Origin of the sequence: Pantoea sp. MQR6 (assembly GCF_022761075.1) — a bacterium.
Taxonomy (GTDB): domain Bacteria; phylum Pseudomonadota; class Gammaproteobacteria; order Enterobacterales; family Enterobacteriaceae; genus Pantoea; species Pantoea phytostimulans.
Window position 1 is genome coordinate 346,028 of sequence record NZ_JAKYXB010000002.1, and the last position, 57,671, is coordinate 403,698.

Annotated in this window: 50 protein-coding genes and 2 tRNA genes (2 of these 52 running past the window's edge); 21 read left to right on the forward strand and 31 right to left on the reverse strand. The window is 52.7% G+C overall.

Going from position 1 to position 57,671, the window contains the following annotated elements; translation table 11 throughout:
• Positions 1–1,917, reverse strand: partial view of a molybdopterin guanine dinucleotide-containing S/N-oxide reductase gene (locus tag MUG06_RS11690; protein WP_215847778.1) — the 5' portion only. 357 nt of this gene lie to the left of the window's left edge; 1,917 of the gene's 2,274 nt are visible here — the first part of the coding sequence; the start codon lies at positions 1,915–1,917; the stop codon falls past the left edge of the window.
• A gap of 191 nt (positions 1,918–2,108) precedes the next feature.
• Here MUG06_RS11690 and galR point away from each other — a divergent pair, with 191 nt between their 5' ends.
• A complete protein-coding gene (galR, locus tag MUG06_RS11695) occupies positions 2,109–3,110 on the forward strand; it encodes an HTH-type transcriptional regulator GalR (protein WP_243078701.1) in 1,002 nt (333 codons plus the stop codon).
• A gap of 114 nt (positions 3,111–3,224) precedes the next feature.
• Here the strand turns inward: galR and MUG06_RS11700 are convergent, their stop codons facing one another.
• Positions 3,225–5,600 carry a family 20 glycosylhydrolase gene (locus tag MUG06_RS11700; RefSeq protein ID WP_243078702.1) on the reverse strand — a complete coding sequence of 792 codons (2,376 nt, stop codon included), beginning with the start codon at positions 5,598–5,600 and terminating at the stop codon, positions 3,225–3,227.
• A gap of 247 nt (positions 5,601–5,847) precedes the next feature.
• Between MUG06_RS11700 and nrdD the strand changes: the two genes are divergently transcribed.
• Positions 5,848–7,986: an anaerobic ribonucleoside-triphosphate reductase gene (gene nrdD, locus MUG06_RS11705; protein WP_243078703.1), complete on the forward strand. Its 2,139-nt coding sequence runs from the start codon at positions 5,848–5,850 to the stop codon at positions 7,984–7,986.
• On the forward strand, positions 7,986–8,450 hold the full coding sequence (gene nrdG, locus MUG06_RS11710; RefSeq protein WP_243078822.1) for an anaerobic ribonucleoside-triphosphate reductase-activating protein: 465 nt from the start codon (positions 7,986–7,988) through the stop codon (positions 8,448–8,450). Before nrdD ends, nrdG begins: the two co-directional genes overlap by 1 nt.
• Here the strand turns inward: nrdG and MUG06_RS11715 are convergent.
• A complete protein-coding gene (locus MUG06_RS11715; protein ID WP_243078704.1) occupies positions 8,442–9,077 on the reverse strand; it encodes an NAD(P)H-binding protein in 636 nt (211 codons plus the stop codon). The genes nrdG and MUG06_RS11715 overlap by 9 nt on opposite strands.
• A gap of 202 nt (positions 9,078–9,279) precedes the next feature.
• Between MUG06_RS11715 and MUG06_RS11720 the strand changes: the two genes are divergently transcribed.
• Entirely contained in the window at positions 9,280–9,801 is a 522-nt protein-coding gene (locus MUG06_RS11720; RefSeq protein ID WP_215847783.1) for a type 1 glutamine amidotransferase domain-containing protein, read from the forward strand.
• A gap of 35 nt (positions 9,802–9,836) precedes the next feature.
• Here MUG06_RS11720 and MUG06_RS11725 read toward each other — a convergent pair whose 3' ends face one another.
• Positions 9,837–10,277: a YhbP family protein gene (locus tag MUG06_RS11725; RefSeq protein WP_243078705.1), complete on the reverse strand. Its 441-nt coding sequence runs from the start codon at positions 10,275–10,277 to the stop codon at positions 9,837–9,839.
• Positions 10,278–10,369: 92 nt separating this feature from the next.
• Here MUG06_RS11725 and MUG06_RS11730 point away from each other — a divergent pair, with 92 nt between their 5' ends.
• Positions 10,370–10,657 carry a GIY-YIG nuclease family protein gene (locus tag MUG06_RS11730; protein WP_243078706.1) on the forward strand — a complete coding sequence of 96 codons (288 nt, stop codon included), beginning with the start codon at positions 10,370–10,372 and terminating at the stop codon, positions 10,655–10,657.
• Here MUG06_RS11730 and MUG06_RS11735 read toward each other — a convergent pair.
• The gene (locus MUG06_RS11735; protein ID WP_243078707.1) at positions 10,641–11,147 is read right to left on the reverse strand and encodes an N-acetyltransferase; all 507 of its coding nucleotides are present in this window, start codon (positions 11,145–11,147) and stop codon (positions 10,641–10,643) included. The genes MUG06_RS11730 and MUG06_RS11735 overlap by 17 nt on opposite strands.
• Complete coding sequence (locus MUG06_RS11740) at positions 11,141–11,665, reverse strand: SCP2 domain-containing protein (protein ID WP_215847786.1); 525 nt, start codon at positions 11,663–11,665, stop codon at positions 11,141–11,143. Before MUG06_RS11740 ends, MUG06_RS11735 begins: the two co-directional genes overlap by 7 nt.
• A 203-nt stretch (positions 11,666–11,868) precedes the next feature.
• On the opposite strand from MUG06_RS11740, the gene MUG06_RS11745 reads away from it, so the two are divergent.
• The 3 genes from MUG06_RS11745 to MUG06_RS11755 all read left to right on the forward strand — a co-directional run bounded on the left by MUG06_RS11745 (position 11,869) and on the right by MUG06_RS11755 (position 14,882).
• Positions 11,869–12,864 (forward strand): peptidase U32 family protein, encoded by a 996-nt coding sequence (locus MUG06_RS11745; RefSeq protein WP_243078708.1) that lies wholly within the window; start codon positions 11,869–11,871, stop codon positions 12,862–12,864.
• A gap of 9 nt (positions 12,865–12,873) precedes the next feature.
• A complete protein-coding gene (locus tag MUG06_RS11750) occupies positions 12,874–13,758 on the forward strand; it encodes a U32 family peptidase (RefSeq protein ID WP_243078709.1) in 885 nt (294 codons plus the stop codon).
• A 113-nt stretch (positions 13,759–13,871) separates the two neighbouring features.
• Entirely contained in the window at positions 13,872–14,882 is a 1,011-nt protein-coding gene (locus MUG06_RS11755) for a luciferase-like monooxygenase (RefSeq protein ID WP_243078710.1), read from the forward strand.
• Positions 14,883–15,153: 271 nt separating this feature from the next.
• On the opposite strand, the gene MUG06_RS11760 is transcribed toward MUG06_RS11755, so the two are convergent.
• From MUG06_RS11760 to rlmE, 16 genes are all read right to left on the reverse strand, one after another.
• Positions 15,154–17,079, reverse strand: coding sequence for a DEAD/DEAH family ATP-dependent RNA helicase (locus MUG06_RS11760; RefSeq protein ID WP_215847789.1), 1,926 nt, complete (start codon positions 17,077–17,079; stop codon positions 15,154–15,156).
• Positions 17,080–17,256: 177 nt separating this feature from the next.
• On the reverse strand, positions 17,257–18,141 hold the full coding sequence (nlpI, locus tag MUG06_RS11765; protein WP_243078711.1) for a lipoprotein NlpI: 885 nt from the start codon (positions 18,139–18,141) through the stop codon (positions 17,257–17,259).
• A gap of 129 nt (positions 18,142–18,270) precedes the next feature.
• Entirely contained in the window at positions 18,271–20,406 is a 2,136-nt protein-coding gene (gene pnp, locus MUG06_RS11770; protein WP_243078712.1) for a polyribonucleotide nucleotidyltransferase, read from the reverse strand.
• Between the two features lie 305 nt (positions 20,407–20,711).
• Positions 20,712–20,981 carry a 30S ribosomal protein S15 gene (gene rpsO, locus MUG06_RS11775; protein ID WP_006121766.1) on the reverse strand — a complete coding sequence of 90 codons (270 nt, stop codon included), beginning with the start codon at positions 20,979–20,981 and terminating at the stop codon, positions 20,712–20,714.
• Between the two features lie 126 nt (positions 20,982–21,107).
• Positions 21,108–22,052: a tRNA pseudouridine(55) synthase TruB gene (gene truB / locus MUG06_RS11780; protein WP_243078713.1), complete on the reverse strand. Its 945-nt coding sequence runs from the start codon at positions 22,050–22,052 to the stop codon at positions 21,108–21,110.
• Entirely contained in the window at positions 22,052–22,459 is a 408-nt protein-coding gene (rbfA, locus tag MUG06_RS11785) for a 30S ribosome-binding factor RbfA (RefSeq protein WP_215847791.1), read from the reverse strand. The genes truB and rbfA overlap by 1 nt, the downstream gene beginning before the upstream one ends.
• 61 nt (positions 22,460–22,520) lie before the next feature.
• On the reverse strand, positions 22,521–25,214 hold the full coding sequence (gene infB, locus MUG06_RS11790) for a translation initiation factor IF-2 (RefSeq protein ID WP_215847792.1): 2,694 nt from the start codon (positions 25,212–25,214) through the stop codon (positions 22,521–22,523).
• Positions 25,215–25,231: 17 nt separating this feature from the next.
• Complete coding sequence (nusA, locus tag MUG06_RS11795; RefSeq protein ID WP_243078714.1) at positions 25,232–26,719, reverse strand: transcription termination factor NusA; 1,488 nt, start codon at positions 26,717–26,719, stop codon at positions 25,232–25,234.
• A gap of 24 nt (positions 26,720–26,743) precedes the next feature.
• Positions 26,744–27,196 (reverse strand): ribosome maturation factor RimP, encoded by a 453-nt coding sequence (rimP, locus tag MUG06_RS11800; protein WP_243078715.1) that lies wholly within the window; start codon positions 27,194–27,196, stop codon positions 26,744–26,746.
• Between the two features lie 209 nt (positions 27,197–27,405).
• Positions 27,406–27,482: transfer RNA gene (locus MUG06_RS11805), tRNA-Met, on the reverse strand.
• 59 nt (positions 27,483–27,541) lie between these two features.
• Positions 27,542–27,628 (reverse strand) — tRNA-Leu (locus MUG06_RS11810).
• 49 nt (positions 27,629–27,677) lie between these two features.
• Complete coding sequence (gene secG, locus MUG06_RS11815) at positions 27,678–28,013, reverse strand: preprotein translocase subunit SecG (protein WP_215848349.1); 336 nt, start codon at positions 28,011–28,013, stop codon at positions 27,678–27,680.
• A 217-nt stretch (positions 28,014–28,230) separates the two neighbouring features.
• Complete coding sequence (gene glmM / locus MUG06_RS11820; protein WP_243078716.1) at positions 28,231–29,565, reverse strand: phosphoglucosamine mutase; 1,335 nt, start codon at positions 29,563–29,565, stop codon at positions 28,231–28,233.
• Positions 29,566–29,571: 6 nt separating this feature from the next.
• On the reverse strand, positions 29,572–30,405 hold the full coding sequence (folP, locus tag MUG06_RS11825) for a dihydropteroate synthase (RefSeq protein WP_243078717.1): 834 nt from the start codon (positions 30,403–30,405) through the stop codon (positions 29,572–29,574).
• A gap of 80 nt (positions 30,406–30,485) precedes the next feature.
• On the reverse strand, positions 30,486–32,414 hold the full coding sequence (gene ftsH / locus MUG06_RS11830; RefSeq protein ID WP_215847795.1) for an ATP-dependent zinc metalloprotease FtsH: 1,929 nt from the start codon (positions 32,412–32,414) through the stop codon (positions 30,486–30,488).
• Positions 32,415–32,527: 113 nt separating this feature from the next.
• Positions 32,528–33,157 (reverse strand): 23S rRNA (uridine(2552)-2'-O)-methyltransferase RlmE, encoded by a 630-nt coding sequence (gene rlmE / locus MUG06_RS11835; RefSeq protein WP_243078718.1) that lies wholly within the window; start codon positions 33,155–33,157, stop codon positions 32,528–32,530.
• 126 nt (positions 33,158–33,283) lie between these two features.
• On the opposite strand from rlmE, the gene yhbY reads away from it, so the two are divergent.
• Positions 33,284–33,577 (forward strand): ribosome assembly RNA-binding protein YhbY, encoded by a 294-nt coding sequence (gene yhbY, locus MUG06_RS11840; RefSeq protein WP_215847796.1) that lies wholly within the window; start codon positions 33,284–33,286, stop codon positions 33,575–33,577.
• Between the two features lie 106 nt (positions 33,578–33,683).
• On the opposite strand, the gene greA is transcribed toward yhbY, so the two are convergent.
• The gene (greA, locus tag MUG06_RS11845) at positions 33,684–34,160 is read right to left on the reverse strand and encodes a transcription elongation factor GreA (RefSeq protein WP_215847797.1); all 477 of its coding nucleotides are present in this window, start codon (positions 34,158–34,160) and stop codon (positions 33,684–33,686) included.
• Between the two features lie 247 nt (positions 34,161–34,407).
• Here greA and dacB point away from each other — a divergent pair, with 247 nt between their 5' ends.
• Complete coding sequence (dacB, locus tag MUG06_RS11850; protein WP_243078823.1) at positions 34,408–35,841, forward strand: serine-type D-Ala-D-Ala carboxypeptidase; 1,434 nt, start codon at positions 34,408–34,410, stop codon at positions 35,839–35,841.
• A 60-nt stretch (positions 35,842–35,901) separates the two neighbouring features.
• Here the strand turns inward: dacB and MUG06_RS11855 are convergent, their stop codons facing one another.
• Entirely contained in the window at positions 35,902–38,169 is a 2,268-nt protein-coding gene (locus MUG06_RS11855) for a TonB-dependent siderophore receptor (RefSeq protein ID WP_243078719.1), read from the reverse strand.
• Positions 38,170–38,421: 252 nt separating this feature from the next.
• On the opposite strand from MUG06_RS11855, the gene fes reads away from it, so the two are divergent.
• Genes fes through MUG06_RS11870 form a run of 3 tightly spaced genes read left to right on the forward strand, consistent with a single transcriptional unit; the run spans position 38,422 to position 43,814 of the window.
• Positions 38,422–39,639, forward strand: a complete 1,218-nt coding sequence (fes, locus tag MUG06_RS11860; RefSeq protein ID WP_243078824.1) for an enterochelin esterase — start codon at positions 38,422–38,424, stop codon at positions 39,637–39,639.
• A gap of 40 nt (positions 39,640–39,679) precedes the next feature.
• Positions 39,680–39,901: an MbtH family protein gene (locus MUG06_RS11865; RefSeq protein ID WP_215847799.1), complete on the forward strand. Its 222-nt coding sequence runs from the start codon at positions 39,680–39,682 to the stop codon at positions 39,899–39,901.
• The gene (locus tag MUG06_RS11870; RefSeq protein WP_243078720.1) at positions 39,894–43,814 is read left to right on the forward strand and encodes an enterobactin synthase subunit F; all 3,921 of its coding nucleotides are present in this window, start codon (positions 39,894–39,896) and stop codon (positions 43,812–43,814) included. Before MUG06_RS11865 ends, MUG06_RS11870 begins: the two co-directional genes overlap by 8 nt.
• A gap of 149 nt (positions 43,815–43,963) precedes the next feature.
• Here the strand turns inward: MUG06_RS11870 and MUG06_RS11875 are convergent, their stop codons facing one another.
• From MUG06_RS11875 to fepD, 3 genes are read right to left on the reverse strand one after another with little or no spacing between them, the layout of a single operon-like run.
• Entirely contained in the window at positions 43,964–44,761 is a 798-nt protein-coding gene (locus MUG06_RS11875) for an ATP-binding cassette domain-containing protein (RefSeq protein ID WP_215847800.1), read from the reverse strand.
• Positions 44,758–45,738, reverse strand: coding sequence for an iron-enterobactin ABC transporter permease (gene fepG / locus MUG06_RS11880; protein ID WP_243078721.1), 981 nt, complete (start codon positions 45,736–45,738; stop codon positions 44,758–44,760). Before fepG ends, MUG06_RS11875 begins: the two co-directional genes overlap by 4 nt.
• Positions 45,735–46,724 (reverse strand): Fe(3+)-siderophore ABC transporter permease, encoded by a 990-nt coding sequence (gene fepD / locus MUG06_RS11885; protein WP_243078722.1) that lies wholly within the window; start codon positions 46,722–46,724, stop codon positions 45,735–45,737. Before fepD ends, fepG begins: the two co-directional genes overlap by 4 nt.
• A 145-nt stretch (positions 46,725–46,869) precedes the next feature.
• Between fepD and entS the strand changes: the two genes are divergently transcribed.
• Entirely contained in the window at positions 46,870–48,120 is a 1,251-nt protein-coding gene (entS, locus tag MUG06_RS11890; protein ID WP_243078723.1) for an enterobactin transporter EntS, read from the forward strand.
• Here the strand turns inward: entS and fepB are convergent.
• On the reverse strand, positions 48,115–49,083 hold the full coding sequence (fepB, locus tag MUG06_RS11895; protein WP_243078724.1) for a Fe2+-enterobactin ABC transporter substrate-binding protein: 969 nt from the start codon (positions 49,081–49,083) through the stop codon (positions 48,115–48,117). The two genes, entS and fepB, sit on opposite strands and share 6 nt — an antisense overlap.
• 177 nt (positions 49,084–49,260) lie before the next feature.
• On the opposite strand from fepB, the gene MUG06_RS11900 reads away from it, so the two are divergent.
• The 5 genes from MUG06_RS11900 to MUG06_RS11920 are packed head-to-tail and all read left to right on the forward strand — an operon-like array spanning position 49,261 to position 54,117.
• The gene (locus tag MUG06_RS11900; protein WP_243078725.1) at positions 49,261–50,439 is read left to right on the forward strand and encodes an isochorismate synthase; all 1,179 of its coding nucleotides are present in this window, start codon (positions 49,261–49,263) and stop codon (positions 50,437–50,439) included.
• 10 nt (positions 50,440–50,449) lie between these two features.
• On the forward strand, positions 50,450–52,066 hold the full coding sequence (locus MUG06_RS11905; RefSeq protein WP_215847804.1) for a (2,3-dihydroxybenzoyl)adenylate synthase: 1,617 nt from the start codon (positions 50,450–50,452) through the stop codon (positions 52,064–52,066).
• A gap of 18 nt (positions 52,067–52,084) precedes the next feature.
• On the forward strand, positions 52,085–52,936 hold the full coding sequence (locus MUG06_RS11910; RefSeq protein ID WP_243078726.1) for an isochorismatase: 852 nt from the start codon (positions 52,085–52,087) through the stop codon (positions 52,934–52,936).
• Positions 52,936–53,694 (forward strand): 2,3-dihydro-2,3-dihydroxybenzoate dehydrogenase, encoded by a 759-nt coding sequence (dhbA, locus tag MUG06_RS11915; protein WP_243078727.1) that lies wholly within the window; start codon positions 52,936–52,938, stop codon positions 53,692–53,694. Before MUG06_RS11910 ends, dhbA begins: the two co-directional genes overlap by 1 nt.
• Positions 53,695–53,697: 3 nt before the next feature.
• Complete coding sequence (locus MUG06_RS11920) at positions 53,698–54,117, forward strand: hotdog fold thioesterase (protein ID WP_215847807.1); 420 nt, start codon at positions 53,698–53,700, stop codon at positions 54,115–54,117.
• A 46-nt stretch (positions 54,118–54,163) separates the two neighbouring features.
• Here MUG06_RS11920 and cgtA read toward each other — a convergent pair whose 3' ends face one another.
• From cgtA to rplU, 3 genes are all read right to left on the reverse strand, one after another.
• A complete protein-coding gene (cgtA, locus tag MUG06_RS11925; RefSeq protein ID WP_243078728.1) occupies positions 54,164–55,336 on the reverse strand; it encodes an Obg family GTPase CgtA in 1,173 nt (390 codons plus the stop codon).
• Positions 55,337–55,579: 243 nt separating this feature from the next.
• Positions 55,580–55,837 (reverse strand): 50S ribosomal protein L27, encoded by a 258-nt coding sequence (gene rpmA / locus MUG06_RS11930; RefSeq protein ID WP_243078729.1) that lies wholly within the window; start codon positions 55,835–55,837, stop codon positions 55,580–55,582.
• 15 nt (positions 55,838–55,852) lie between these two features.
• Positions 55,853–56,164 (reverse strand): 50S ribosomal protein L21, encoded by a 312-nt coding sequence (gene rplU, locus MUG06_RS11935; protein WP_193405201.1) that lies wholly within the window; start codon positions 56,162–56,164, stop codon positions 55,853–55,855.
• Positions 56,165–56,421: 257 nt separating this feature from the next.
• Between rplU and ispB the strand changes: the two genes are divergently transcribed.
• Together ispB and MUG06_RS11945 are read left to right on the forward strand one after the other, a co-directional pair.
• Entirely contained in the window at positions 56,422–57,393 is a 972-nt protein-coding gene (gene ispB / locus MUG06_RS11940) for an octaprenyl diphosphate synthase (RefSeq protein WP_215847809.1), read from the forward strand.
• Positions 57,394–57,632: 239 nt separating this feature from the next.
• Positions 57,633–57,671: the start of a helix-turn-helix transcriptional regulator gene (locus MUG06_RS11945; RefSeq protein WP_243078730.1), read on the forward strand. It continues 264 nt past the right edge of the window; only the first 39 of its 303 coding nucleotides appear in the window; the start codon lies at positions 57,633–57,635; the stop codon falls past the right edge of the window.

Consider the following 57,671-nt stretch of genomic DNA (forward strand, 5'->3'; position numbering starts at 1 on the left):
CAGCTGACTGTGCAGACGATCAGAGGGTTGAATCGAGATCATGTGCAGCGGATAGTCACGGCTCAACGGCGAACCCAACCACTCCTGCGGCTCACGCCATTCAGGGTGTCCGGCAACATCGTCCAGCTGATAATCGGCGATGGTCTGACTAAACAGCTCAATCTTGCCGCTGGCGGTTTGAATCGGATGGGCGACTGGATCGGCGCGGAAATTATCCATAAACACATAAGGCTTGCCGCCTTCGGGAATCTCAACAAAGCCGCGTTGCCAAAATGCGTCAAATTCGGGGAACTCGATGCCTTTATGCGCATGTGCCACCGCACATTGCTGATAAAGGTGCGCGATCCACTCCATCTCATTGCGTCCTTCGGTGAAGGTTTCGCGGTAGCCAAGACGCTCAGCAAGATCAGCAAAAATATCGAAATCATTGCGCGCCTGATGCTGCGGTTTAACCGCCTGATGCATCGCAAACACGAAGCGATCGCGAGATGACCCGCCAATGTCGTTGCGCTCCAGCGTGGTGGTGGCGGGTAATACGATATCCGCCATCTGTGCCGCCGGCGTCCAGACAATATCCTGCACCACTACCGTATCGGGCTTCTGCCACCCTTCCACCAGACGGTTGAGCTGCTGGTGATGATGGAATGGATTGCCGCCCGCCCAGTGCACCAGATGGATATCGGGATAGGTCAGCGTTTCGCCCTGGAATGGATAAGGCTGGCCAGGATTCAGCAGCATGTCGCTGATGCGAGCCACAGGAATCGACAGGCCGCCGGGGTTGGGTCCAGTACTCATTAATGGCGAAGGCCCTTCCTGACGCGGATTGCCGACGCTGTTCATCGAACCGTGCCCGAAGGAGAAGCCCGCACCCGGTAAGCCTGGCTGACCCAGCATTGAAGAGAGCGCAATCATCATCCAATAGGGCTGCTCGCCACGGTGCGCGCGCTGTACCGAATAGGAACAGGTAATAAAGCTGCGTTTACCGATGAGCTGCTGTGCCAACTGCACAATGCGCTCTGCCGGAATCCCGGTGATACGGCTGGCCCAACCGGCGGTTTTGGCCACGCCGTCACTTTCGCCCAGCAGATAAGCACGCAGCTGCGGCCAGCCGGTGCAATGGCTGGCAAGAAAAGCCTCATCTACCGCGCCGCGCTGCTGAATTTCATAGCCCAGCGCCATCATTAATGCGGCATCGGTATTGGGGCGAATCGGGATCCAGTCGGCGTTAACAAAGGCAGGGCAATCGTCACGCATCGGACTGATGTTGATGATCGGCGTACCTTTGGCGACGAGCTGTTCCAGCGCCGGTTTCAACGTGTGCTGACCGGCACCGCCGGAAGCGACCTGCGCATTTTTCAGCGCCAAACCGCCAAAGGCGACAAAAATTTCCGCGTGTTCAACCACTTCTGGCCAATCGGTCACGCGACCGGTAAGCGGCATATACGTGCCAATCACATACGGCAGGAAAAACTGTGCTGCGCCCCAACTGTAATTCCCCTGCTGATCAACACCGCCGCCGCCCTTAAAGTAAAAGCGGCGAACCAGCGTGCGCGCATGGTTAACACGGCCCGCAGAAGACCAGCCATACGAACCGGTGAAAATGCCCGATGCGCCGTAGCGCTCGCGGATACGGCGGTTTTCGTCTGCCACTAAATCCAGCGCGGTATCCCAATCCACCGCGACAAAATCTTCCCGGCCACGCAATGTGCGATCGCTGTTTTCGCGCGATTTTAGCCACGAGCGACGCACCATCGGTTGGCGGATACGTTTATCGGAGTAGACCAGTTCAGGAATAGTATTCAGCATCGGTGACGGATCGGCATCGGCGAAAAACGGTTCGCAGCCAATCAGACGATCATTTTCTGTCACGGCGTTAAAGGCGCCCCAGTGCGCCAGATGTGGCACTCTTGTTTTCATCTTTGTTTTTCACAGCAGGTGTTGGGGAAAAACAGCATAACATGCAACGCGTCGCCCTTGTAAGCCGCTGCACAAGGGCTGATTTTGCGCTCTTTTGCGACGACGCTGGCATTCTGTTGGGTTGATGTGAGCCTGCTTTTCCGTAACACTGATGCCATGTGTAAACGTTTTCCCCGGAAGCAGGTAAACGCATGTCGACCATTAAGGATGTTGCCAGACTGGCGGGCGTTTCTGTCGCCACGGTTTCTCGCGTTATCAATAATTCCCCTAAAGCCAGTGAAAGCTCGCGTCAGGCTGTAGGCCAGGCAATGGAGCAACTGCAATATCATCCAAACGCCAATGCACGCGCTCTGGCGCAGCAATCCACTGAAACCTTGGGTTTAGTCGTGGGTGACGTTTCCGATCCCTTTTTCGGCGCAATGGTTAAAGCTGTTGATGAGGTGGCAGGACAAACCGGTAACTTTTTGCTGATTGGTAACGGTTACCACAATGAGCAAAAAGAGCGGCAGGCGATTGAGCAATTAATGCGTCATCGCTGTGCAGCGTTGGTGGTTCACGCCAAAAAAATTCCTGATGCCGAACTGGAAGTGTTAATGAAGCAAGTACCGGGGATGGTGCTGCTCAATCGGCTGCTCAAAGGCTTTGAAAAACGCTGCATCGCGCTCGATGACCGCTACGGTGCCTGGCTGGCGACGCGCCATCTGATTCAGTTGGGCCATCAAAATATTGCCTTCGTCTGCTCTACTCATACCATTTCCGACGCGGAAGATCGTTTGCAAGGCTATTACGACGCGCTGAAAGAGCACGGTTTGCCGTGTAACGACCGCCTGGTGACGTGGGGCGAACCGGATGAAGTCGGCGGCGAACAGGCAATGACTGAGCTGTTAGGACGCGGCAGAAATTTCACCGCCGTCGCCTGCTATAACGACTCGATGGCTGCCGGTGCACTGGCGGTGCTAAGCGACAACGGCGTACGTGTCCCGGAAGAGATGTCACTGATTGGTTTCGATGATGTGTTGGTGTCGCGCTATGTACGTCCGCGCCTTACCACGGTGCGCTACCCGATTGTCACCATGGCGCAGCAGGCCGCAGAACTGGCGTTAGCATTGGCTAACGACCAGCCGCTGCCTGAAGTGACGAATATGTTTAGTCCGACGCTGGTGCGGCGTCATTCTGTCAGCAGGCCCATTTAATCCCGCTGTCTACTCCGAACGACAGATGCGTTGGCTGCGCATGTTCGCCCCGGCCACTTACCTGCGTAAGCGCCCGGGGACTTACCCGCTTGCCGCCTCAAGCGACGCGCTCTTTTATTTAAAGGCGCGCAACAATTTCTCTAGCGGCCGCACCAGTGCAATCACCGTTTCATCCTGCAATTGCGCCGCTGCATCCAGTTTGGCATGCATGTCGGCCACGTCGTTGGCACCAAATGCCTGATTACGCGTATAGGCATTCACCAATTCAATTCCCATTTGGCTCAGCTCATTGACCTGTTTGGCGCTGTTTTCGAGCGGCTGTAACATATAACTGGCGCTTAGCAGCGGTTTTAACTGATCGTTGTTATCGTGCCAAATGTGCAACTGCGCACGAATCGCTGCCGCTGCGGATGAATTGGCCCGGTTGGCAATCAGCGCATCCACCTGTTTGTCCAGGGCGCGTACCGCAAGACTTTCTGCTGGCAGCACATCCGCCAGACGATTCAAGGGTTCGTGATAATCATAATGTCCCGCCTGAAATTTCAGATGCTGACGCGTGTAATATTGCGCCGGTTCCAGTGCTTGTGCGAACAGCCGTAGCGGTTGAATATCACTACGATTCGCCAATCGCATCATCTGCTGTTCAGCTTGTGCATGTTGCTGCGTGCCGACTGAGATTGTGGTCCAGCGATCCATAGCTTCAAGGCGTTGATACATATTGTCGGGTTGAGTGACGTCTTTTGCCGACCATAAACGTTCAGCAACCGCAAAAGCACGTGGCCATAATTTGGTATCAATGATGCTGCTGTTAACGTTCTCGGCCCAGAGTGCGGCTTCACCGCCCAACAGGTTTTGCTGCATCTGCTGCGGATTCGGCAGCGTTGGGACGATACCTGCTGGCACTTTCGCCATCCGCTTCCCTTGTGTGGCATAACGCACATTGCCAACCAGCATGTAACCGCTAAGCGCATCTGGCGTGAGCGTCAGGGTCGGTTTAAGAGGCCCCATCCAGGTATCAACCTCGAAGCTCACCTGCTGCGATGAAAGCCAGGTAATGCTCTTCACCATGCGACGCGATTTACCAGCGAAATCGATAAAGCCACGCCAACCCTCTTTGCCCTCGATCAGCGTAAAACTGCCGTCGACGGCCTTGCCTTTGAGGCGTGGCAGAGTAAATGACCAGCTCTGCGCCTGTTCGCCGCTGTGGATCTCATCCTGTGCTTCCAGACCTTGCGGGAAGATTTCATTGCGATAGTGATAATCGGCAGGTTGTGGCTGATCGAGATAAAAACCGGTAGAGAGAATGCCGCGATAATTATCTTTGGCCACCGCGCCCAGCGCATCCTGACCTTGCCACGACTGAATTAAAATACTGCGTGGCAGGTCAGGATGATAAATCTCATCCCAACCCACCATTTGACGATGATGCGCTTCAAGAATCTTCTCGACCCGCAGATTGAAGTAAGCCTGTAACGCATGGGCATCTTTCAGGTTATTGTCGCGCATGAACTGCTGAATTTTGCTGGACGCATTCCATTGAGTGGGATCCACCTCATCACCACCAATATGCAGGTAGGGATCGGGGAAGATCGCCGCCATTTCGCCCACCAGCGTATCGATCACGTGATAAACCTGCTCATTGCTGGGATCGAGCAGCGGCTTAAATACGCCCCAGCCACGCTCCATTTTGTAAGGTCCCGGCGCGCTCATCAGTTCAGGCATTGCCACCGCGATAGCAGAAGCGTGTCCCGGTACATCCAGTTCCGGCACCACACGCACGCCGCGCTCGGTAGCATAGCGCACCACTTCGCGCATCTCTTCTTGGCTATAAAACAGGCCATCGCTGGCCTTCTGTTGCAGCTGCGGATAATGGCTGGATGCAAAGCGCCAGCCCTGATCGTCAGTCAAATGCCAGTGAAAAACGTTCATACGCGCAGCAGCAAGACCATCGATCTGCCGTTTGATGGTTTCAATCGGCATGAAATGACGCGCGCCGTCGATCAGCAAACCACGCCATGGAAAGCGCGGTTTGTCGTGAATGGTGACGTAAGGTATTGCCGTCTCTTTGTCCCCATTTTCAATCAGCTGTAACAACGTTTCCATACCGCGCATCGCGCCGAACCGGGTATTTGCACTGAGCAGCACACCGTCACCGTTGACCTGCAACTGGTAGCTTTCATCGCTGTCCGGTTTAGGGAGCGGGTCAACGGCGCGCGCAATCACCACGCGAATGGTTGGATGTTCAACCGGCTGCGCCGCTGGCAGCAATGGCCAGCCCGTTTGCCGGGCAATGCGCGCCAGCCAACGCGACTCAGCGCCAGCCAGATGATCGCCAGAAATATTCAGCGTTAGCTGTGGCGTCAAACGTAATTTCTCTCCGCTGGCAGGCTGCTCAACCTGTTGCGGCCAAGGCATTAAAGACAAGTTTTCGGCAAAAGCGGAGAAGGACAAAGCGCAACAACAGGCAACAAAAGAACGGCGTAACGACATCGGCGGGCATCCTTGTAGAGTCAATGACGAGAAGAGAGCACAAAGGCTTCATTAAAGTTGTTTCGCGGCGTAAATCAAGTGAGTCGCAGAGAAGTGTGAACCTATCCCCGTTTTTAGGCTGCGGACGCCTTTTCAAAACTGGATATCGCTTCTTTGTTTTCGGTCAAATTGAGCAGCATTATTTCAAGGAAATAACTACATGTAGTGCGTATGCTCCTTAAAAACATCTATATATGGATTCAGGAAGATGGCAACGGTGGTAATAAAACGCGACGGGTGTCGCATTGGGTATGATGCGCAGCGCATTCGTGATGCGGTTGCAGCCGCAGCATTAGCAGTAAAAGTTGATGATGCGGCCTGGTGTGCAGCGGTGGCAGATAACGTCAGCGCGCAGCTGGCAGAAAAGCATGAAGTCGATATTCGTGATATTCAGTATGCCGTTGAGGAAACCTTGATGTGTGGGCCTTATCCGCATCTGGCGCGTGCTTATATTGAGTATCGTCATGACCGCGATGTCGCACGTGAACAACGTGGCAAACTGCATCACGCTATTCGCGGTTTGGTCGATCAGACCAATGCGGCCTTGCTCAATGAAAACGCCAATAAAGACAGCAAAGTGATCCCGACGCAGCGCGATTTGCTGGCGGGGATCGTCGCTAAACATTATGCGCAACAGCAAATTCTGCCGCGTGATGTCGTGCTGGCGCACGAACGCGGTGAAATTCATTATCACGATCTCGATTATTCCCCTTTCTTCCCGATGTTTAACTGCATGCTGATCGATTTAACGGGCATGTTGAACAACGGTTTCAAAATGGGCAACGCGGAGATCGCACCGCCGAGATCCATTGCCACTGCAACCGCCGTGACCGCACAAATTATTGCGCAGGTCGCCAGTCATATTTACGGCGGCACCACTATCAACCGCATTGATGAAGTGCTCGCGCCTTTTGTGGCGCTGAGCCTGGCGAAACATCGCGCGGTGGCTGACGAATGGCAGATCGCGGAGCCAGAAGCCTATGCGCGGGCACGCACTGAAAAAGAGTGTTATGACGCTTTTCAGTCGTTGGAATATGAGGTCAACACGTTGCATACCGCCAACGGACAAACGCCGTTTGTGACATTTGGCTTTGGTCTCGGCACCGATTGGGCGTCGCGTTTGATTCAGCAATCCATTTTACGTAACCGACTGGCCGGATTGGGTAAAAATCATAAAACGGCGGTGTTCCCTAAGCTGGTGTTTGCGATTCGTGAAGGCGTTAACCGCCGCGCGGGCGACGTCAATTACGATATCAAGCAGCTGGCGCTTGAATGCGCCAGCAAACGCATGTACCCCGACATTTTGAATTACGATCAGGTGGTTCAGGTCACCGGCTCATTCAAAACGCCCATGGGCTGCCGCAGCTTTCTGGGCGTGTACGAAGAGAACGGCCAGCAGATTCACGAAGGACGCAATAACATTGGCGTAATCAGCCTGAACCTGCCACGCATTGCGCTGGAAGCCCAAGGGGATGATGCGCGTTTTTGGTCGCTGCTGGATACGCGACTGGCGCTGGCGAAACGCGCATTAATGACGCGTGTGGCACGGTTGGAGAAAACCAAAGCGCGCGTCGCGCCGATTCTCTATATGGAAGGCGCATGTGGCGTTCGGCTTAAAGCGGATGATGAGATTGGCCCGATTTTTCGCCATGGTCGCGCATCGCTTTCGCTGGGTTTTATCGGCCTGCATGAAACACTGAATGCACTGAGCGGCGGCGCTCAACATCCTTACGACAGTGCGGCGCTGCGTAACAAAGGCGTTGCCATTATTACGCATATGCGGGCAGCCACAGAAGCCTGGAAAGCCGAAACCGGCTATGGCTTCAGCCTCTACAGCACGCCAAGTGAAAATCTGTGCGACCGTTTTTGCCGCCTTGATGCGGCCGAATTTGGCGTGGTCGCAGGCGTCACCGATAAAGGCTATTACACCAACAGCTTCCACCTTGATGTGGAGAAAAAGGTTAATCCCTACGACAAAATCGACTTCGAAGCGCCCTATCCGGCGTTAGCGAGTGGCGGGTTCATCTGTTACGGCGAATATCCCAACATGCAACACAACCTGAAAGCGCTGGAGGATGTCTGGGATTACAGCTACGACCGCGTGCCTTATTACGGCACCAATACGCCTATCGATGAATGTTACGACTGCGGCTTCAGCGGCGAGTTTAGCTGTACCAGCCGCGGGTTTACTTGTCCGCAATGCGGTAATCACGATCCGGCGCGCGTTTCGGTTACGCGGCGCGTCTGCGGTTATCTCGGCAGCCCGGATGCCCGACCCTTTAACAGCGGCAAGCAGCAGGAAGTACAGCGCCGCGTCAAACATCTCGACAGCGGGCCGCTGGGATGATGCATGTTCATCGCTATTACGACGTCGATGTCGTGAATGGACCCGGCACTCGCTGCACGCTGTTTGTGGCAGGCTGCGAGCATCAGTGTCGCGGCTGTTACAACCAAAGCACCTGGCGGCTCGATTCTGGCGTGCCCTTTAGCCTGGAAATGGAGGAGCGTCTGTTGGCAGATTTAATGGATACGCGCATTCCGCGCCAGGGGTTGTCGCTAAGCGGTGGCGATCCGCTGCATCCGCATAACGTGCCGCACATTCGCCGTCTGGTTAAGCGAGTACGCAAAGAGTGCGCGGGGAAAGATATTTGGCTGTGGACCGGCTATCAAATTGACGAACTGAATGCGTCACAGCGCGAAGTGCTGGATTTTATCGATGTGTTAATTGATGGGCGTTTCATTGAGGCAGAGAAAGATGCCACGCTGCAATGGCGCGGCAGCCGCAATCAACAACTCTGGTATTTACGTTAAGTTGCGCGGAATGTCACCGGATTCAATGACGGTGACGCGCGCTTTTCCCGGTAAAAATGCCTGATCGTGCAGGCATTGCGCGACATCGCGTGCCTGCACCGAACGCCAGTTGCCAGGCAACATATTGAACAGCGGGGCCATCAGACTTTCACCGCCACGTTTCTTCGACCGCTCACCCAGCAGCAGTGAAGGTCGCACCAGCGTAAGGTGCGGCCAGCCTTGATGACGCAGCGCGTTTTCCATCTCACCTTTTACCCGGTTATAGAAAAACGGCGAGCTACGATTAGCGCCGTGTGCGCTGACCACCAGCATCTGTTTTGCTCCGAGCCGTAAGCCGCTTAATCCGCTATCTACCACCAACGTGTAATCAACGTGTACAAACGCTTCTTTACTGCCCGCCTGCTTGCGCGTGGTACCCAGACAGCAAAATACCGTATCCAGCGAGGCTTCTAGCGGGCCCAAAACATCTGTGAGATCCGCTTCAACGGGATTCACCACTTTACGCATCGCGGGTAATGGCCGCCGCGTGGGCGCGATGATTTCGTCGATGCGTGAATCCTCAATCAACAGGCGTAGCAGATATGACCCCACCAACCCGGTTGCACCAGTCAGTAATACGCGATTCATCGCATCCCCTTATACATTATTCTACTTAATGACAAAAAGAGTGCTCATATCCCCGGCTTGGCTTGCATTTTCATCATTGCCGACCAGGCTTAATGGGTATGAATATCCTGAGTTATTCAGATTGCAGCAGTGCTGCTGCAGCGTGAAGCACGATGGGTAGAGAATAGCGTAAGTCGCGCTACACACTATTAAGGAGGAATAAATGAGCAAGAAAGTTGCGGTTTTGATCACCGATGAATTCGAAGACTCAGAATTTACCTCACCTGCAGATGCTTATAAGCAAGCAGGTTTTGACGTTGTAACCATTGAGATGCAGGCCGGGAAAACCGTTAAAGGCAAAAAAGGCGAAGCAGAAGTGACAATCGATCGCAGCATCGATGATGTCAGCCCTGCTGAATTTGATGCGCTGCTGCTACCAGGCGGACACTCCCCAGATTCACTGCGCGGCGATGATCGTTTTGTCACGTTCACGAAAGATTTTGTCGCCACCGGCAAGCCGATCTTTGCTATCTGTCACGGTCCGCAGTTGCTGATTAGCGCTAACGGCGTGCGTGGACGCAAAATGACCTCGGTCAAGGCTATCGCCATCGACCTGATTAATGCCGGGGCGGACTTCCATGACAAAGAAGTCGTTGTGGATAATGACAAGCTTGTCACCAGCCGTACGCCTGATGACTTACCGGCGTTTAATCGCGAGTCAGTGCGGATTCTGCAAGCGCTGTAAGCTTATTTCCCTTTCCCGCCAGGGAAAGGGAATTTTCAGTCCAGATTGGCTCGCTGCCAGATAATCTTCTTACCGAATCCCAAGGCATTATCAGTCATTTTCAATTCGTCTAAACGGATCTCCCAAAGCGGTGCGGAAACTTTGCGCGCAATAGGGAAGCGCTTCTGATAAGCCTGACGCGCTATCGATTCAGTCTCATCTTCACTTTTTAATAACGCGATTCGCCCGCGATACTGTACGCCTTTTATCAATAACACCGTTTTAGGTTGACCATTCACGGTGCCCGCCACTTGCGTATTTTTCATTAACAACAAGCCGTGGCGCGTATCTGTCTCCGTCATGATCCAAAAGGCCATGCGCGTTTCATCAAAAACATAAAAACAGTTGGCGCACCATAATTCACTGTCTGCAGCACAGCAGAGAGAAAGAACGTGTTGCTTTTTCAGGTAACGAACCAGATGAGGACGGTCGGACACAAGGCGCTCCATTCAATGCGCAATTCGCCAGATAGCCGCCACGCCACAAGCGCGCTACACTGCCCGGCAGGCATTATTGAGAGAAATGGGTTATGAATCAGAGCTGGCAGCTCTACATTGTGCGCACTGCCGCAGGCATCCTTTACACAGGAATTACCACTGACGTCATTCGTCGCGTTAATCAGCATCAAAATGGACGCGGTGCTCGCGCCCTGCGCGGCAAAGGTCCTCTTGATTTAGTGTTCCACTGCGAAGCTGGCGATCGTGCCCGAGCATCGCAACTGGAGTATCAGGTTAAGCAGCTGACGCGTCAGCAAAAACTGCTGTTAGTCGCCAGCCAACCTGCCAGCCTTGAGGACTGGTTTAGTCGAAGCGATTAAAGGGTTCGCCGAACTCGACTTGTCCTTCTGCGCCCTCAAAAGCGTCCTCCGCCAGACGGTAGATCTGGAAAGCTGCTTCTGCGCCCTGCCAGCGGCAATGTAGGCCGTGTCGCGCCGCCGGTTCAAAACCAAAGCGATTAAAAAATGCCGGATCGCCTAGCACCACGACCGCGCTGTAGCCGAACTCGTTGAGCGTATCCAGCCCTTCATAAATCAGCTGCTTGGCGATGCCTTGACCGCGCAAGCTTTCATCCACCGCCAACGGGGCTAAGGCTACCCAGCCACGATCTTCACCTTGCAACGTCACTGGACTGAAAGCCGCGTAACCTAAAACTTGACCTTCATCGTCCGTGGCCACTACGCCAAGCGTGAGTAAACCATCTTCGCGTAATGACTGTGTTAATTCCGCTTCGGCGGCGCTCTTGAAGCAGCGTTTCAGTAAACTGTCGATACCTGCTGCATCGACACCAATCTCGGTTCGAATCAACATGTGTCACCTGCGCGTGCCTGAGCGGCTTTTGAGTCCAGTGTCATACCAGCTTCCACAAAAGCAGCAAGCTGCTGCAATCCCGTGCGTAACGGCGTGGGCATGGCGTCAAGTTCAATTGCATCCATTACGTTCTTCACCTCCAGTCCCAATTCTGTATCGCCTTCAATAACCAGTCGGCGTTGAAAAAATAACATATCGGGATCTGCTTTACGTGCTGCCACCAGCAATAAATCGTTGGCATTGCCCCGAAACCAGACATCCGCTTCGGCATCCTGCAATACCGCCAGTTGGCCATTCTGAATCGTGGTGACCCATGTTAAATTCACATCACCAATTTCGATACCCAGAAAGCGCCCTTCCAGAAAGTTTAACTCACCTTCAGCCAAAGAATGACGAAATTGCCAGTTTAAGAGTTGTTGCAGTAACAACTTTTTAACGAAAAATGGGGTGAGCGATGCAGATAACCCTAAGATTTTTGGTCCTTTTTTGACACAATGCGCATGCAGCTGGCTAAACACACTCTTTACTCCCTTAAAAAAATTTTACGTATAGTGCCACATCATGTTGCCCGTGCGTCCGCTCAGATCAATAAAACCCGACTAATAATGCCCAAAAAAACAGCAGCCACGTTGATGATTTAGGGTTTCACTGCCTTAAATCAACATTTTCTCCCGCACGTATGCCTAGACTCAATGCCCATTGTATATCGTGAGGATTGACCATGGAGCTGCTTTGCCCAGCAGGGAATCTGCCGGCAGTACGCACTGCGGTAGAAAATGGGGCTGACGCGGTCTACGTTGGCCTGAAAGATGACACCAATGCACGCCATTTTGCCGGGCTGAATTTCACCGATAAGAAGCTAGCAGAAGCGGCGCGCTATCTTCATCAGCATCGCCGTAAATTGCATGTGGCGATCAACACTTTCGCACATCCCGATGGCGCAGGACGTTGGCAGCGAGCCATTGATGTCGCGGCACAAAACGGCGCAGATGCGTTAATCCTTGCCGACATCGCGACGCTGGAATATGCCACTAAACATTATCCGCAGGTTGAACGTCATCTGTCGGTGCAGGCTTCAGCAACCAATCTTGAAGCGATTCGTTTTTATCATCGCCATTTTAATCTGCATCGTGTGGTGCTACCGCGCGTGCTATCGATTCATCAGGTTAAACAATTGGCACGCAGCACGCCGGTGCCGCTGGAAGTCTTCGCCTTTGGCAGTTTATGCATTATGGCTGAAGGCCGTTGTTATCTTTCATCCTGGTTGACGGGTGAATCTCCCAACAGCGCAGGCGCCTGTTCGCCAGCAAAATTTGTCCGTTGGCAGCAAACTCCTGCAGGCATGGAATCCCGGCTGAATGAAGTGTTGATTGATCGCTATGCGCCTAATGAAAGCGCCGGTTATCCCACGCTGTGTAAAGGCCGCTACCAGGTTGATGAGCAGCTTTATCACGTTCTGGAAGAGCCGACCAGTCTGAACACACTGGAACTGCTACCAGAACTGCTTAAGGCTGGCGTGGCATCGGTGAAGATTGAAGGACGCCAACGCAGCCCCGCGTATGTGGCTGACGTTGCCCGTGTCTGGCGGCAGGCGATTGACCGCTGTATCGCACAACCCGAACAGTTTGTGGTGGCACCACAATGGATGAATTCGCTGGGTGCACTTTCTGAAGGTACGCAAACCACGCTAGGTGCGTATCACCGCGAGTGGCAATAAGGAGTCGTTATGAAATATGCCCTTGGGCCGGTGCTCTGGTATTGGCCCACCGATCAGCTGGAGGCGTTTTATCATCAAGCCGCGAGCAGCAGCGCAGAAATCATTTACCTGGGCGAAGCCGTCTGTAGCAAACGCCGGGCCACCTCTTTTTCGGGTTGGATGACGCTGGCGCGCGAGTTGGCAGCAAGTGGTAAACAGGTGGTTATCAGCACGCTGGCGCTGCTGCAATCCCCTTCTGAATTGAAAGAGTTGCAGCGTTATGTCGAAAATGGCGAATTTCTCATTGAAGCGAATGACTTCGGCACGGTGAATATGGCGGCGGAACGCAATCTTCCCTTTGTTGCCGGGCCAACACTCAATATTTATAACGCCGACACGCTGCAACTGTTGGTGAAAGAGGGAATGACGCGCTGGTGCATGCCGGTTGAGATGTCGCGTGACTGGCTTTTACTGCTGCTTCAGCAGTGTGATGAGCGCGGTATTCGTCAGCAGTTTGAAGTTGAGATTCTTGGCTACGGCAATCTGCCGCTGGCGCTATCGGCGCGCTGCTTTACTGCACGTTCAGAAAATCGCGCCAAAGATGCCTGCGAAACCTGTTGTATCAATTATCCCAATGGCCGTCGCGTGATGTCACAAGAACGCCAGCAGGTGTTTGTGCTTAACGGCATTCAGACCATGAGCGGCTACTGCTATAACCTCGGCAACGATCTGGTTGGCATGCATAATTGGGTTGATATCGTGCGCTTATCGCCGCAAAACGTCGGTACGCTTTCAGAAATTAAGCGCTTTCGCGCTAATGAAGAGGGCCAGAGTCCATTGCTGCTAGCAAAAGGCAATGACTGTAACGGTTACTGGCGCAAGCTCGCCGGTATGGCATTAACGCCGCAACCCTGAAAGGCACATAGAGGCTATATTTCGGTCAGTGTTAACAGTTTTAATATGGGTAATGATGCGTAATACTGGTTGGAGAAGGGTTTAACGCCTGCGCCATACACTTTGGAGTACCCATGTCTGAGAAAAAAAACGTCCGCCTTTCCGTATTGGATCTGGCCCCAATTCCGCAAGACGCCACGGCGCGTGACGCTTTCCATAATTCGCTGGCGCTGGCCCGCCAGGCTGAAACTTTAGGCTTCCAGCGTTACTGGCTGGCTGAGCACCACAATATGACCGGCATTGCCAGCGCAGCAACCGCTGTGCTGATTGGCTATCTTGCCGCGAATACCGAAACACTGCAGTTAGGTTCCGGTGGCATCATGTTACCTAACCATGCGCCATTGGTGATCGCTGAGCAGTTCGGTACGCTCGCTTCACTTTATCCTGGCCGTATAGATTTGGGACTGGGCCGAGCGCCAGGTTCGGATCAGCGGACCATGATGGCGCTGCGTCGCCACCTTTCGGGGATTCATGCTGATACCTTCCCGGAAGATGTACAGGAATTGATCAACTGGTTCGATGCTGAAGAAGGCGAACATCCCGCTGTACAGCCCGTACCCGGTTTAGGGATGAAGATTCCCGTCTGGTTACTCGGTTCCAGCCTGTATAGCGCGCAGCTTTCTGCCAAAATGGGTTTGCCGTTTGCTTTTGCCTCGCATTTTGCGCCCGATCAGTTATTCCAGGCTTTGCATGTTTATCGCGAGAACTTCCAACCTTCTGCGCGACTGGCCAAACCTTACGCGACAGTGTGCATTAACATCGTTGCTGCTGATAGCGACAGCGACGCACGCTTCCTGTTTACGTCACAACAGCAGCAGTTTATAAATCTGCGTCGCGGTAAACCAGGTCCGCTGCCTGCTCCAGTTAAGAACATGGATAATCTGTGGTCGCCTTCTGAACAGTATGGCGTGCAACAAGCACTGAGCATGTCTTTGGTGGGTGACGTTGACAAAATACGTCACGGATTAGCAGCCTTGCAGCGTGAAACGCAGGCAGATGAAATTATGGTTAACGGCCAGATTCATGATCCTCAAGCACGTTTGCGGTCGTTTGCCATTGCCATGGAAGCCGCTCGAACCCTGTAATTATTCTGGTCGTGGCGCTTTTTATCGCCGTTTATTGACGAAAGTTCGGACCGGAATTTTCTCGTTGAAAAGCTTGAAGACTGCTGATGTGCAATACGCTTTGTTTGCTGGGGAATGAAGCGCTGATCAGAATGATGCTGGATTTTAAAAAGGTCCGCGTCGTCAGCAGGCGACCAGCGCTATTCCGGACGGGTTAAATGCATAAAAAAAGGAAGCCACATGGGCTTCCTTTTTTATTGCAACTCAGTGGGCGTTTCCGCCCAGCAAAGTCTTATGCATCACGACGACGTGGTGCTACTGCGGCACCGTCTTCACGACGTGGGCCACGGCTACCTTCACGGTTGAAAGTGCGTCCGCCTGCTTCACGACCGCCAGCTGGGCGCTCGGAAGAGAAACGACGACCGCCTTCACGACCTTCACGGTTTGCACCGGCTGGACCGCCACGACGCTCGCCACCGCCATCACGACCGCCTGGACGACGTTCGCCGCCACGACCTTCGTTTGGCTGTGCATCACCCAGCAACTGCATATTCATCGGCTTGTTCAGAATACGCGTACGAGTGAAGTGCTGAAGCACATCGCCAGGCATGCCTTTCGGCAGCTCGATTGTTGAGTGCGTACCAAACAGCTTGATGTTACCGATGTAACGACTGCTGATATCGCCTTCATTAGCAATAGCACCAACGATGTGACGAACTTCAACACCATCATCACGGCCTACTTCGATACGATACAGCTGCATCTCACCGACATCACGACGCTCGCGACGTGGACGATCGCCACCTTCACGGTTTTCGCGTGGACCACGTGAATCACGGCTGTCACGGCGGCCATCACGCTCATCACGATCGCGGAACTCACGACGTGCTGGACGCGGTGCTTCTGGTGGCAGAATCAGTGGACGTTCACCCTGTGCCATTTTCAGCAGCGCAGCAGCCAACGTTTCTAAATCCATCTCATCTTCCGGCTGCATCTTAGCCAGCAGCGCGCGATACAGATCCAGATCGCTGCTTTCCAGCTGCTGCTGAACTTTAGCAGCAAATTTAGCCAGACGACGTTCACCCAGCAGCTCTGCGTTAGGCAGCTCAACTTCTGGAATAGTCAACTTCATGGTGCGTTCGATGTTGCGCAGCAGACGACGCTCGCGGTTCTCAACGAACAGCAGCGCGCGGCCAGCACGACCCGCACGACCGGTACGGCCGATACGGTGAACGTAAGATTCTGCGTCCATCGGGATGTCATAGTTGACAACCAGGCTGATACGCTCAACATCCAGACCACGTGCAGCAACGTCGGTTGCAATCAGGATATCCAGACGACCATCTTTCAGGCGCTCCAGAGTCTGCTCACGCAGCGCCTGGTTCATGTCACCGTTCAATGCAGCACTGTTGTAACCGCTACGCTCCAGCGCTTCGGCCACTTCCAGTGTTGCGTTTTTGGTGCGCACAAAGATGATAGCCGCATCAAAATCTTCAGACTCAAGGAAACGAACCAGCGCGTCGGTTTTACGACCGTAAGCGGTCCAGTAAGACTGGCTGATGTCCGGGCGCGTGGTCAGGCTTGACTGAATACGCACTTCCTGAGGATCTTTCATGAAGCGTTTAGTAATACGACGAATCGCTTCTGGCATGGTTGCAGAGAACAGAGCGGTCTGATGACCGGCTGGAATCTGAGCCATGATGGTTTCAACGTCTTCGATGAAGCCCATACGCAGCATTTCGTCAGCTTCGTCCAACACCAGACCGCGCAGGTTAGAAAGATCTAACGTGCCGCGTTTCAGATGGTCCAGCAGACGGCCAGGTGTACCCACAACGACTTGTGGTCCCTGACGCAAAGCGCGCAGCTGTACGTCATAACGTTGGCCGCCGTAAAGGGCCACAACGTTCAGTCCACGCATGTGTTTAGCAAAATCAGTTACAGCTTCAGCAACCTGAACCGCCAATTCGCGGGTCGGTGCCAGCACCAGAATTTGTGGTGCTTTGACGGTTGGATCAATGTTGTTTAACAGCGGCAGAGAAAAGGCCGCGGTTTTACCACTCCCGGTCTGCGCCATGCCTAACACGTCACGGCCCGCCAGCAGGTGAGGAATACACTCAGCCTGGATTGGGGATGGCTTAACATAGCCCATACCGTTCAGTGATTCGAGGATGTCGGCGTTCAGGCCAAGGTCAGCAAAAGTGGTTTGAATATCAGTCATGTAGTACACGTGCCTCTTAGATTGCGGCGGCCAGTCTACATAACTCGTCGTGAAAACTTTCAGTTATTTTCATCAAAAAGTGTGAACCGGCTCAAATTAGAAGTTTTGACGAACAGGAAAGCCCTCACCTATCAAGATGATGACTTTACAGGTTTTTAGGCAATAAAAGTTCGTCAGCTATTGCTGGTCAGATTCTGATAAATCGTCTTGTGCCTGGCCGAGTTGCGCCAGTTCCAACAATGCGTATCGGTGTTCAACAAAGTTATTTACATTGTTGGCCACCGCCAGTTTGAACAACGCTTTCGCGTCGTCCTTCTCCCCCAGACTTAGGTAGTACTTACCTAAATAGAAGTTGGTTTCACTGAGATGTTCAGCGAGCGAGGTGTTATCCGTTGCGTCCATCTTGAGACGTTCCATCAGCGTTTTTTCGCTGATATCGCCCAAGTAGAACTCGACAATGTTCCATCCCCATTGATCTCGAACCGCTTTGTCGTAACGCTGTTGCAAAGTTACTTTTGCTTTGTCGACATCCATCTCGCGTTCAACGAGATAAAGCCACAAACTGCGGAAAGGATCGTTAGGATCGTCTTGATAAAACGCCAGCAGATCATCTTGCGCTAACTTGTATCGACCGCCGTAATAGAGGGCGATACCACGGTTTAAATGCGCATAGTTGTAAGTTGGATCAAGCTCAAGTACAGAATCAAACGCTTCATAGGCGGCATCAAAGTTGCCAGCCTGCGTTAAGTATATGCCGAGGTAATTAAATACTTCTGGCATATCCGGTCTTATAGACAGCGCTTGCGAAAAATCGTTTCGCGCTAATGCCCTCAGACCTAAACTATCATACAACACTCCGCGCTCATATAACAGCTGTGCGCGTTCATCATCGGTGAGGGCTCGACTGGCAAGAATTTGTTCCATGCGCGCCAGAATCACTTCTTGCTGCAGTGTGGGCTGTAAAGGTACTGCAAGAACTTCGTTCTTACGCCAATTGGAGTTGCTGCATCCTGCCAGCGTCAAAGCTGTCGCAACAAAACACCAGCGCAAAAAAGGCTTCATTTCCCACTCCCGAATACAAACATTAGGATAACCGTCCTGTCATCCGCCTGCTGCGCACAAGGATTCCCGCCCTCGCGATAACACAAACGCCTCTCCCTGCTAAGCAAGGAGAGGCAAATCAGGAACGTCTTACTCTGCGTCAGGTGTGCTCACAGCTGCAGCTTCTTCAACCTGCGGTTTTGTCTCTGTGGCTTCTTTGATGCTCAGACGTACGCGGCCTTGGCGATCAACTTCCATCACTTTAACGGGCACTTCTTGACCCATCTGCAGATAATCGGTGACTTTCTCAACGCGCTTGTCAGCAATTTGAGAAATATGCACCAGACCTTCTTTACCACCACCGATAGCGACGAAGGCACCAAAATCTACGATGCGGGTGACTTTACCGCTGTAGATACGGCCTACTTCGATTTCAGCTGTAATCTCTTCGATACGGCGAATCGCTTCTTTCGCTTTCAGACCGTCGGTTGCCGCGATTTTCACGGTGCCGTCGTCTTCAATTTCAATGGTAGTGCCGGTTTCTTCAGTCAATGCACGAATTACTGAGCCGCCTTTACCGATGACATCTTTGATCTTGTCTGAACTGATCTTGATGGTGTAAATGCGTGGCGCAAATTCAGAGATTTCAGTACGCGGCGTGCTGATAGCCTGTTCCATCACGCCCAGAATGTGCAGACGCGCACCCTTAGCTTGATTCAAAGCCACTTGCATGATTTCGCGCGTGATACCTTCGATTTTGATATCCATTTGCAGCGCAGTGATACCTTCACGGCTACCCGCTACTTTGAAGTCCATGTCGCCAAGGTGATCTTCGTCACCCAGGATGTCTGACAGCACGACAAATTTTTCGTCTTCTTTAACCAAGCCCATCGCGATACCCGCAACGGCCGCTTTGATCGGTACACCCGCATCCATCAGGGCCAGCGATGCACCACATACAGAAGCCATTGAAGATGAACCGTTAGATTCGGTGATTTCAGACACAACGCGAACGGTGTAAGGGAAATCTTCCGCTTTTGGCATAACTGCCAACACACCGCGTTTTGCCAGACGACCGTGACCAATTTCACGACGCTTAGGCGATCCCACCATACCGGTTTCACCTACGGAGTACGGAGGGAAGTTATAGTGGAACAGGAAGCTGTCGGTACGTTCACCCATCAGCTCATCCAGATTCTGCGCATCACGTGTCGTACCCAGCGTGGCTGTTACCAGCGCCTGAGTTTCACCACGGGTAAACAGAGAGGAGCCATGAGTACGCGGCAGTACGCCAGTGCGCACATCCAGACCACGAATCATATCTTTTTCGCGACCATCGATACGCAATTCACCGTTCAGGATGCGAGTACGTACAACGTTTTTCTCGATAGCGTGCAGCAGATCGCTGATTTCACCTTCATCCAGCGTTTCTTCTTCAGCGAGCAGAGCAGCCGTAGTTTCGCTCTTGATCAGGTTAACCTGCTCATAACGCTGCTGTTTTTCAGTGATGCGATAAGCATCGCTCAGGCGAGTTTCAGCCAGAGCTGCAATGCGTGCATTCAGTGAAACGTTTGGCGCTTCTGGCTGCCAATCCCAACGTGGTTTACCTGCTTCAGCAACCAGTGAGTTAATGTTTTCGATAACGATTTGCTGCTGATCGTGGCCAAATACTACGGCACCCAGCATTTGCTCTTCAGACAGGATCTCTGCTTCAGATTCAACCATCAGTACAGCATTCTGCGTACCTGCAACCACCAGATCCAGACGAGATTCTTTGAGCTCATCTGCAGTTGGGTTCAGCACATACTGATCGTTAATGTAGCCTACGCGTGCAGAACCGATCGGGCCGTTGAAAGGCAGACCAGACAGCGACAGCGCTGCTGACGCACCGATCATCGCAACGATGTCAGGGTGAACTTGTGGGTTTACAGAAACAACAGTCGCGATAACCTGAACTTCGTTAACGAAACCTTCTGGGAACAGCGGGCGAATCGGACGGTCAATCAGACGCGCGATCAGCGTTTCGCCTTCGCTTGGACGGCCTTCACGACGGAAGAAACTGCCCGGGATGCGACCTGCTGCATAGGTACGTTCTTGATAGTTTACAGTCAGCGGGAAGAAATCCTGGCCTGGTTTAGATTTTTTCTGGCCTACAACGGTAACAAATACCGCAGTGTCATCCATGCTTACCATAACAGCTGCAGTGGCCTGGCGTGCCATCATGCCAGTTTCCAGCGTGACGGTATGCTGACCATATTGGAATTTGCGTACGATCGGGTTCAGCAAAATTAAAATCCTTAACTTCGGGGCAAGCCATCTTTAGCCTGCCATTGATTACCGATCTTCTGTTGCATCCTCGCGACTAATGACAACCTTAACCGCCCATGCGGTAAAGCCTCTCATTAGCCGCGCGAACCTCTGCAATCGAAGATCACTCTAAGCAACAATACATGAGTTTGGCCCGGATTGCTGCGGATTGCTCGAAAAAAGGGGCCATAAAGGCCCCCTTTTCGCGAAACTCGCACAAATCTGATCGTATGAGATGTTCTTTGCAAATTACTGCGCAGCACCTTCGATCAGATTCTTCAGACTTAGCGACGCAGACCGAGACTTTCGATCAGGCTGCTGTAGCGTGCAACGTCTTTACGCTTCAGGTAATCCAGCAGCTTACGACGCTGTGATACCATACGCAGCAGACCGCGACGGCTGTGGTGGTCTTTTTTGTGCTCAGAGAAGTGGCCCTGCAGATGGCTGATCTGCGCGGTCAACAGAGCAACCTGAACTTCAGTTGAACCGCTGTCGTTAGCACCACGACCATATTTAGCAACGATCTCTGCTTTAGCTTCTACGCTTAGAGACATAATAAACTCCAGTTAAATGAATGTATGGGTGCCGATCTCTAATTCAGCATCCCGCTTTAAAGCCGCACCATTCTACTCTTCGTCCGATAGCAACGCAAATCCCCTCAGACAAAAACAGGGCGTGGCTTAATCTTGATACTCAACCACCAAACGACGTGGCGCCACGCGCCCGTCATCGGCAATTTCAGCCATGCCGATGAATTTGCGCTCATCACCTTCGTAGACGCGAACCAATCCCGAGGCAGGCGAATTGCTGGCGTGCACAGGCTGGCCCTGCTTGAAGTAGGCCGCAGCAGCCAGGGGCAAATTCACTTCAGGAAAATCAGATGCCGGGCTGTCCATCGGTAACAACAGAGGATCAAGCTGTTCTTCTAAAGAAAGACCGGATTCTGTTGCTGCGGTAGCCAGCGCAGTGAGCTGCTCCAGCGTGACCATTTTCTCAAAGGGATAACGCGCAACCTGTACACGACGCAGCATGATGACATGCGCACCACAGCCAAGCTTTTCACCTAAATCGTCGATAATGGTGCGAATATAAGTGCCTTTAGAACAGTGGATTTCCAGCTCAAGCTCATCATCTTGCCAGCGAATAAACTGCAGTTCGTAAACAGTGATGGGACGTGCTTCACGCTCAATCTCAATGCCTTGACGTGCATATTCATAGAGCGGGCGACCTTGATGCTTCAATGCTGAAAACATTGAAGGTACCTGCAAAGTATCACCGCGGAAACTCTCTAGCGCGCTATCGAGTTCAGACTGACTAAATTCTACTGGGCGCGTTTGCACTACGCTTCCGTCAGCATCCGACGTGTCTGTTCGCTCACCAAGACGAGCAATAACACGATAACGCTTATCGGAATCCAACAGGTATTGAGAAAACTTGGTGGCTTCGCCCAAGCAAATCGGCAGCATACCGGTTGCCAGTGGATCGAGCGCGCCAGTGTGTCCTGCGCGGTTGGCGTTGAAGATACGCTTCACTTTTTGCAAGACATCATTGGAAGAGGCACCTTGCGGCTTGTCCAGTAACAGAACGCCATGGACATCGCGGCCGCGACGACGAGGACGACTCATTACGCTTCCTCGTCCTCATCCTTTGCATCTGTACCACGACGTTCAACGTCGCTTTTCACTACGCTGCTGACGAGATTCGACATGCGCATCCCTTCGATCAACGAGTTGTCGTAGAAGAAAGTCAGTTCAGGCACGATACGCAGACGCATGGCTTTGCCCAGCAGAATACGAATATAGCCAGAGGCTTCTTTTAATGCCTTCAGGCCATTCTTAACCGCTTCTTCATCTTTATCATTGAGGAAGGTAACAAACACTTTGGCATAAGCGAGATCGCGGGAGACCTCAACGCCGGAGACAGTAACCATCATGCCCAGACGTGGATCTTTAATTTCGCGTTGCAAAATCATCGCGATCTCTTTTTGCAGCTCTTGTGACACACGCTGCGGGCGACCAAATTCTTTCGCCATAATTATTTCTCCCAAATAATTCGGGAGGCCAGCGGCCTCCCAAATTGCATCACATCGTCTATTACTCGATGGTGCGTTTAACTTCAATCACTTCAAAGACTTCAATCATGTCGCCGGTACGTACGTCATTGTAGTTCTTAACGCCGATACCACACTCCATGCCGTTACGTACTTCGTTAACGTCATCTTTAAAGCGACGCAGTGATTCGAGCTCACCCTCGTAAATCACCACGTTGTCACGCAGAACGCGAATTGGATTGTGACGTTTAATGTTACCTTCCGTCACCATACAACCTGCGATAGCGCCAAATTTCGGTGATTTGAACACGTCACGTACTTCAGCCAGACCAATAATCTGCTGTTTGTACTCAGGTGCCAACATGCCGCTCATCGCTGCTTTAACTTCATCGATCAAGCTATAGATGACCGAGTAGTAACGCAGATCTACGCTTTCAGCGTCGATGACACGACGTGCTGATGCATCGGCACGTACGTTAAAGCCAAGGATGATTGCGTTAGAAGCTGCAGCCAGCGTTGCGTCGGTTTCGGTGATACCACCCACGCCAGAGCCAACAATCTTCACCTTCACTTCGTCGGTGGAGAGTTTCAGCAAGGAGTCGGAGATCGCTTCCACTGAACCCTGTACATCGGCTTTCAGCACGATGTTCAGTTCGGACACTTCGCCTTCGGTCATGTTGGCGAACATGTTCTCCAACTTCGACTTCTGCTGACGCGCCAGTTTCACTTCGCGGAATTTACCCTGACGATACAGTGCAACTTCACGCGCTTTCTTCTCGTCACGTACAACAGTCGCTTCGTCGCCTGCTGCTGGCACACCAGAAAGGCCCAGGATCTCAACAGGAATCGAAGGACCTGCTTCCATCACTTCGCGGCCCAGTTCGTCACGCATCGCACGAACACGGCCATATTCGAAGCCACACAGTACGATATCGCCTTTGTTCAGCGTACCTTCACGTACCAACACGGTTGCAACCGGACCACGACCTTTGTCGAGGAACGATTCGATAACCACGCCGCTCGCCATACCTTCACGGATAGCGGTTAATTCCAGTACTTCTGCCTGCAACAGAATCGCATTCAACAGATCATCAATGCCGGTACCTGCTTTAGCAGAGACATTAACGAACATGTTTTCGCCGCCCCACTCTTCCGGAATGATTCCGTACTGAGTCAGTTCGTTTTTAACGCGATCTGGATCGGCTTCTGGCTTATCAACCTTGTTCACCGCAACAACAACCGGCACTTTCGCTGCTTTGGCGTGCTGGATTGCTTCGATGGTCTGTGGCATTACGCCATCATCGGCTGCAACAACCAGGATTACGATATCCGTAGCCTGAGCACCACGTGCACGCATTGCGGTAAACGCGGCGTGTCCCGGGGTATCAAGGAAGGTCACCATACCGTTGTCAGTTTCGACGTGATAAGCACCGATATGCTGAGTAATGCCGCCCGCTTCGCCAGAGGCGATTTTGGTAGAGCGGATGTAATCCAGCAAAGAGGTTTTACCGTGGTCAACGTGGCCCATGATGGTCACAACCGGTGCACGAGATTCCTGTGCAGCATCGGTGTCACGATCGTCCATTACCGCTTCTTCCAGCTCGTTCTCACGACGAAGGGTAACTTTATGGCCCATTTCTTCAGCAACCAGCTGAGCGGTTTCCTGATCGATAACCTGGTTGATGGTCGCCATAGCGCCCATTCGCATCATCGCTTTGATGACCAGAGAACCTTTCACCGCCATTTTGTTAGCCAGTTCAGCTACAGTAATGGTTTCACCGATGACAACATCGCGGTTCACGGCCTGAGCTGGCTTATTAAAGCCCTGCTGCAGAGCACTTGGCTTGCGATGTTTTCCGCCTTTACCACCACGAATAGCGGCACGCGCTTCTTCACGGTCAGTTTTGGCTTCAGAATGCTTGTTGCCTTTTTTAGCCGGACGCGTTGCTTTAGCAGTAGTACGCGCACGTGCACGACCCGCTTCAACCTGACGATCATTCTCGTCTTCCGCCTGACGGGCGTGAGTCGAGGTGGTGACGTGATAGTCGCCTTTATCCTCTTCTTCTGGTTTCTCCCATTCGGCCGATTTCTCTTCGGCCAGACGGCGGGCTTCTTCTGCTACGAGGCGGGCAGCCTCTTCGAGTTTACGACGTGCTTCTTCTTCAGCTTTACGCTTAAGTTCGGCAGCTTCTGCTTCGCGACGGGCTTTGTCAGATTGCGCAGCCTTGGTCACGTCATCGGTAGGTTGATTATTCACTTTCTCATTTTCCGCTGCTGCACGTTTGGCCTTGTCAGCGGCTTCGCGCTTGGCTTTTTCTTCGGCTTCACGTTGCGCTTTCTGTTCAGCATCGCGACGGGCTTTTTCTTCAGCCTCGCGTTGCGCCTGCTCTTCCGCTACACGCTGTGCCTCGGCTTCAGCTTCTGCCTGAGCTTGCTCAGCATCTGCATCGCCTTTCACGTATGTACGCTTTTTGCGGACTTCAATTTGCACCGACTTACTTTTACCCCCGGTGCCAGGAATATTCAAGGTGCTACGCGTTTTACGCTGCAACGTCAGCTTGCTTGAACCGGCCTGACCATGCTCACGATTCAAGTGAGACAGTAAGGTTTCTTTCTCGTGCTGGGATACGGCGTCGTTTTCAGACTTAGGGATCCCCGCATCAGCAAATTGCTGTACCAGGCGATCGACCGGAGTCTGAATTTCTGCGGCCAGCGATTTTACGGTTACATCTGTCATGCTGTTCCTTCCTGTTATTACGCGTCATCGCCGAACCAGCAGATATTTCGTGCGGCCATAATTAGCGAGCCTGCTTGCTCATCAGTCATGCCTTCAATATCCGTCAGATCGTCAACACCTTGCTCAGCGAGATCTTCCAGCGTGCAAACGCCTTTTGCTGCCAGGCGATAAGCCAGCGCACGATCCAAGCCCTCAAGATTCAGAAGATCCTCAGCGGGCTCCTGATTACCAAGGCTCTCTTCTTTCGCTAATGCCAGGGTGGTTAACGCATTTTTTGCTCGTTCACGCAGGGCTTCAATGGTCTCTTCGTCGAGGCCGTCAATTTCCAACAGCTCGTCGATAGGCACATAAGCCAATTCTTCCAGCGAAGAGAATCCTTCTTCCACCAGAATGGTAGCGAATTCTTCATCAACGTCGAGATGTTTGGTGAACATATCGATAGCTGCATGTGCTTCAGCCTGATGCTTAGCTTGCAGATCATCGACGGTCATCACGTTCAGTTCCCAACCACTTAATTGGGAAGCTAGACGCACGTTTTGGCCGTTACGGCCGATCGCCTGAGCCAGATTTCCAGCTTCTACAGCGATATCCATGGTGTGATTATCTTCATCAACCACGATTGATGCCACATCAGCCGGAGCCATGGCATTAATAACAAACTGTGCCGGATTGTCATCCCACAGCACGATATCGATACGCTCGCCACCCAGTTCGCTGGATACAGCCTGAACACGCGCACCGCGCATACCCACACAAGCACCTACCGGATCGATACGTTTGTCATTGGTTTTTACAGCAATTTTGGCACGCGAGCCCGGATCACGAGCGGCGGCTTTAATTTCAATCACTTCTTCGCCAATTTCTGGCACTTCGATGCGGAACAGTTCGATCAACATTTCCGGTTTGGAACGCGTCACAAACAGCTGCGCGCCACGCGCTTCAGGTCGTACTGAATAGAGTACGCCACGAATGCGGTCGCCTGGGCGGAAGTTTTCACGCGGCAGCATATCTTCACGCAGAATCACCGCTTCGGCATTGCTGCCTAAGTCTAACGAAATATTGTCGCGGTTAACTTTTTTTACCACGCCAGTAATGATTTCGCCTTCCTGCTCGCGGAATTGATCAACCACCATCGCACGCTCAGCTTCACGTACTTTTTGTACGATAACCTGCTTCGCGGTTTGAGTAGTAATGCGGTCAAAAGTAACCGATTCAATCTGATCTTCAACATATTCGCCCAGATTGAATGCTTCGTCTTCGAAGCGGGCCGCATCCAGTGTGATCTCGCGCGTTGGCTGTGTAACCTCGTTTACGATCTCCCAACGGCGGAAAGTATCGAAATCGCCACTTCTGCGATCAATGCTTACGCGCACCTCAATTTCTTGCTCGTACTTTTTCTTGGTCGCAGTAGCCAGCGCGCTCTCCAGCGCTTCGAAGATTTTCTCACGCGGCAGGGCTTTTTCGTTAGAAACGGCTTCTACAACAGCTAAGATCTCTTTATTCATCCTGGTTAGCCTCAATCCGGACTTTTAAAAGTGGGGGACCAGGTTCGCTTTCTGAATATTACTCAGCGCGAACACTTCATCTTTACCCTCAACGTTTACCGTGATCATCTCGCCTTCTACAGACTTGATGATTCCCTGCCATTTACGGCGGTTTTGAACGGCCATACGCAGCACCAGAGTCACTTCATCACCTGCATAGCGCTCATAATGTTCAGCGGTAAACAGCGGACGATCGAGTCCCGGTGAGGACACCTCAAGGTTGTAAGGCACGGTAATGGGATCTTCAACATCCATTACTGCGCTCACCTGGTGGCTGACATCCGCGCAATCATCGACATTGATGCCATCTTCACTATCAATATAGATGCGCAGGATTGATGTGCGACTCCGAACGAATTCAATTCCCACCAGTTCGTAGCCCAGTGCTTCTACCGGAGCCGATATCAAATCTGTCAATTTTTGCTCTAATGTGGACAAGCCCACCCCCAAGACATAAAAAAAGGGCCTAAAGCCCAGTATTACGATTCGCTAATAACAAAAAACCCCGAAAATTCGGGGCTTTTTATCACTGGACCCTGTATGCCGCGAAGCGGCTCGGACCCAATCCAAAAGAATTTTTTTAAAATTCGCTGCGAATGCGCCCGTGGATGCATACAGTATATTTGAAAAAGAACTCTAAGGGAAAGTGGTTGCGGGGGCCGGATTTGAACCGACGACCTTCGGGTTATGAGCCCGACGAGCTACCAGGCTGCTCCACCCCGCGTCCGAAAACGTGGCGAATATTACGCCGAACATGCATTAAATGCAAGTAATACTAAGATTTGGTACCGAGGACGGGACTTGAACCCGTAAGCCCAATCGGGCACTACCACCTCAAGGTAGCGTGTCTACCAATTCCACCACCTCGGCACTTTTCAGACCGCAACGTGAATCAGTTGCGTCGCAAGCGTTGACGAATTTACTTAGGAATATCGTTACCCGGCGTTGCCGGTTGCGCTGGCTGTTCAGTCTGCTGAGACTGCGCTGGCGCAGAAAGATTTTCCCACTCGCTTCCTTTCGAAGTTTTATTGCTGTTCAAATTACCCAGAACCAAGCTGATGATGAAGAACAATGCCGCTAAGATGCCAGTCATACGAGTCATGAAGTTTCCTGACCCATTTGAACCAAACAACGTACCGGATGCGCCTGCACCGAATGAGGCTCCCATATCAGCGCCTTTGCCTTGCTGCAGCATGATCATACCCACGAGGGCGATAGCTACAATAAGGAAAACAACTAAAAGAGCTTCGTACATATTCAACCTGTTCCTTGCACGGTAATCGTACAGTTAAAGCTTCAACCAGTATTGATGGGATATCTCGTCATCACCCATCAGAAGCGGGTGTGAATACTAACCAAAGGCGCATACCTCTGCAAGTGCAATTTGCAACAGACACGCTGATTGCAGAAAAAAGCGCCATCCCGGTGATTTTACAGGCGGTTCGGCCTATTGCCTACCGCCTTTAAACAGCTTAAACAGCCTTCACTTGATCGGCGATACGATTGGCTAATTCAATTACCTGTGCCTCGTTTTCACCTTCAACCATGACGCGAATCAGAGGTTCAGTTCCTGATTTACGGAGCAATACGCGACCACGTCCAGCCAGGGCTTTTTCCACTTCTACGGTTACCGCTTTTACTGCTTCGCTTTCCAGCGGATCGTGTTCACCCGTAAAGCGTACATTGACTAATACCTGAGGCAGCATTTTCATACCGCTGCACAAATCGTGCAGGCTCATATGGTTACGCACCATTGCAGTGAGTACTTGCAAACTTGCTACGATGCCATCACCCGTCGTGGTTTTATCCAGCAAAATGACATGACCAGAGTTCTCTGCTCCTAAGCGCCAGCCTTTTTCCTGCATTTTTTCCAGCACATAGCGGTCACCGACTTTAGCCCGAACAAAAGGAATGCCTAACTGCTTAAGCGCCAACTCTAAGCCCATATTACTCATCAGCGTGCCGACTACACCGCCGCGCAATTGGCCTTGACGCAAGCCTTCACGCGCGATGATGTAGAGAATCTGGTCGCCATCCACTTTTTCGCCAAGATGATCAACCATCATGATGCGATCGCCGTCGCCGTCATAGGCTAAGCCGATGTCCGCTTTTTCGGCGAGTACACGCTGCTGAAGCATTTTCAGATCGGTCGCGCCGCACTCTTTGTTGATGTTCATCCCATCCGGCTGGGTGGCGATAGCAATAACCGTCGCACCCAATTCGCGCAATACGTTAGGAGCAATGTGATACGTCGCGCCATTCGCGCAATCCACCACAATTTTCAGTCCGTTGAGATTGAGTTCGCTTGGAAAGGTGCCTTTGCAAAATTCAATGTAACGTCCGGCAGCATCGACAATACGGCTAGCGCGCCCTAATGCAGCTGACTCGACACAGGTAATCGGCTTTTCCATTTCTAATTCAATGGCTTCCTCTACTTCGTCAGGCAATTTAGTGCCCTCAGATGAGAAAAATTTAATGCCATTATCGTCAAAAGGATTATGCGACGCGGAGATCACAATGCCAGCTTCGGCACGAAAAGTGCGAGTCAGATAAGCGATGGCGGGCGTAGGCATTGGCCCTGTAAAGGCTGCGGATAATCCTGCCGCGGCTAAACCCGCTTCTAATGCTGATTCCAGCATGTAACCAGAAATACGCGTATCTTTGCCGATAATAATTTTTTTTGAGCCGTGTCGCGCCAGCACTTTACCGGCCGCCCAGCCCAATTTCAGTACAAAATCAGGTGTAATAGGTGCTTCACCCACTTTGCCGCGAATGCCATCTGTACCGAAATATTTACGATTACTCATGCCTAATTATCCTTTTGCTCTACGCGTTGCTTCAACTACGCGCATCGCTTCGACAGTTTCTTTGACGTCATGTACGCGAATGATTTGTGCGCCTTGCATAGCAGCAATGACCGCACAGGCGAGGCTGCCAGTTAAACGTTGGCCAGGACCGACATTTAATAATTGGCCAATCATCGATTTACGCGACATACCCACCAATAGCGGTAAACCAAAATGGTGATAATCGCTAAGGTGAGCCAGCAGCTCATAGTTGTGGCTCAGATTTTTACCGAAACCAAAGCCTGGGTCGAGTATCAGATTCTCTTTTTTAATCCCTGCGGCTTCACAGCGTGCGATATGATTAACGAAGTAAGCGTCTACTTCGCTTAAAATGTTTTCATATTCTGGTGCCTGCTGCATAGTACGCGGCTCGCCCTGCATGTGCATCAGACACACAGGTAGTCCCGTTTCAGCCGCTGCTTCAAGTGCACCCGGTTCAGATAATGAACGAATGTCATTGATGATGTGAGCCCCTACACGTGCAGATTCACGAATAACTTCAGGTTTTGAGGTATCGACTGAAATCCAAACTTCAAAACGCTGGGCAATCGCTTCAACAACCGGAATAACACGCTCCAGCTCTTCTTCAACACTGACTTCATCTGCGCCGGGACGTGTCGATTCTCCACCAACATCAATAATGGTGGCACCTGCATTGACCATTTCGTTGGTATGCGTGAGCGCATCAACCAAGACGTTATGTTTACCGCCATCTGAAAAGGAATCCGGCGTGACATTTAAAATACCCATCACATGGGGAAAAGATAAATCGAGATGGGAATCACGAGCGAACAACTTCATGGCGAAAAACTCCTTGAGTAACAATTTCAGGATATAAAAAACCCCGGACCAGCCGGGGTTTTATTTGACGACGTTACAGCTTATTTGTCGAGCTGCTCTGACATAGTATTGCCAGGATTTGGCGTACGCGGTTCATCAACCGGACGTGGCGCCTTTGGCGTACCGTTGCTGTCAGAATTGCTGCTGCCTGGATCTTCCCAGCCCGCTGGTGGACGCACTTCGCGGCGTGCCATCAGGTCGTCGATCTGTGGTGCATCAATGGTTTCATACTTCATCAGCGCGTCTTTCATTGCATGAAGGATGTCCATGTTTTCACCCAGAATGCGGCGAGCACGTTGGTAGTTGCTGTCAATCAGGTGCTTAACTTCCTGATCAATGATGCGCGCGGTTTCATCAGACATGTGTTTCGCTTTGGCAACTGAACGCCCAAGGAACACTTCACCCTCTTCTTCCGCATACAGCAATGGACCGAGTTTCTCCGAGAAGCCCCACTGTGTAACCATGTTGCGTGCCAGATTTGTCGCGACTTTGATGTCATTCGACGCACCGGTAGAAACACGTTCAGCACCGTAGATAATCTCTTCAGCCAAACGACCGCCGTATAGCGTAGAGATCTGACTTTCCAGTTTCTGACGGCTGGCGCTGATTGCATCGCCTTCCGGTAAGAAGAAGGTCACACCCAACGCGCGGCCACGTGGAATAATTGTTACTTTGTGAACCGGATCGTGTTCTGGAACCAGACGACCAATAATTGCATGGCCTGCTTCGTGATATGCGGTTGATTCTTTCTGCGATTCCGTCATCACCATAGAGCGACGTTCCGCACCCATCATGATTTTGTCTTTCGCTTTTTCGAACTCAACCATCGACACAACACGTTTGTTAGAGCGAGCAGCAAACAGCGCAGCTTCGTTCACAAGGTTAGCAAGATCCGCACCGGAGAAGCCTGGCGTACCACGAGCAATGATTGCAGCATCAATATCGGTCGCTAATGGAACGCGACGCATATGTACTTTCAGAATCTGCTCACGTCCACGTACGTCTGGCAAACCAACCACAACCTGACGGTCAAAGCGACCCGGACGCAGCAGCGCTGGGTCAAGCACATCAGGACGGTTAGTTGCTGCGATAACGATAATGCCTTCATTACCTTCGAAACCATCCATCTCAACCAACATCTGGTTAAGCGTCTGCTCACGCTCATCGTGACCGCCGCCTAAACCGGCACCACGTTGACGACCTACAGCATCGATCTCATCGATAAAGATGATGCAAGGTGCAGCTTTCTTCGCTTGCTCAAACATGTCGCGCACACGAGATGCACCCACACCTACGAACATTTCTACGAAGTCAGAACCTGAGATAGTAAAGAAAGGTACTTTAGCTTCACCGGCAATCGCTTTTGCCAACAACGTTTTACCTGTACCTGGCGGGCCAACCATCAAAACGCCTTTCGGAATTTTACCACCCAGTTTTTGGAAGCGGCTTGGTTCGCGCAGGTATTCCACCAGTTCAGCAACTTCTTCCTTCGCTTCATCACAACCAGCGACGTCAGAGAACGTGGTTTTGATCTGATCTTCTGTCAACATGCGGGCTTTGCTTTTGCCAAAGGACATCGCGCCTTTGCCACCGCCGCCCTGCATCTGCCGCATAAAGAAGATCCACACGCCAATCAGTAGCAGCATCGGGAACCACGAAATGAAGATTGAAGCCAACAGGCTCGGTTCTTCCGGCGGTTCGCCAACCACTTTGACGTTTTTGGTCAAGAGGTTATCGAGCAACTTGGGGTCATTGACAGGAATGTAAGTGGTGTATTTATTGCTGTCTTTTTTAACTACGTTAATTTCACGCCCGTTAATACGTGCCTCGCGGACCTGATCCTGGTTCACTTCCGACAGGAAGGTTGAATAATCAACCCTTCGGCCATTCGACTCGCTGGGCCCAAAGCTCTGGAATACAGACATCAGCACGACCGCGATGACTAACCAGAGAATCAGGTTTTTCGCCATGTCACTCAAGGGATTAACCTCATATTACAACGGTGTTAACAGATAGCGTAGGGTACTATATATCCTTCATACATGGAATCGCAGCGATCTAGCCTACTTCTCCAGCAATTTGGTTATAGTTTGCGCCCAGTCGCCACAATGTACACTTCACGCGAACGTGAACGCGAAGCGTCTGGCTTCCGAATTTTCACTTTCGTAAAAAGGGAGCGAATTTCCCGTAGGTATTCATCGAAGCCATCTCCCTGAAACACTTTCACTACAAAGCTGCCGCCGGGTGCCAGGATATCCCGACTCATTTCCAGCGCCAGTTCCACTAAATACATCGACCGGGGAATATCTACGGCAGGTGTACCACTCATGTTAGGTGCCATATCGGACATGACAACCTGGACTTTCTGATCACCAACGCGTTCAAGCAGCGCTTTGATCACCGATTCTTCACGAAAATCACCTTGAAGGAAATCGACACCGACAATCGGATCCATCGGCAGAATATCACAAGCGATGACCCGACCTTTTGCACCTATCTGCTGTACAACGTATTGCGACCAGCCACCGGGTGCTGCACCCAGATCTACCACGGTCATACCGGGTTTGAAAAGCTTGTCACCCTGCTGTATTTCCTCAAGTTTAAACCAGGCGCGCGAGCGCAACCCTTTTTTCTGTGCCTGAAGCACATATTTATCGCTAAAGTGTTCCTGGAGCCAGCGGCTAGAACTGGCTGAACGCTTTTTACCCGTCATAATTTTTCCAACTAAATCGTCATCGTAGCGATAAACCTGCACGCAATGGGTTGCGTCGATTTGGCGATATACCCGAGATGGCGGTAGAATGAACCGTTTTCAATCCCTGAGTAAGTAAAAAATACGATGAATCTAAGTACCAAACAAAAACAGCACCTGAAAGGTCTTGCCCATCCGCTCAAGCCGGTCGTGATGATCGGTGGAAATGGCCTTACCGAAGGCGTGCTGGCCGAAATCGAATACGCATTAGGACATCACGAATTGATCAAGGTGAAAATTGCCTCGGAAGATCGTGAAACCAAACTGCTGATCGTTGAAGCAATCGTGCGTGAAACACGCGCCAACAACGTTCAGGTGATCGGCAAAACGCTGGTGCTGTATCGCCCTGCTAAAGAGAGCAAAATTTCTCTGCCACGATAATCGGGCAGTGAAAGTGCCATGCTCTCACATAGGATAAAAGGCCGCAGTGCGGCCTTTTTCCTTTCTTTACATTGTGCTTCTGTGCTTTTCAAAGCGTAGCAACATCTTAAAGGTATTCCACCTTCAGGATTTCATATTCCACATCGCCGCCAGGCGTTTTGATGATAGCAACATCATCGGCCTCTTTACCCACCAGCCCGCGTGCCATTGGCGAGTTCACCGAAATCAGATTTTGTTTAAAATCCGCTTCGTCATCGCCCACAATGCGATAGGTTGACTCTTCATCGGTATCAAGGTTCAGCACGCTAACCGTTGAACCAAAAATCACGCGACCGGTTTTAGGCATTTGGGTGATGTCGATCACCTGTGCATTGGAGAGTTTTGCTTCGATCTCCTGAATGCGGCCTTCACAAAAGCCCTGCTCTTCACGCGCAGCGTGATATTCAGCATTTTCTTTCAAATCGCCATGCTCGCGAGCATCAGCAATCGAGGCGATGATGCGCGGGCGCTTCACGGTTTTCAGCTCGTTCAGCTCTTCGCGCAATCTTTCAGCGCCTCTTAACGTCATCGGAATCTGATTCATTTAAGCTCCTCGTCATCTTTCCTGTTTAACGGTGTCATCCTGACCGGTGACTGCAGAAAAAAGCGTTCTGCGACACGTTGTGCCGTTTTGAAAACAAAAGAATCCTGACCCAGATAAGTTTCCAGGCCAGAAAAGGTTTTGCAATTTGATACGTATTTTACCCCAGAGTTCCCTGCGGGTCATCGTTTACTTTGCACCGTCCAGGGACGTAGTATTGACGTCCTCACATGCCAGTTACCGCGAGATTATGCGATTTTCACGACTTGTTACCGGATTAACCTGTGCATTTATGCTGCAGGCACAAGCAGCCCCCGTTGATGAATATATGCAATATTTGCCCGACGGCGCTAATTTGGCGTTGATGGTGCAGAAAATCGGCGCATCAACTCCGATCATCGATTACCACGGCAAGCAAATGGCGTTGCCCGCGAGTACCATGAAAGTGATCACTGCGCTGGCGGCCTTGCTGGAATTAGGCGGCGACTACCGTTTTCAAACCACGTTTGAAACCAAAGGTGCCATTGTTGATGGCACGCTGAACGGCGATTTAGTGGCACGTTTTGCGGGCGATCCTACGCTGAGCCGTCAGGATCTGCGCAATATGGTCGCTGCGTTAAAAAAGCAGGGCGTGACGCATATCAAAGGCAATCTGGTGATTGATACTTCGGTGTTTGCCAGCCATGACATGGCGCCCGGCTGGCCGTGGAACGATCTCACACAGTGCTTTAGTGCGCCTCCTGCGGCGGCAATAGTGGATAAAAACTGTTTCTCAGTTTCACTTTATAGCGCCAATACGCCAGGCGAGAACGCCTTTGTACGCATCGCTTCTTATTATCCTGCACACATGTTTAGTCAAGTTCGCACCCTTGGCCGCAACAGCGGTGAAGGTCAATATTGTGAACTGGATGTGGTGCCGGGTGAATTGAACCGCTATACCTTAACCGGTTGTATGCGACAGCGCGCAGAACCCCTGCCCCTGGCGTTTGCAGTACAGGATGGTGCAGCCTGGGCTGGCGAAATCTTAAAATCGGAACTGCGTGCAGCGGATATCGATTACAGCGGCCATCTGGTTCGTCAAGCGCAAGCCACGTCGCCAGGCACCGTATTAGCCTCGACGCAATCCGCGCCGCTGCATACGCTGTTGCGCATGATGTTGAAAAAGTCTGACAACATGATTGCCGATACCGTTTTCCGTACCATCGGCCATCACTATTTCAACGTGCCGGGCACTTTCCGTGCGGGTTCAGATGCGATACGCCGCATTCTGAAACAGAAAGCCAATATTGATCTGGGCAACAGCATTCAGGTCGACGGATCGGGCTTATCACGCCACGATTTGATTTCGCCAGAAACCATGATGCAGGTGCTGCAATACATCGCCAAGAACGACAATACGTTGGATTACATCTCTATGCTGCCGTTAGCGGGCTACGATGGCACATTGCAATATCGCGGCGGATTACATGAAGCGGGACTGGATGGCAAAGTTTCAGCGAAAACCGGTTCACTGCAAGGCGTGTATAACCTGGCAGGCTTTATAACGACCTCAAGCGGTACGCGTGTGGCTTTCGTGCAGTTCCTTTCTGGTTATGCTGTGCCGCCAGAGGATCAACGCCAACGCCGAATTCCGCTGGTGCGTTTCGAGAGCAGGTTATATAGCGATATCAATAAGAACAACTGAGTGAAGTAATACGATCAACGCAGCGGGCTTGCTACCCGCTGCGTTTTTTATTGCGGCTTATTAGAAGTGAGTATTAACACTCACGTAGTACGTACGACCTGACTCGTTATAAGTATTCGCGCCTGCGCCATACATATACGCGCCGGTTGTTTCGTTACCGGTTGTCTGCGCATTCCCTTCGCGGAAATGACGTTTATCGAACAGGTTCTCAATACCCAGCGTCACGCTGGCGTACTTATTGATGTCGTAGGTGCCGCTCATACCAACGATTGAATAAGGACTAACCTGATCCTTCTCACTGCCGGTCACCGCTTCCCCTTTGTAGTTATATTTCTTCGGCGTTTGCGAGCCGTACCACGTTAGGGTTGTTTCCAGCGACAGATCCTGTGTGGCCTGCCAGCTTAGGGAAGAGTTCAAGGTGTATTCAGGAATGATCGACAAGCGATCGCCTGTTTCCTTGTTTTTACTCTGCAGCATATAAGTCAGATTGTTGTTCCACGCCACCGTGTCGGAGAAAGGAATATTCAGCGTGCCCTCTAAACCTTCAACGACCGCTTTCGGTACGTTTTCCCACTTATAGACATCCGTGGTGCCGGAAGTGGACGTTCCGGTCGGCAAATAACCCGCTTCGATTTTGTTGCGATAGTCATTGCGGAACCAAGTCACGCCCGCTTGATAACCGTCATGTTTCCACTCCAGCCCAACTTCTTTATTGATGCTGGTTTCGGCACTAAGGTCATCATTCCCCATCAGATAACAGGCACCCGCGCTGGCCGCACAGCCTTGGCCACGGCTATAAAGCACATAATTCGGGTTGGTCTGATACAGGCTTGGCGCTTTATACGCACGCGCAATCCCTAACTTCAGCGTGAAGTCATCACCCAAACCTTGCGACAGATTCAGCGATGGGCTCCAGTTGTCACCCACAATCGAGTGATGATCAAAGCGCAATGCTGGCGTCAGCATCGTGCTGTCTGTCACTTCGATATTATCTTCGGCAAACAGTGAAAAGATTTCAGCCTGCGAATAAGGACTGCGCGTGCCGGTAGATAAACCGTCAATATTGCCACCCGAAAGCGCCTGGCTGTTAGAGGAACCATCTTTCATGCGCTGCTGGTTCCACTCGGTACCGAAGGTCGCCGTTTGATTAACCAACAGCTCAAACGGCACACTGATCTCACTGTGCAGCATCACGTCATCTAACTGAATGGTTGAGAAGCCGTCATCAGAGAAAATGCCCTCTGTTCCGCCCGCCAAACCTTCGTCCATGCGCGAGTTGCGGGTATTTTCATACCGCGCATAGCTACGGGTGCTGATGCCGTTATCCCACGCGCCGGTCCAGGTCACCGCAAAGTTCTGGCGATATAACCGGTTGGTTTCTTCACCGTATTTGCTCTGCACCAAGGCACTGGTATTGGTGTTTTGCGTATCGCCTGCATACAGGTTGCCCTGACGGCTATAGCCCGCTTCAAATTCAAGCGCCTGCATGGGAGCGAAAGCCCAGCGCAGCAACGCATTGATATCTTTATTTTCTACGCCTTCACGCCCTGCAGGCACGGTATCTGCATAAGAGCCGGTGCGAAGCGACTGATGGCCTTCGTTAATAAACTGGGCATCAGCCTGAGTTTTCGCGAGTCCGCCATAAAGACGAAAGCTAAAGTCATCGCCTAACGGTCCCATCAAACTGAAGTTGGTGCGTTTGGTCGAGCCTTCTTCTTTATGCTCTGGCGCATTGAAGTAGGTATTCCAGGAGCCGTGCCACGCACTGCTCTCTTTCTTGGTGATGATATTCACCACGCCGCCCGCCGCACCGTTGCCGTAACGTGCCGCAGCCGGACCGCGAATCACTTCGATGTGATCGATCATCTCAGGGGGAACCCAGCTGGTATCGCCGCGCGTATCACGTTCGCCACGCCAGCCAAGGCGTACCGAGTTGCGGCTGGAAACCGGCATGCCATCAACCAAAATCAAGGTATTTTCCGGGCCCATACCGCGAATATCTATCTGGCGGTTGTTGCCGCGCTGGCCGCTGGTAGAGTTCCCGGTGAGGTTAACGCCAGGCATGGTACGGATGATCTCAGAGACATCACGTGCCGGCGGGCGTTTTTTGATTTCGTCAGCGGTAATAGTCGAAACACCTGGGGCTTGCAGCGTCTGTTCTGCTGCATTGACCACCAGCGTGCCATTACTACCGTCAGTGGATGCGTTATCGTCGCTGGATGTGTTTGATTCAGAGGTGGTTTCCGCGGCAAGCGCTGCGGGAACAAAAGATGCGGCCAAACCGATTTCAAGCAAAATGGCTAATGAAAGCCGTGATAATTTCTTCATTTTTTATTTCCTGGATTGCCAACAGCATTGCAACTGCTGGCGCGCCGGTGAAAGGTATTTACCTTGCCTGCAACGCATTCCAGATCTAACCGGGCCGTCCTTTGGAGAACATCGTCTCTTCATTAGAGCAGATGCGGTAGACGGAACGCGCGCGCTCCCCGTAGAGCGGAAACACCCTATTGCAAATGCAAATAATTATCAATAGTATTATTCATAACATTCATGAAAGTAACAACGTGCAGTGATCGGCTGATGGTGTATATGACGTGGTTAAATGAAATGACCGGAAGTGAAGGCTGGTGGCAAGAACAACAACAACGTGGTATTCCCTTCGTTGAGGCCAGTGAAACCGGTGATTGCAACGTCACGTTTTTTTGGCGCGACCCGCAAGGTAATGAATCACAGTCATCAACTCAGCGGGTCTGGATCAATATTACCGGCGTGACCGATCACCATCAGCAAGCTGCTCCCCCCTCTTTAGCGCGCATTCCTGAGACCGATGTCTGGTTCTGGCAAACCACCTTGCCTGCAACCTGGCGCGGCAGCTATTGCCTGATGCCCGATGATCAGGCTGATGCCTTTCAGGGGCAGCCCGACATGCATACGCTACGCAACTGGTGGCGCGATAAATTCCCTACGGCACAAATCGATTCGCTCAATCCTTTGCGCGGTTGGTCAGGTGGACGCGGCATGGGCGTTTCTCCGCTGCATCTGCCGCACTCACCGAATCAGGATGTCTGGCGCGCCGTTGATGAAGGCCTTGCGCCCATACTGCCGTTGCAGCATCACATCTGGCGCAGTGAACGGCTGGGCAATGAACGCTCAATTTGGCTATACACCACAGGCGATACGTCTGTTGAACACCGTCCGTTGGCGCTGCTTTTAGATGGCCAGTTTTGGGCACATACCATGCCTGTTGCGGGGCCGTTACAGCAGCTTACCGATGCGGGCGAGTTGCCTGCTGCGGTCTATGTGATGATTGATATCATTGATCGCGAGCACCGCACCCAGGAACTCCCTTGTAACGCCGACTTTTGGCTGGCGATTCAAGAGGAGCTGCTGCCCCAAATACAGCAATGGGCCGCCTGTTCTCATGAAGCGGCTGACACGGTTATTGTCGGACAAAGCTTCGGCGGCCTCTCATCGGTTTACGCCACGTTGAGCTGGCCAGAAACCTTTGGTGCCGCCGTCAGCTTATCGGGTTCCTTTTGGTGGCCAGAACGCGGTAAGGCCAACGGCTGGCTGCCACAGCAATTGCAGCAAGGTTTATTGGCTGCGCCACCGCGCCGTTTTTACCTGGAAGCGGGCAAGCGCGAGCGCCTGATATTGGCAGCAAACCAACAACTTCAAAGTGACCTGACTCAATGTGGACATCAGGTCGACTATCACCCGGTCGAAGGCGGTCACGATGCGCTGTGTTGGCGCGGTGGCCTGCTGAATGGACTGAAAGCAATGTGGCAACACCGGTAATCCGCTTATCTCGCTCGCCTTTTATGAGCAGGAGACAGACATGCAACATCTCAACCCATTTGACGATCCCCAGCAGGATTGTCATGTGCTAAAAAATGCGCAGCAACAATACAGTTTATGGCCCGCCTTCAATGCGATTCCCGCAGGATGGCAAACCGTATTCGGCCCGCAACCGCAAGCAGCCTGCCTGCATTGGTTAAACGAAAACTGGCACGACATCCGTCCGGTTACCGAAAACCCAAACCGGAGCGACGATGTCTGAAACCTTGATGAGCCGAAATCCTACTGAACATATCACTCTGCCGCTGGTCGCTGCGCAGCCTGGCATCTGGATTGCCGATCAGCTGTCGAAACACCACAACGCTTACGCGGTCGCACACTTTGTTGAGCTGCGCGGCGAGCTAAACAGTGCCATGCTGGCCAAGGCCATTGTCGCTGGCATGAAAGAAGCGGATACGCTGAATATGGCGTTTGGCGAGCAAGATGGCGAGCCACAGCAGTGGTCTTCTCCGCAGACCTTTAGTGAACCCAATGTCATCGATTTACGTCACGAAACCGATCCCGCAGCAGCGGCTCGCGCCTTGATGCATCAGGATATGTCTGGCGATTTGCGGGTGTTAAGCGGTGCACCCTTGTGGCATCACAGCCTGATGCGTCTTGGCGATCAGCATTGGTATTGGTATCAGCGCTATCATCATCTGGTAGTTGATGGTTTTAGCTTTACCGCTTTGACGCGTCGTATCGCCAATCTTTATACCGCTGGGCAACGTAACGAAGCGCCGGAACCCACGCCGTTTGTGCCATTCAGTGACGTGGTTGAGGAGTATCAGCGTTACCAGCAATCGGCGACCTGGCAGCGCGACCGTGAATTCTGGCGGGAAAAAGGGGCTCAGCTTCCGCCACCCGCCTCGCTGGCCGCACAGCCGCTGGCAGGGCAAAGTGCCAGCACCGATCTGCTGCGTCTGGAACTGGCGCTGGATCGCCCTTCTTTCCAGACGTTGTTGTCACATACGCAGCAACATAATCTCAACGCCGCGGATACCGCTTTTGCGCTGGTCGCGCTCTGGCTGGCACGCCTGAGCGGACAAAATGATTTTGCCGCTGGCTTTATTTTTATGCGCCGTATCGGATCGGCCGCGCTGTGCGCCACCGGCCCGGTGATCAATGTGCTGCCGATGGCAGTGCATTACGATCCTACACAACCTTTGATCACACTGGCGACGCAGCTCGCGAAAGAAGTAAAAAAGATGCGCCGTCACCAACGCTTTGATGCTGAGCAGGTGCAGCGCGATCTGGGTCGCCTTGGCGATACCGATCCGCTTTATGGCCCGGTGATCAATCTCAAAATGTTCGATTACCAGCTGGATTTCGCTGGCATTGAAGGCGTCACGCATCAGCTCGCTTCTGGCCCGGTTCGCGATCTTGAGATCGCCATTTACATCAGCGAAAAAGGTGACTTAACCCTTGAACTGTTGGCAAATGCTGAACGCTACAGTGAAAACACGCTGAAACAGCACCTCAATCGCTTCACTTTACTGTTGAACCAACTCGCTACGCAGCCAGATCGCGCCTGCGGTGAACTGAATCTGCTCACACCCGATGAACATCTTCAGTTGGCAGAGATCAATCAAACTACTGTGACGCTGCCCGCTGAAACCTTAAGCAGCCTGCTGATCAAGCAGGCACAGCGTACGCCGCATGCACCCGCGCTGGCCGATAACCTGCACAACCTAAATTATCAGGAGATGCAGCAACAGGTTCAGGCGCTGGCCAGTGAACTGATCGCTAAAGGCGTTCAGCGCGGTGACATCGTCGCCGTGGCGTTGCCGCGCTCTGTGTTTCTATCACTGGCGCTACAGGCAATTGTTAGCGTTGGCGCCGCGTATTTGCCGCTGGATACCGGCTATCCAGACGATCGTTTGCAGATGATGTTAGAAGATGCCGCACCGAAAACGCTGCTAACCAGCCGCGATCTGGCCCAGCGCCTGGCCGCGATTTCTCCCGTGGAACCGATGTTCTACGATGCACTTTTGGCTCCGGTTGCTGAAATCACCTCTCTCTTGCCGCATCCGCAAGATGGCGCTTACATCATCTATACCTCCGGTTCTACCGGTCGTCCGAAAGGGGTTTTGGTCGGGCATGAAGCGATCGTCAACCGCCTGCTATGGATGCAGGATCACTATCCGCTGACCGCTGACGACGTGGTGTTACAAAAAACCCCGAGCAGCTTTGATGTTTCCGTGTGGGAGTTTTTCTGGCCGCTGCTGGTGGGCGCGCAATTAGTGATGGCCCCACCCGATGCGCATCGCGATCCCGAAGCGCTACAACACCTGTTCGCACGCCACCGCGTTACCACCACGCACTTCGTTCCTTCAATGTTAGCGGCCTTTGTCGCTTCGCTGCAGGATGATAAAGCGGTAGCGCAATGTGCCAGCCTGCGGCGTGTTTTTTGCAGTGGCGAGGCGCTGCCTGCGGAGCTGTCGCGCCAATGGCAAGCGCTTACTCAGGTTGAGCTGCATAACTTATACGGTCCAACCGAAGCCGCCGTTGATGTCAGTTACTATCCTGCTTTTGGCGCAGAACTGGCGGCAGTCCAGGGTGCCAGCGTGCCGATTGGCTTCCCGGTGTGGAACACCGGCTTACGCATTCTCGATGCGCGCTTGCAGCCGGTGCCGCCAGGCGTAGCCGGTGATCTTTACCTGACTGGCGTGCAGTTGGCGCACGGTTATCTTGATCGCCCTGATCTTACTGCCAGCCGTTTTGTCGCCGATCCTTATGGCAACGGCACGCGGATGTATCGCACCGGCGACGTAGCACGCTGGCTGGAAAACGGCGCGGTGGAATATCTGGGCCGCAGCGACGATCAGCTAAAGATTCGTGGTCAACGTATTGAACTGAATGAGATTGATCATGCGATGGCGGCATTACCCGGCGTGGAGCAAGCGGTGACACATGCCGTGGTGCTGGGCAATGCCATTCAGCAAGGCGATGCGCGACAGTTGGTGGGATATGTCGTTGCGGATCACCCGATTGACAGCGAGGCGATGCGCGCCGCCCTCGCCGCTCATCTGCCCGCGCACATGGTGCCGGTGGCAATGGTTCAACTTGACGCTTTCCCGCTGAGTAGCAACGGCAAGCTCGATCGCAAAGCGCTGCCAATGCCGCAAAGCCAGGCTGCAGCCGCAGGTCGTGCGCCGCATCCCGGCCTGGAAACCACGTTGGCCGCTGCATTCTCCGCCTTGCTTGAGCGTGACAATATCAGCGCACAAGATGACTTTTTTGCTCTGGGCGGCCATTCACTGCTGGCGATGCGCCTTGCAGCGCAACTGCGCCGTAGCCTGAACCTGCCGGTTTCGGTTGGGCAAGTGATGGTGGCTTCAACGGTAGAAAAACTCGCTGCGCTGTTAAGCAGTGAGGAAGATGCGGGTCGCGCCGGATTTGAAGCCGTATTACCGTTACGTAAAGGCGATGGCCCAACGCTGTTCTGCTTCCATCCCGCTTCCGGTTTTGCCTGGCAGTTCAGCGTGCTGCAACGCTATCTGGATGCGCGCTGGTCGTTGATGGGCATTCAATCGCCGGATATCGATAGTCCCTTGAATCAGGCTCAGCATCTTGATGCGGTCTGCGATGCACATCTGGCCACGCTTCGTCAGCAGCAACCGCACGGCCCTTACTATTTTATCGGTTATTCGCTAGGTGGCACGCTGGCGCAAGGCATTGCTGCGCGTCTCGAAGCGCTTGGCGAAAAAGTGGCGTTTCTTGGTCTGCTCGATACCTGGCCACCCGAAACGCAGAACTGGGATGAGAAGCGCGGTGAAAATGTCCTGGATCCGGCGGTGCTGGAGGAAGTAAACCGCGAGCGTGAACAGTTTATCGCTGCGCAGCGTCAGCAGGCAGGCGAAGGGATGGAAGCGATGTTTAACACTATCGAAGCCAACTACGCCAGTTCAGTACGTTTGCTGGCGACGGCACGCAGCATCCGTTTCAACGGTCGCGCCACGCTGTTCCTCGCAGAACAAACGCAGCAGCCGGGACAAGATGCCACTCGTGCCTGGTCGCCGTATGTTGCGGAGCTGGAGATCTGGCCGATGGATTGTGCGCACGTTGATATCATCTCGCCACGCATGTTTGAGCAGATTGGGCCGCGCTTGCAGCAGTTACTGGCGGCGCTCTGACAATGACGTACTAAAAACACAGGGCGGCATCACCGCCCTGTGTTGTTTCTGGCATGGTGTTTTTGTTTTTTTCTCTGGGTCATTGCTTCTGGTTTTTTTTGGCCTGAATACGTCAGTGACCAACACGCACACTGTCCGTTGAAATCTGTTTATGTGCGTGACCGACCCAGCGGTACAATCATTGGCGTATGCGCGACCGGATCATCAACAATCATGCAGCGCAGTCCATAAATCGATTCAATCAACGCAGGTGTAATGATTTCGCTGGGTTTGCCTTCCGCGATAATGCGCCCATGGCGCATCGCAATCAGATGGGTGGCGTAACGGCACGCCTGATTAAGATCGTGCAGTACCACCACCAGCGTGCGGCCATGCTGCTGATTCAAATCCTGCATTAACTCTAATAATTCAATCTGATGGGTGATATCCAACCAGGTTGTCGGCTCATCCAGCAGCAGCAGCGGCGTTTGCTGGGCCAGCACCATCGCAATCCACACGCGCTGCCGCTGACCGCCAGAAAGTGTATCAACCTGCTGATTAGCCAAATCTGCGACACCGGTTGCCAGCATCGCTTGCTGCACCGCTGCTTCATCTTCGTCACGCCAGCGACCAAATAAGGCTTGATGTGGATAACGCCCGCGCGCCACCAGCTCATTGACGCTGATCCCGGCGGGTGCATTAGAGCTTTGCGGCAACAAGCCCAACCGTCGCGCGACCTCTTTAGTGGCATAACGCGCAATGGCTTCGCCATCCAGCATGACCTGCCCTTTCAGCGGCGCAGTCAAACGACTTAAAGTACGTAACAGCGTGGATTTACCGCAGGCGTTGGGGCCTATAATCACTGTTAATTCGCCATCAGGAATGGCTACCGAGAGATTTTCGGCCACGATTTTCTTATCGTAGCCCAGCGTGAGTGCATCACCTTGTAACCTGGATGTGCCTGTCATTGGCGTCGCGCCTCCCGTATCAGTAAGGCAATCAGATAAAGTCCGCCAAGGCTGACGGTAATCACGCCAACCGGCAACTGGTAAGGCAAGAAAAAGTGCTGTGCGGCGTAATCTGCTGCCGTCAGCAATAGCGCGCCACACAATGCCGCCAGCGGCAAAGCGCCTTTCACGCCGCCCGACAAACGGCGGGCAATTTGCGGTGCCAACAGGGCGATAAACGAGATAGGTCCCACCAATGCAGTAGACGCGGCCGTTAGCACTACGCCGATCAACATCAGCCAGATGCGGCTGCGTTCGACCGGCACGCCCAGCGCACAAGCGGTATCGTCACCCATTTCCAGCAGGCGCATGCGCCGTGCTAATAAGGCGGTTGCTACCATTGCCAACAGCAATACGAGGATAACAGGCGTCGTTTTGGCCCAGGTAATGCCGTTGAGCGATCCGGCGCTCCATAAACCGGCGCTGAGTGCGGCTTCCAGCGAAGCGCTGATGATCAGCCAGCTGTTCAGCGCCATTAATAGGGCGCGCACGCTGATTCCGACAATGATTAACCGAAAGGTATCAACACCGTTTCGCCAGGCAAACAGATACACCACGCCAGCAGTGAGCAAGCCACCCAGCAGCGCGGCCAACGTCATGCCTTCGATGTTCTGTTGAAACAGCACCAGCGCCACCAATACGCCGCTGTAAGCGCCAGTGTTAAAGCCGAGAATATCGGGACTGCCTAGCGGATTGCGCAGAAGAGACTGGAAAATCGCGCCGCTGACGCCTAGTGCCGCGCCAATCAACAGCGCCATCAACACGCGTGGCATGCGCCATTCGATCACGATTAACTGGATATTGCGTGCTGCGTCGCCATTAATCACTTGCCACAGCTGCTCAGCGGAAATCGGTAAGGTCCCGCGCGTTACGCCTAAAAAGGCCAGCAACAGGCACGCGACCAGCAGGACAATGCTGTTGATCATCATCCGACTCATATTTGCCCTCTTCCCAGTTTGCGTCGTACTAACACAATCAACATGGGTGCGCCAAGAATCGCGGTAACAATCGAAACACGCAGTTCACCCGGTACCGCTATGCGGCCCAGAATATCGGCAGCGAGCAGCAGGCAAGGCGTCATCAATAAAGTAGCCGGCAGCAGCCAGCGGTGATCGTTGCCCACCAGCCAGCGCGCTAAATGAGGCGTCATCAATCCAACGAACGCAATCGGCCCAACGGCAGCGGTTGCTGCCCCGCTGAGCAGCGCAATTGCCAGCAGTCCAAACAGTTGCGTGCGTGCCACGCGCGTGCCCAGCGCGGTCGCCATATCACCGCCCATGCTCAGGCTATTTAAGGATCGTGCCAGAAGCAGCGCCACGGCACAGCCAATCACAACCGCAGGAAAGGTGGTTTTCAGGACAGAGAAGTTGCGGATATCGAGCGAGCCGCTGTGCCAAAAGCGCAGATGATCGTAGATTTCAGGATTCAGCAGCGATAAGCCGGAGGTCAAGCCTTCAAGCACTGCGCCGAGCGCCACGCCCGCCAGCGTCAGGCGAACCGGGTTCACGCGGCCGCCGCCGAGCGCGCCCGTTAAGGCCACCAGCAAAGAGGCGATCAGCGCACCGGCAAAAGCAAAGCCGAGCCAGTCCAGCGGTGAATCTGCGCCAAACAGCGCTATGCCAATCACCACGGCAAAGCCCGCGCCAGCGTTGACCCCCAGAATACCGGGATCGGCGAGCGGATTACGCGTCAGGCTCTGCATCAAAGCGCCAGCAATGCCCAGCGCAATTCCCGCTAATAAGCCCGCCAGGGTTCGCGGCAAGCGCGCATCACGTACTATTACGCAGTCGGCGCTGGTGCAGCTTGAAAACAGCGCGTGCGTGACATCATGTAAAGCAATAGATTTTGCTCCCAGCATTAAACTGAGCGCAAGAAGCAGCAACAGCAGCATCCCTGAACCTGCTATCGCACGGAGTTGGCGCATAACGTTTTAAACCTTCACTGATCAACGACACTGCGGGCAAGCCACTTTGATAATGATACTTATTATCGTTATTACTCGTATTTTTGTATGTTACCATGACTTATTCACTCAATGACGAGGAAAATCGGCGTTTATAGGCGATGAAATGAACAAACCCTCCTACTTTATCGATCTCAGCCTGCTTAAAACACATCCCGCTTTTCGCGCCGTGTTTATTGCTCGCTTTATCTCCATTGTTTCGCTCGGCATGCTAGCCGTTGCCGTTCCGGTACAAATTCAACAACTCACCCATTCGCCGCTGTTGGTCGGGTTATCCGTCACGTTGGCAGGCGCGGGAATGTTTATCGGCCTGCTTACCGGTGGCGTATTAGCCGATCGCTATGAACGTCGTCGTCTTATTCTGTTTGCCCGCTCCACCTGCGGCTTGGGTTTTGTCGCGCTGTGCATTAATGCGCTGCTGCCTGAACCTTCGGTAATCGCGGTCTTTGCGCTGGGATTGTGGGACGGCTTTTTTGGCGCGATTGGCGTAACGGCGCTGCTGGCCGCCACGCCCGCGCTGGTAGGCCGTGAAAACATCATGAAAGCGGGCGCGATTACTATGTTAACAGTGCGCTTTGGCTCGATTCTTTCGCCAGCCATTGCGGGATTGGTGATTGCCCACGGCAGCGTCGCCTGGAATTATGGGTTAGCCGCTTTCGGTACGCTGCTGACGGTGTTAACGCTGTTGAGATTACCGGCGTTATCTCCGCCGCCTCAGCCGCGAGAACATCCGCTTAAAGCCTTAGCCACCGGCGTGCAATTTCTGTTTGCCAGCCCGATTGTCGGCATGGTTGCGCTGATTGGGGCGTTGGTCACGTTAGCCAGCGCGGTACGGGTGCTTTATCCATCGTTGGCACCGCATTGGCAGGTTGACCTTGATCAGCTCGGGCTGATGTATGCCGCCGTGCCGCTCGGCGCTGCCGTAGGCGCGCTAACCAGCGGGCGACTGACCCATTCGTCGCGTCCGGGTCTCTTAGTATTAGCCAGCGCGATTGCAGCCTTTATCGCCCTCGGCTTGTTTAGCCTGATGCCACGCTTTGAATTGGGGTTGGTTTGTTTGGTGGCGTTTGGCTACTTCAGCGCGATCAACAGCCTGGTACAGTACGCGATGATCCAAACCTTGACGCCAGATGCGCTGTTAGGTCGCATTAATAGCTTGTGGACGGCGCAGAACGTCACGGGCGATGCAATAGGCGCTGCCATCATTGGTTCAATGGGTTCTTTGCTGCTGCCGCAACAGGCGGCAAGCCTGTTTGGTTTTGCTGCCGCGCTGTTGGGTGTGCTGATGTGGTTGGTAATGGGACAGTTGCGACGTTATCAACCGCCAGCGCCAAAGCTGGCGGAACAAAGCTTATGATTTAACAAACAGCTGCTCAAGACGCGTCAGCAGGTTGCTGGCGCTGTAATAATCTAGGCGAAACGTGTCCAGACCTAGCGCATAGACCTGCTTTTTTTCTACCGCAGGCGTTTGCTTCAGGAACGGATTATTCATCACCGCATGGGCGGTTTTATCCTCGGCGGCAAACAGCATGTAACTGTTGCCGTTTAGGCCAGCCGCCAGGTTTTCACCCGATAACTGAATAATGTCTTTGCGCTGCCCCATGCTATGCCCTTGCTGAATATTGACCGGCGGCGTCGCCAGCGTGAAACCCAACTGTTGCAGCAACTTGCCCTGCGCAGATTCAGCAGTCCACAGATTTACCGCGCGCCCATCTCCGTTCCACACCATGGCAGAAACAGGTTGTGGTGGCAGCGTTAATTTACTTTTCAGCGCGTTTTCATGATCGTCAAAAGCTTTGACGCGCGCCGCTGCCTGGGCTTCGTGCCCGGTCGCTTCACCCAAAACACCCACCAGCTGCTGCCAGCTTTTATCGTCATAATTCACCACCAACACCGGCGCGATGGCTGAAAGCAGATCAACCAGCTTGATGGCTGAATCATTGCCTGTTGCACTGACGACGATCAGATCAGGCGCTTCAGCGGCGATCGCTTCTGCACTGGGTTCGCCAATGTATAAACGTTTTACCCCGCGCTGTTTTGCGACATCGCCCCACTGACGAAAGAAACCTTGTGCATCAGCGAGTCGACTATTAGGTGCTGTCGCGCCGCTGGCGATCACTGGTGCATCAATCGCCAATAAAGAACCGGTGAGCGTGACGCTGGTGGAAACAATGCGCGTGGGCGCCTGCTGCAAAGTGATACTGTTTTTGGCGCCCTGCACCGTGCGCGGCCAGCCATTTTCAGCGTGAGCAACGCCACTGAGAACCAGCATGCTGGCGAAAAAGAGGGCGATCATCGCCCAAAAATCCCGTTTATACATAAGATCCAATCCACCTTTAGCTGTGACAAAAACCCTGCTCAATATGCTGATTTAGCATGAAAACGCAGTCGAAACCCCGCGAATTTATTGACACTCCAAACTAATCAACGTAGCTTACAGAGCCACAATACAAATGATAATCATTATTAATTATCTTATCATTTATAGGTGAAAATTATGGTGGAAACGTTGACGTTTGAAAATCCCTTGTTGCAGGATTTCTCGGCGCTGTGCCGTGGCTTTCTGTTTACTTCCCCGTGGCGCAGTCTGACAACCCAAGGCTGTTTCACTACCATTACCACGCCGGTAAAAGATGGCGCGGCGTTGGGCGGGGATTTTCAACAACAATTGCAGCAGCACTTTGCATCTGCAAGAAAACAGGGCATTGCGAATCCGATTCTGGTGGGCGCAATCCCGTTTGACGTCAATCAGCCTTCTGCGCTGTTTATTCCTGAGTCTTATCAAACCTTCAATCGTGCAGATTTAAACGTGCCGCAAACGGCGCCCGAAGAGACGTTGCCGCATGTGCGCCGTCGTACTGCGGTGCCGGATCACGACGCTTTTACTTCGATGGTGGCGCAAGCTGTTGCGGCAACGCAGCGCGGCGATCTGGATAAAGTGGTGCTGTCGCGCTTGATGGATATCGCTACCGAACAGCCCGTTGATACGGCGGCGTTGATGCAACGTATTGTCGCGCAAAACCCTAACAGCTATCACTTCCACCTGCCGCTGCCGGAAGGCGGCGCGTTGGTCGGCGCGAGCCCGGAATTGATGCTGCGTAAACAGGGCCGCGATTTCAGCTCTTGTCCGCTGGCGGGTTCTGCCCGCCGTGAGAATGATAGCCAACGCGACCGCGCCGCCGGCGAAACCTTGATGAACTCTGATAAAGATCGTCATGAACACAAATTAGTGACCGATGCGATGCGCGAAACGCTGCAACCGCGTAGCCGTTTGCTTTCAGTGCCCACTGTTCCCTCATTAATCACCACATCGACCTTATGGCACCTTGCCACGCAGATTGATGGCGAAGTGCTGGATGAGCAGGAAAATGCGTTGTCGCTGGCGTGCCTGCTGCATCCAACCCCGGCGTTAAGTGGCTTCCCGCACCAGCGCGCTCAGCGCCTGATTCAGGCATTGGAGCCGTTCGAACGCCAGCTGTTTGGCGGTATCGTCGGTTGGTGTGACGATCAAGGCAACGGTGAGTGGGTTGTCACGATTCGTTGCGGCACGGTTAAAGGTGCACGCGTTCAACTTTTTGCTGGCGCAGGTATTGTTGCCGATTCACAACCTGAATCAGAATGGCGTGAAACTGGCGTTAAACTCGATACCATGCTTCGCGCATTTGGACTGCAATAAAGGGTATTCCATGACAATTTCATACAGCCGCTGGCCTGAAGATCTCGCCGCGCGCTACCGCGAAAAAGGTTACTGGCTTGATGTGCCGATGACCGACATTCTGGCACGACATAAAAACAGCGATGCCGTGGCAGTAATTGATGGCGATCGTCAGTTCAGCTATCGTCAGCTCGCTGAACTCAGCGATAACCTGGCTGCTGCGCTGCAAAGACGCGGCCTAAAAAATGGTGATACTGCGCTGGTTCAACTCGGCAACGTGGCGGAGTTTTACCTGACACTGTTTGCCCTGTTTAAAATTGGCGTTGCGCCCGTGAATGCGCTGTTCAGCCATCAACGCACCGAACTCAGCGCCTACGCCAGCCAGATCGAACCGAAACTGTTGATCGCCGATCGCAGCCACGCGCTGTTCGCTGATGACCGCTTTATTGAACAGCTTTGCCGTGAACACGCTTCACTGCAACAGGTTATTCTGCGCAATGATACTCAACCGGAAAACACCCTGGAATCCTTGCTGGCAGAAGCGGCAGGAGAATTCAACGCGACGCCAACAGCGGGCGATGAAGTGGCCTTTTTCCAGCTCTCCGGCGGCAGCACCGGTACGCCAAAGCTGATTCCGCGTACCCATAACGACTACTATTACAGCATCCGCGACAGCAATGTGATTTGCCACGTTACGGCAGAAACGCGTTATCTGATCGCCCTGCCCGCTGCACATAATTTTCCAATGAGTTCGCCGGGCGCGCTTGGCGTATTTGACGCAGGCGGGCAAGTGATTTTAGCGGCTGACCCCAGCGCGACGCTCTGCTTCCCGTTGATCGAAAAGCATCAAATCACTGACACCGGTTTAGTACCGCCCGCGGTGAGTCTGTGGTTACAGGCCATCCAGGAATGGGGAACCAACAAGCCGTTGGCATCTCTGCAACGCATTCAGGTTGGCGGTGCCAAGCTAGGCGAAACCTTAGCCGCGCGCATTCAGTCTGAGATTGGCTGCAAGCTGCAACAGGTGTTTGGCATGGCCGAAGGCTTAGTCAACTACACCCGACTGGACGATGATGAGAAAACCATTCTCACCACTCAAGGCCGCCCGATCTCTCCTGATGATGAAGTCTGGGTGGCTGATGAGAACGGTAATCCGCTGCCCGTTGGCGCAGTTGGCCGCCTGATGACGCGTGGCCCTTATACCTTCCGCGGCTACTACAACAGCCCGGAACACAATGCCGCCAGCTTTGATGAAAATGGATTTTATTGCTCCGGCGATCTGATCGAAATGACGCCAGACGGCAACATTATTGTGCAGGGGCGTGAAAAAGATCAGATCAACCGTGGCGGCGAAAAAATCGCGGCGGAAGAGATAGAGAACTTGCTGCAACGCCATCCAGATGTGATCCATGCGGCGTTGGTTTCAATGAACGATGAGCTGATGGGCGAGAAAAGCTGTGCCTTTATTGTCGCCAGCCAACCGATCAAACCGGTGGTGCTGCGTCGCCACCTGCGTGAGCTGGGCGTTGCCGAATTTAAACTGCCCGATCGTATTACCTGCGTAGATGCCCTGCCGCTGACCCCCGTCGGCAAGGTGGACAAAAAACGTCTGCGCCAACAATTAGCTGATCAACAAGCGCAAGCCTGATTTGTTCTGGAGATTTTAATGGCTATTCCAAAATTGACCTCATATTCGCTGCCAACTGCCACCGAGTTGCCAAACAACAAAGTGAAATGGACGCTGGAGCCTCAGCGCGCAGCTTTACTGATTCACGATATGCAGGCCTATTTCCTTAACTTCTGGGGCGAAAACAGCCCGCTCGTCAATCAAGTGGTCGAGAACATCGCCCGACTGCGCCGCTACTGTAAAGCGCAGGGTATTCCGGTGTTTTATACCGCGCAGCCCAATGAACAAAGCGATGAAGATCGCGCCCTGCTCAATGATATGTGGGGACCGGGACTGAACAAGCATCCCGATCAGCAGAAAATCGTTGAGGCGCTAGCCCCGGATGCAGATGACCATGTGCTGACGAAGTGGCGTTACAGCGCTTTTCATCGTTCGCCACTGGAAGCAACGCTGAAAGAGATGGGCCGTGATCAGTTGATCATCACGGGTGTCTACGCGCACATTGGCTGCCTGACGACCGCAACGGATGCCTTTATGCGTAATATTCAGCCCTTTATGGTGGCGGATGCGCTGGCAGATTTTACCCGCGACGAACACATGATGGCGCTGACTTATACAGCAGGCCGCAGCGGAAAAGTGGTAATGACCGCCGACCTAATGCCGTTGCCGCTCAGTAAAGATGATCTGCGTGCGCTGATCCTGCCGCTGCTGGAAGATGATGACGTGCCAGAAGATGACGAAAACCTGATCGATTACGGTCTGGATTCAGTGCGCGTAATGTCGCTGGCGGCACGCTGGCGTCAGGTTCATAGCGATATTGATTTCGTCAGCCTGGCAAAAAATCCGAGCATAGATGGCTGGTGGGCGCTGCTTTCACGGGAGCCAGCGTAATGAATAACACGTTTGATTTCAGCGGGAAGATTGTGTGGGTAACCGGTGCCGGACAAGGCATTGGTTATCATACTGCGTTAGCTTTTCATCAGGCTGGGGCGAAGGTAGAAGCATTCGATCTGCGTTTTCACGAGCATGATTATCCGTTTCCTTGCCACACCATGGATGTCGCCAACCCTGACCAGGTGAAAACAGTTTGCCAGCGTGTTCTGACCGAGCAGCCGCGTATTGATGTGTTGGTCAATGCAGCGGGAATTTTACGCGTTGGTGCAACCGATGAACTGACCTTCGCTGACTGGCAAGCGTGCCTGGCGGTGAATGCTGGCGGCGCATTTAACCTGTTCCAGCAAACCTTGCCGGTGTTCCGTGAACAACGTGCGGGCGCTATTGTCACCATTGCCTCTAACGCAGCACATGCGCCGCGCATCGGTATGTCTGCTTACGGCGCATCGAAAGCTGCGCTACGCAGCCTGTGTTTAACCGTTGGGCTAGAAATGGCGCCATACGGTGTGCGTTGTAATATCGTTTCGCCAGGATCGACCGATACCGATATGCAGCGCAGCCTGTGGCACACGCCAACCGGCGAGCAGGAGATGATTGAGGGCTTCCCGGAACAATTCAAGCTGGGTATTCCGTTGCGTAAAATCGCTAAGCCACAAGAAGTTGCGGCTAACGTGCTATTCCTCGCCTCTGATCTGGCCAGCCATGTGGTGCTGCAAGATATTGTGGTCGACGGCGGCGCAACGTTAGGAGCGTAATGCATGGCAGCGATCTGGAAACGATCCATCGGTTTAGACGCATTGAATGCGCTGGGTGAAAATTCACTGGTGGCGCATGTGGGGATCGTTTTCACCGTGATCGGTGATGACTATCTCGAGGCCACCATGCCAGTAGACGCGCGTACTCATCAACCTTTTGGTCTGTTACACGGCGGTGCGTCTGTGGTATTGGCTGAATCAATGGGGTCGATTGCGGGGTACATGTGCGTGGATGAAGGCAGCAGCGTGGTGGGCGTTGAAGTCAATGCCAGCCATCATCGTGCGGTTTCCAGCGGCGAGGTGCGCGGCATTTGTCGTCCACTGCATTTGGGTTCGCGTAGTCAGGTATGGCAGATTGAAATTCGTAACAAGCGGGATCAATTGTGCTGTAGCGCGCGGCTCAGTGTGGCGGTGCTAGGATAAAACGAAACTTGCCCCGATGGGGCAAGTTTTGATGAGACGTAAATGCTTAACGCTGGTAGACAGTTTCGACGCCTTCGTCGTCTTCTTCATCCCAGTCGTCCCACTCTTCGTCATCTTCTTCTTCAACCGTATTCTCAATGGTTTCACGGTGGTAATCATCCCACATGAACTCCACTTTCTCCGGCTGTTTCTCTTCGACATCGGCTTCTTTTGGATTGGCGTTGATGAAGCTCATCACGTCCCAACACAAATCAGTAACGCCATTGCGGCTGGCAGCAGAGATCAGGTAATACTTATCTTCCCACCCCAGCGCTTCAGCAATCGCTTTAGCACGCGACTGCGCCTCTTCTTCGCTCAGCAGGTCAGTTTTGTTGAACACTAACCAGCGTGGCTTGTTGAAGAGCTTCTCGCTGTATTTTTCCAGCTCACCAAGAATAATGCGCGCGTTTTCAACCGGATCGCTTTCATCGATTGGCGCGATATCGATCAGATGCAGTAATACGCGGCAGCGCTCGAGGTGCTTCAGGAAGCGAATGCCTAAGCCTGCGCCTTCCGCTGCGCCTTCGATCAGACCCGGGATATCAGCGACCACGAAACTCTGCTCGCTATCCATACGCACGACGCCAAGGCTTGGTACCAGCGTAGTAAACGGATAATCCGCAACTTTAGGTTTAGCGGCAGAAACAGCACGGATAAATGTCGATTTACCGGCATTCGGTAAGCCAAGCATACCGACGTCTGCCAGCAGCATCAGCTCCAGCTGCAAGTCGCGCTTCTCACCAGGCGTACCCATGGTTTTTTGGCGTGGACTGCGGTTTACCGAGGATTTGAAGCGGGTATTGCCTAAACCGTGCCAGCCACCTTTGCCGACCATCAGCTTCTGCTCATGGCGCGTCATGTCGCCCAGCGTTTCACCGGTGCCTTGGTCAATTACTCGCGTCCCTACAGGGACTTTAATAACGATGTCTTTGCCGCGTTTACCGGTACAGTCACGGCTTTGGCCGTTCTGTCCACGTTCTGCGCGGAAGGATTTTTCGAAGCGATAGTCGATCAGCGTGTTCAGGTTTTCATCAGCGAGCAGATAAACATCACCGCCATCGCCACCATCACCGCCGTCTGGACCCCCTTTCGGGATATATTTTTCGCGGCGGAAGCTGACGCAACCATTACCGCCATCGCCTGCAACAACCAAAATTGTTGCTTCATCAACAAACTTCATTTTCTCTCTCCGTCACACAATCGTCTGCAACACAGTTGCAAACGGGTCCGCCAGGGTCTTCTGCGCTGACCAGCGGCGGATAAATCAGGATTGGCTTTCGCCAGTGCGTACATAAAGTGTACAGCAAACTTTTGTGATGCGTCGCCTTTAAGGCAACCAAGCGCAGAATGTAAAAAGCCCCGCATGAGTTGCGGGGCCTTCAATTCGTGCGTTCAGACGTTAAACGTCTGCGTCACGACAACCTTACTCAGCAACGATGCTGATGTATTTACGGTTGTTCGGACCTTTGATTTCGAATTGTACTTTGCCGTCTGCGGTAGCAAACAGGGTATGGTCACGACCACAACCTACGTTGTTACCTGCGTGGAATTTGGTTCCACGTTGACGAACGATGATGCTACCTGCCAGAACAGATTCACCACCGAAACGCTTAACACCCAGACGTTTTGCATTGGAGTCACGACCATTTCGAGTCGAGCCACCAGCCTTTTTATGTGCCATTTCTCAGATCTCCTGTTAGGCAGTGATGCCAGTGATTTTCACGTCAGTGAACCACTGACGGTGGCCTTGCTGCTTACGGTAGTGCTTACGACGACGAAACTTAACGATCTTAATTTTCTCGCCACGACCATGAGCAACGATTTCAGCCTTGATAACACCGCCTGAAACCAGTGGCGCGCCGATTTTCACGTCTTCGCCATTTGCAATCATCAGAACCTGGTCAAACTCAATGGTTTCACCGGTTGCGATGTCCAGCTTTTCCAGGCGAACGGTCTGACCTTCGCTTACTCGGTGTTGTTTACCACCACTTTGGAAAACCGCGTACATATAAAACTCCGCTTCTGCGCTTGCCTTTTTAGTTGATCAGGCGGCGCGCTAAATATTCACAATAGGGCGCGAATTCTACGCAAAACTCCAGGAGAAGACAAGAGCACTTTGCACTCTCTTGCAGAAAAAAAACACAGGCTGAACGCAAACGTTTATCAACCTGAAAATTCAAGTACAATCAGTAACAGATAACCTGAACGCTGGCTGGGTAAAAGCAATTACCATGGCAGAGAAACGAGTCATAGCTGAAAAGACGAATGAACTTAGAACAGATAAATGAATTAACCGCGCAGGATATGGCTGCCGTTAACCAGACCATCCTCGACCAGCTCGATTCAGATGTCTCGCTCATCAATCAGCTGGGATATTACATCATCAGTGGCGGCGGAAAGCGCATCCGTCCGATGATTGCCGTGCTTTCCGCTCGCGCAATGGGCTATCAGGGTGACCTGCATGTGACCAATGCGGCGCTGATCGAATTTATCCATACCGCCACGCTGTTGCATGATGATGTGGTGGATGAATCCGATATGCGCCGTGGCAAAGCGACAGCGAATGCTGCATTCGGTAATGCAGCAAGCGTGCTGGTAGGCGATTTTATTTACACTCGCGCCTTTCAGATGATGACCAGCATGGGCTCGCTGCGCATACTGGCATTGATGTCTGAAGCGGTGAATGTGATTGCAGAAGGTGAAGTCTTACAGTTGATGAACGTCAACGATCCCGACATCACCGAAGAGAGTTACATGCGCGTGATTTACAGTAAAACCGCGCGCCTGTTCGAAGCTGCATCTCAGGCATCCGCGATTCTTGCTGAAGCCACACCTGCAGAGGAAAAAGCGTTGCAGGATTATGGCCGTTTTCTTGGTACCGCTTTCCAGTTAATTGATGATTTACTGGATTACAGTGCCGACGGTGAAACGCTAGGCAAAAACACAGGCGACGATCTCAGCGAAGGCAAGCCAACTCTGCCACTGCTTCATGCCATGCAGCACGGCACGCCGGAACAGGCGAAGATGATCCGCGAAGCGATTGAGCAAGGCAACGGACGTCATTTGCTGGAGCCGGTGCTAGAAGCAATGCATCAATGCGGTTCATTAGAATGGACGCGCTCGCGCGCAGAGCAAGAAGCGGATAAAGCGATTGCTGCGTTGAAAATCCTGCCGGAAACACCGTGGCGTCGCGCGCTGGAATCGCTCGCGCACATGTCAGTACAACGCGATTTCTAATCCTCACGGAGCCTTAAACGGCTCCGTTTCTTTGATTTCCCCCCTTCTTCTGTCTGGCTTACATCTTTTGCAAGGCTTTTGCGCCAGGCCGCGCAGTTCTATGCGTTCGATCCGAATATTACTGGAACTTAATGGAAATTATTTGCTATAAAGACCCAGAACTTTCCAGTTATGATATTCAAAGAGAATGAGGATCGCCCTCAGGGTGACGCATTAACAAGGACAAGGAGAACAGGTTTATGCAAAAAAGGAATGAAGACTGGCACCCCGCAGACATT

Coding starts and splice junctions, on each gene's coding strand:
- galR (WP_243078701.1), top strand. CDS start 2,109: ATGTCGACCATTAAGGATGTTGCCAGACTGGCGGGCGTTTCTGTCGCC.
- MUG06_RS11700 (WP_243078702.1), bottom strand. CDS start 5,600: ATGTCGTTACGCCGTTCTTTTGTTGCCTGTTGTTGCGCTTTGTCCTTC.
- nrdD (WP_243078703.1), top strand. CDS start 5,848: ATGGCAACGGTGGTAATAAAACGCGACGGGTGTCGCATTGGGTATGAT.
- nrdG (WP_243078822.1), top strand. CDS start 7,986: ATGCATGTTCATCGCTATTACGACGTCGATGTCGTGAATGGACCCGGC.
- MUG06_RS11715 (WP_243078704.1), bottom strand. CDS start 9,077: ATGAATCGCGTATTACTGACTGGTGCAACCGGGTTGGTGGGGTCATAT.
- MUG06_RS11720 (WP_215847783.1), top strand. CDS start 9,280: ATGAGCAAGAAAGTTGCGGTTTTGATCACCGATGAATTCGAAGACTCA.
- MUG06_RS11730 (WP_243078706.1), top strand. CDS start 10,370: ATGAATCAGAGCTGGCAGCTCTACATTGTGCGCACTGCCGCAGGCATC.
- MUG06_RS11735 (WP_243078707.1), bottom strand. CDS start 11,147: ATGTTGATTCGAACCGAGATTGGTGTCGATGCAGCAGGTATCGACAGT.
- MUG06_RS11745 (WP_243078708.1), top strand. CDS start 11,869: ATGGAGCTGCTTTGCCCAGCAGGGAATCTGCCGGCAGTACGCACTGCG.
- MUG06_RS11750 (WP_243078709.1), top strand. CDS start 12,874: ATGAAATATGCCCTTGGGCCGGTGCTCTGGTATTGGCCCACCGATCAG.
- MUG06_RS11755 (WP_243078710.1), top strand. CDS start 13,872: ATGTCTGAGAAAAAAAACGTCCGCCTTTCCGTATTGGATCTGGCCCCA.
- MUG06_RS11760 (WP_215847789.1), bottom strand. CDS start 17,079: ATGACTGATATTCAAACCACTTTTGCTGACCTTGGCCTGAACGCCGAC.
- nlpI (WP_243078711.1), bottom strand. CDS start 18,141: ATGAAGCCTTTTTTGCGCTGGTGTTTTGTTGCGACAGCTTTGACGCTG.
- rpsO (WP_006121766.1), bottom strand. CDS start 20,981: ATGTCTCTAAGCGTAGAAGCTAAAGCAGAGATCGTTGCTAAATATGGT.
- truB (WP_243078713.1), bottom strand. CDS start 22,052: ATGAGTCGTCCTCGTCGTCGCGGCCGCGATGTCCATGGCGTTCTGTTA.
- rbfA (WP_215847791.1), bottom strand. CDS start 22,459: ATGGCGAAAGAATTTGGTCGCCCGCAGCGTGTGTCACAAGAGCTGCAA.
- infB (WP_215847792.1), bottom strand. CDS start 25,214: ATGACAGATGTAACCGTAAAATCGCTGGCCGCAGAAATTCAGACTCCG.
- nusA (WP_243078714.1), bottom strand. CDS start 26,719: ATGAATAAAGAGATCTTAGCTGTTGTAGAAGCCGTTTCTAACGAAAAA.
- secG (WP_215848349.1), bottom strand. CDS start 28,013: ATGTACGAAGCTCTTTTAGTTGTTTTCCTTATTGTAGCTATCGCCCTC.
- glmM (WP_243078716.1), bottom strand. CDS start 29,565: ATGAGTAATCGTAAATATTTCGGTACAGATGGCATTCGCGGCAAAGTG.
- folP (WP_243078717.1), bottom strand. CDS start 30,405: ATGAAGTTGTTCGCTCGTGATTCCCATCTCGATTTATCTTTTCCCCAT.
- ftsH (WP_215847795.1), bottom strand. CDS start 32,414: ATGGCGAAAAACCTGATTCTCTGGTTAGTCATCGCGGTCGTGCTGATG.
- rlmE (WP_243078718.1), bottom strand. CDS start 33,157: ATGACGGGTAAAAAGCGTTCAGCCAGTTCTAGCCGCTGGCTCCAGGAA.
- yhbY (WP_215847796.1), top strand. CDS start 33,284: ATGAATCTAAGTACCAAACAAAAACAGCACCTGAAAGGTCTTGCCCAT.
- greA (WP_215847797.1), bottom strand. CDS start 34,160: ATGAATCAGATTCCGATGACGTTAAGAGGCGCTGAAAGATTGCGCGAA.
- dacB (WP_243078823.1), top strand. CDS start 34,408: ATGCGATTTTCACGACTTGTTACCGGATTAACCTGTGCATTTATGCTG.
- MUG06_RS11855 (WP_243078719.1), bottom strand. CDS start 38,169: ATGAAGAAATTATCACGGCTTTCATTAGCCATTTTGCTTGAAATCGGT.
- fes (WP_243078824.1), top strand. CDS start 38,422: ATGGTGTATATGACGTGGTTAAATGAAATGACCGGAAGTGAAGGCTGG.
- MUG06_RS11865 (WP_215847799.1), top strand. CDS start 39,680: ATGCAACATCTCAACCCATTTGACGATCCCCAGCAGGATTGTCATGTG.
- MUG06_RS11870 (WP_243078720.1), top strand. CDS start 39,894: ATGTCTGAAACCTTGATGAGCCGAAATCCTACTGAACATATCACTCTG.
- MUG06_RS11875 (WP_215847800.1), bottom strand. CDS start 44,761: ATGACAGGCACATCCAGGTTACAAGGTGATGCACTCACGCTGGGCTAC.
- fepG (WP_243078721.1), bottom strand. CDS start 45,738: ATGAGTCGGATGATGATCAACAGCATTGTCCTGCTGGTCGCGTGCCTG.
- fepD (WP_243078722.1), bottom strand. CDS start 46,724: ATGCGCCAACTCCGTGCGATAGCAGGTTCAGGGATGCTGCTGTTGCTG.
- entS (WP_243078723.1), top strand. CDS start 46,870: ATGAACAAACCCTCCTACTTTATCGATCTCAGCCTGCTTAAAACACAT.
- fepB (WP_243078724.1), bottom strand. CDS start 49,083: ATGTATAAACGGGATTTTTGGGCGATGATCGCCCTCTTTTTCGCCAGC.
- MUG06_RS11900 (WP_243078725.1), top strand. CDS start 49,261: ATGGTGGAAACGTTGACGTTTGAAAATCCCTTGTTGCAGGATTTCTCG.
- MUG06_RS11905 (WP_215847804.1), top strand. CDS start 50,450: ATGACAATTTCATACAGCCGCTGGCCTGAAGATCTCGCCGCGCGCTAC.
- MUG06_RS11910 (WP_243078726.1), top strand. CDS start 52,085: ATGGCTATTCCAAAATTGACCTCATATTCGCTGCCAACTGCCACCGAG.
- dhbA (WP_243078727.1), top strand. CDS start 52,936: ATGAATAACACGTTTGATTTCAGCGGGAAGATTGTGTGGGTAACCGGT.
- MUG06_RS11920 (WP_215847807.1), top strand. CDS start 53,698: ATGGCAGCGATCTGGAAACGATCCATCGGTTTAGACGCATTGAATGCG.
- cgtA (WP_243078728.1), bottom strand. CDS start 55,336: ATGAAGTTTGTTGATGAAGCAACAATTTTGGTTGTTGCAGGCGATGGC.
- rpmA (WP_243078729.1), bottom strand. CDS start 55,837: ATGGCACATAAAAAGGCTGGTGGCTCGACTCGAAATGGTCGTGACTCC.
- rplU (WP_193405201.1), bottom strand. CDS start 56,164: ATGTACGCGGTTTTCCAAAGTGGTGGTAAACAACACCGAGTAAGCGAA.
- ispB (WP_215847809.1), top strand. CDS start 56,422: ATGAACTTAGAACAGATAAATGAATTAACCGCGCAGGATATGGCTGCC.